Consider the following 40,883-nt stretch of genomic DNA (forward strand, 5'->3'; position numbering starts at 1 on the left):
ACCGGGCCTCCAGGCGGTTCCGTTCGCCGCCGCTACGGCGTCAGCAGCAGCTTGCCGATGACCTCGCCGCCCGCGATCCGACGGTGGGCCTCGCCCGCCTGGGCGAGCGGCAGCACCGCGTCGACCACGGGCCGGACGCTGCCGTCCTCGACGAAGGGCCAGACGTGCTCGCGGACCGCGGCGACGATCGCGGCCTTCTCGGCGAGCGGCCGGGCACGCAGCGTGGTGCCGCTGATCGTGGCGCGTTGCTGCATCATGAGGCCGAACGGCAGGGTCGCCTCGGAGCCGCTGCCCGCCGCGATCACGGCGAGGTGTCCGTTCGGCGCCAGGACCTCCAGGTTCCGCTGCAGGTAGGCGGGCCCGACCACGTCGAGCACCACGTCCACGCCGACGCCGTCCGTGAAGTCGCGCGCCCGGGCGACGAAGTCCTCGGACCGGTGGTCGATCACCAGGTCCGCGCCGAGCTCGCGCGAGGCCGCGACCTTGCGGTCACCACCGGACGTCGCGACGACCCGTGCGCCGAGGGCCTTCGCCCAGAGCACCGCGTGCGAGCCCATGCCCCCGGTCCCGCCGTGCACCAGCAGTGTCTGCCCAGGACGGAGCCCAGCGATCATGCCGATGTTCGAGTACACGGTGCACGCGGCCTCGGGGAGCGCGGCTGCCTGCACGAGGTCGAGCCCGTCGGGCACCGGGAGCAGCTGCGACGCCGGGACGACCGCGAGCGACGCGTACCCGCCACCGGCCAACAGCGCGCAGACGCGGTCGCCGACGGACCAGCCCTCGACGTCCGGGCCGAGCGCGCGGACCGTGCCGGAGACCTCGAGGCCCAGGACCTCGGACGCTCCGGGCGGCGGCGGGTAGTTGCCCTGGCGCTGCTGCAGGTCGGCGTTGTTCACGCCGGCGGCGGCGACCTCGACCAGCACCTCGCCCCGGCCGGGTGTGGGGTCGGCCAGGTCGGACAGGGTCAGGACGGACTCGTCGCCGGGGGCGTCGAAGGTGATGGCGTGCATGCCCTCGACGCTACGCGGCGCCGGACGCGGACCCTGTGCGCCGTCCGTGTCGAGCGAGCTCCAGTCGCAGATGTCGACGATCCAGAGCGACCCGACCACCGCGGTCGCGAAGCTCAAGGAGTTCGACGCCAAGCTCAAGACGGCCACCGACGAGGTCACGAACCCGGACGTCCACGACGCGGCGAACGGTTTCGAGGGCTCGTTCTCGAAGCTCGTCACGCAGCTCGAGGCCTTCGCGAAGGACCCGCAGTCGGCGGACTCGGCCGCGCTGCAGTCGTCGATCTCCGACGTGCAGCAGTCGACCCAGGACATGAGCAAGGTCTGCGGCTGACCGCAGCAGATCGCACGACGCGCCCCGGGCCTCCAGGACAGGAGGCTCGGGGCGCGTCGCGTCCGCGGGCTGCGGTCAGGCCGTGGCGGCCTGGGACCGGTCGAGCCGGTCCACCTCCTCGGGGCGGAGCTTGACGGTGGCCGCCGTCACGGAGTCCAGGATCGACTGTGGCCGCGAGGCCCCCGGGATCGGGATGACGACGTCGCTCTTGGCGAGCTCCCACGCCAACGCGACGACCTGGGGCGTGACGCCGTGGTCCCGTGCCACCGTCGCGAAGTCCTGGAACGTCGAGCCGAGGTCCGACGCGCCGGCGATGCCGCCGAGCGGGCTCCACGGCAGGAACGCGATGCTCATCTCGTCGCAGAGGTCGAGCTCGGCCTGACTCGACCGGAACGCCGGTGAGTACTGGTTCTGCACCGACACCAGGCGGCCGTCGAGCACCTCGTTCGCCTGCCGGATCTGGTCCACGTCGGCGTTGGAGATCCCGGCCATCCGGATGACGCCCTCGTCGAGCAGCTCGGCGAGCGCCCCGATCGAGTCCGCGTAGGGGACCGCCGGGTCCGGGCGGTGGAACTGGTACAGGCCGATCGCCTCGACGCCGAGTCGCTTCGCCGACGCCTTCGCCGCCTGCTTCAGGTAGGCGGGGTCGCCGTTCTGCGCCCAGGCGCCGGCTTCGGGCCGCAGGTGCCCGCCCTTCGTGGCGATGAGGACCGCGTCGGTGTCGCCGTGGTACTCGCGGACCGCACGGCCGATGAGCTCCTCGTTGTGGCCGACCTCGTCGTGGGCGGCCAGGTGGTAGGCGTCTGCGGTGTCGATGAGGGTGACGCCCGCTTCGAGGGCGGCGTGGATCGTGGCGATCGACCGCCGTTCGTCGGGTCGTCCCTCGATGGACATGGGCATCCCGCCGAGGCCGATCGCGCTGACGTCGGTGTCGCCGATGGTTCGCTGCTTCATCTGCCCAGCATGCGCCGACGGTCCCGGGGTCGTTCAGGATCGGAACGCGGCCCCTGCCGCGAGGTCATGGCCGACGTGCCCAGGCGGGGGCGTGCTCGGGGAGCGGGCCGAAGGCGATGCCCCGCGCGTAGAGCCCACGCACCGGCGGCACGTGTTCGGCCAGCAGCGCGGGCAGCATCGGCGGGCCGTCCTGCAGCCGTCCGGCGAACGCGCGCTCGAACACGACCCGGTGCAGGAACCGCTGGGCGCCCTGGACGATCACCGCCGGGGGCATCCGGCGGCGCTGCACCGCGGCCAGCGCGTGGCTCAGCGCACGTCCGCGGACCCCGCCCGTGATCGCCGGGGCCAGGATCGCCGCCGTGGCGACGGCGTCCTGCACCGCCAGGTTGATGCCGACACCGCCGGCAGGCGACATCGCGTGCGCCGCGTCACCGATGCAGAGCAGCCCCGGACGCCACCAACGACGGAGCCGGTCCGTCCGGACGTCGAGCACGTGCACGTCGTCCATCGACGCGAGCGAGTCCATGCGGTCCGCGAACGACGGTCGGACCCGCGCAATCCTGGCGCGGAACGCCGCGATGCCCTCGGCGCGGAGTGCCGCATCGGAGCCCTTCGGCGCGAAGTACGCGACCTGGTGGTAGTCCGGCCGCGGGAAGCTCAGCACGACGTCGGTGCCCTGGAACGCCGGGACCAGCGCCGTCTCGGCGTCGCCGGCGCGCTTCGGCAGGCGGAACCACCACGTGTCGAAGGGCACCGGGAAGCTCGGCGGCCGGAGCCCCGCCGCCGCCCGCAGCACCGATCCCCGGCCGTCGCAGGCGATGACGACCTCGGCGCGGAGCTCCTCGGGTTCGTCCGGCCCGTGGCGAGGGTGCAGGTGGACGCCGGTGACGAGGCCGTCCTCCACGATCAGGTCGGTGGCGGACCGCCCCATCACGATGTCGAAGGTGGGCTCCTCGCGCGCGGCGTCGACGAGCATCGCGAGCAGGTCCCACTGCGGCACCATCGCGACGTGGTCGTACGGGGGCCGCAGCCGCGAGAAGTCGCCGAGCCGCACGGTCGTCCCGTCAGCGCGTGGCAGCGAGAAGTCGTCGAGGCGGCTCTGCGGGATGCGACGGAACCGGTCGCCGAGCCCGAGCTCGTCGAGCAACCGGATCGTGGAGGCGTGCACGGTGTCGCCGCGGAAGTCCCGGTTGAAGTCGTCGTGCCGCTCGACGACCCGCACGGCGATCCCGGCGCGGGCCAGCAGCAGGCCGAGGACCACCCCGGCCGGTCCGCCTCCCACGACCGCCACGGTCGTCCGGCTCACCTGCACCATGCGCCCGACGGTACGCCGCGAGCCGTCGACGGTCCCACCCACCGGACAGGAGGCTCGTGGCGGGCCCGCCCCGCGCCTCCTGTCCGGCGCATGCCGGCGAGCGTGTGCCGGGCGTCAGGCGATGCTGCTGCTCGACCCGCTGCCACCGGCCGCGCCGCCGTCGGCGACACCCGCGAAGACGACCCCGCCCCACGTGATGCACGCGATCGCCAGGACGAAGCCGATCGCCGCGATCCACCACGACGTGCGCCGACGGATCCACGCGCCGATCGCCAGCACGACCGTGGCGACCCCGACCACGAAGGCCCCGCCCACGGCGATGGCCGCACCGCCGACGTACCCGCCGGGCGTGCAGCCGGCCGCGGCGTCGCACGAGGCGGTGGCGGAGATCGTCACGATCAGGGCGACGACCGCGGTGATGATCGTCAGGAGTGCGCCGAAGACCAGCAGCAGCACCGTGGAGATGCGGTCCGCGAGCTTGCCCGGCGGGAAGAGCGTCGTCGCGCCGCGCTGCCACTCGGACGGTGTGGGCTGCGCGCCGGGTTCGGGTGCTGACCAGGTCATGGCGGGTCCCTACCGTGCCTCGACGCCGAAGGCCTCGGCGAGTCGCTGGATCTTCTGGGCCCGGCCGAGGCGGGGCAGGTCGGAGCCGTCGCGGATGACGCGGCCGCGGGCCTCGAAGTCGTCGAGGAAGTCCTGCGCCCACGCGACGTCGGTCGGGGTGGGGGAGATGACCTCGTTGATGACGGGGAGCTGCTCGGTGTCCAGGCAGAGCTTGCCGGTCAGGCCGAGCGAGACCGCCACCTGGGACTGCTCGCGCAGGATCGGGTGCGACGAGCCGACCGTCGGGCCGTCGATCGGGCCGGGCAGGTCGCCGACCCGGGACGCCACGACGAGCTTCGACCGCGGGTACGCCATCGCGAGCGTGTCGGCCGAGGTGCCGGTGTCGCGGCGGTAGTCACCGCTGCCGAAGGCCAGGCGGAACGCGCCCTGCGCCTTCGCGATGCTCGTCGCCTCCTCGATGCCGACGGCCGACTCGACGAGCGCGATCACCGGCGTCTGGCCACCGAGTCGGTGCCAGGTGTCCGTGACCTGGGCAGGGCTCTCGGTCTTGGCGAGCATCACGCCCTGCAGACCGGGCAGGCCGCGCAGCTCCTCGACGTCGTCGGCCCAGAAGTCGGTGGTGACGTCGTTGATGCGGACCCAGGCGTCGCCGCCACCGGTCAGCCACTCCGCCACGGTCGAGCGGGCCGCTGGTTTCATCGCCGGGTCGACGGCGTCCTCGATGTCCAGGATCACCTGGTCGGCGCGGGACCGGGTGGAGGGCTCGAAGCGCTCGGAGGCGGTGCCGGACACGAGCAGCCACGAGCGCGAGATCTCGGCCGGGACCGATCGACGCCGGGACGGAGCGGTGGTGGGTGGGGCGGGTCGGTCGTCGATGGCCATGCCACGTTGGTACCACAGTCGGCGTGCGCGCACCGGCCGCGGGTGCGCCGGATCGGCCGAAACCTCGGTTCATTGCCAGAGAGACGGGACGCTTCCGCCTACAGTGGGCCTTGTGTGGCGTGCGGACAGGGTGACGGACGGCGAGGGCGACGCGAACGACGACGTCCCGGCCGACCAGAACCGCGCGCCCGGGGGCGATGCGCACCACGCCGGTGCGCCCGAGGACCACCGCGACGAGCAGGACGAGACGACGAGCAACACGGACGCCACGACCGACGACACCTCCGACGCGCTCCGCCCCGAGCTGCAGGTGACCAGCCCGCACGCGATCAGCCTGGGCGACCCGCGACTCACCGCGACGAACGCCGCCGAGCCGGTGTGGGACGCCTGGCGCGCCCAGCTGGCCGGCGTCGGTGGCTCCAGCCCGCTGGTGCACTTCGCGGACCACCCCCGCGCCCGGATCGAGCTCTCCACGACCCACCCCGGCGGGCTCGCCCAGTTCATCACCGGCAAGACGACGCTGCTGTCGAGTCTTATCCGTGACGAGGTCGCCCTGCGCGCCGCGCGGATCGCCGCCGGACACGTCGAGGCCAAGGGCACCGAGCTGTCCACCGTGCGCGGCATCGACGCCGTGCACCTCGGCATCGGCATGGCCGACTGGAAGTCCGGCGACGAGCAGTTCCGCGGCCCGGTGCTGCTCCGTCCGCTCGCCATCCGCCGGCACGGGCGCGACTTCGAGGTCCGGCTGCTCGGCGAACCGGCGCTCAACCCGGCGCTGGCCGACGCCCTGCGCGAGCAGTTCGGCGTCACCCTCGACGCGCAGTCCTTCGTCGCCCTGGCGCAGCAGGACGGCTCGTTCACGCCGAACCCCGTCATCGACCGGCTCCGTGGCCTGACCGGGCACATCCCGGGCTTCTCCGTGCACGCCCGTCTGGTCGTGTCCACCTTCGCCGAGGTCGCCTCCGGCCTGGTCGAGGACACCGAGGACCTCTCCCACCCGGTGCTCGACGCCCTCGCCGGCAACCCGAGCGCCAAGTGGCAGGTCGAGCAGTCGTACCGGCCGGTCGAGCAGACCCCGTCGGACGAGCGCAGCCCGGACACCGACACCCTGCTGCTCGACGCGGACGACGAGCAGGAGAACGTGATCGCGCAGATCACGGCCGGCAACTCGATCGTCGTGAAGACCCTGCCCGGCACCGGTGGCACGCAGACCATCGTCAACGCGCTCGGCGGCCTGGTCGCCGCGAACAAGCGCGTCCTCGTGGTCAGCCCGCGCCGTGCCACGCTCCGGGGCATCGCGGCACGCTTCGGCGAGGTGCAGCTCCCCGGTGTCGCCGTCACCCCCGCGACCCTGCGCCGCGACGTGGTGCGCGCGATCGCCCGGAACGAGAAGTCGACGCGTCCGAACCTGCGCGAGGTCGACGACGCCCTGGTGCGCCTGCGCAAGGTCCTCACCGACTACCGCGGCGGCCTGACCCGCACCGACCCCGACTTCGGCGTCAGTGTGCTCGACTGCCTGGTCGAGCTCTCGCGGCTGTCGCTGCTGCCGGTCCCGCCGTCGACGACTGCCCGGCTCTCCAAGCAGTCCGTCAGCGCGATGGTGCACGGGCGCTCCCGCGTCGCCGAGACCATGGTCAGCGCGGCCAACCTCGGCGAGTTCCGCTACGGCCCGGACGACTCGCCCTGGTACGGCGCGAAGTTCGGCTCGAGCGACGGCGCCCACCGTGCGCACAAGATCGCGAAGGACCTGCACGGCGGCGCGCTGCCGACCCTGCTCCAGCGCGCGCACGAGCTCATCGCGACGACCCGCATGCGGCAGTTCACGACGATCAACGAGCTCGGCATCTACCTGCGCCTGCTCACCGAGATCCGCGACACGCTCGACCGCTTCCTGCCCGTCGTGTTCGACCGCTCGGTGTCCGAGCTCGTCGCCGCGACGGCACCCCGCGGCGAGGGCGCCCCGATGTCGAGCACCAACCGTCGTCGACTCAAGAAGCTCGCGCGCGAGTACGTCCGTCCGGGCGTGCACGTGTCGGACCTGCACGAGTCCCTGACCCGCGTGCAGCAGCAGCGGGTGCTCTGGCAGCGCTACGTCGCCGCCGGCGTCGCACCCGAGGTCCCGACCGGCATAGCCGACGTGCAGGTGCTGTTCTCGAACGTGGTCGAGGACCTCGCGCGGCTCGACGAACCGCTCGGTCGCACCAGCCGGGACGACCAGCTCGCGAACATGCCCGTGGACGAGCTCCTGCCGTACATCGGCTCGCTCGCGGCCGAGTCCGACGTCCTGCACAACCTGCAAGAGCGCACCGAGCTCATGCAGACCCTCCGCGACCTGCAGCTCGAACCCCTCATCACCGACCTGGCGAACCGGCACGTGCCCGACACCCAGGTCCCCGCCGAGCTCGAACTCGCCTGGTGGCAGTCCGCGCTCGAGACGATGCTCGAGTCCGACCGGGCACTGCTCGGCGCGAACACGGACATGCTCGACCGGGTGGAAGCCGACTTCCGGCTCGTCGACGACGCGCACGCGGCCGGTGTCTCGCAGGGCCTGGCGTGGCAGCTCGCCGAGAACTGGAAGGTCGGTCTCGTCGACTGGCCGGAAGAGGCGGCAGCGCTCAGGTCCCAGCTCAAGGACGGCGCGATCACCTCGCGCCTGCTGCAGGACTCGGCGCCGCACCTGTCCCGGGCAATCGCACCCGTGTGGCTCGCCAGCCCGTACGAGGTCCCGCAGATCGCCGACACGATGCCGTTCGACACGGTGATCCTGGTCGACGCCGGCGCGGTCACGATCGCCGAGACCGTCGACGCCGTCCGCCGTGCGCGCCAGACCGTCGTCTTCGGTGACCCGGTCACGCAGACCCCGTCGCCGTTCCGCATCGCGGTCGACCCCGCGCACCGTGCCCTACAGGTCGACGAGGAGACCCTCGACGCCCTGCACGCCGACTCCGCGCTCGCGAAGCTGTCGACCCTGCTGCCGACGCTGTCCCTCACCACCTCGTACCGCGCCGGCGGCGAGGACCTGGCCGAGCTCGTCAACCGCCGCTTCTACGGCGGCCGCATCGAGTCGCTGCCGTGGGCCGGCTCGTTCCTGGGACACGGGTCGATCGCGCTCGACTACGTCAGCGACGGCAAGGCCGTGCCGGACCCCGAGTCCGGAGCGGTCGAGAGCGTCGACGCCGAGGTGGACCGCGTCGTCCGCCTGGTCATCGACCACGCCCGCACCCGTCCGACCGAGTCGCTCATGGTCATCACCGCGTCCGCCAAGCACGCGGTGCGTGTCGAACAGGCCGTGCTCACCGCGGCCCAGGGGCACAAGGACCTGACCGAGTTCGTCATCGGCGACCGCGCCGAGCCGTTCATCGTCGCCACGCTCGAGCAGTCCGTGGCGCAGAGCCGCGACCGCGTCGTGTTCTCCATCGGCTACGGCCGCACTCCGCACGGCCGGGTCCTGCGCGACTTCGGTCCGCTCGGCAAGCCCGGTGGCGAGCGGCTGCTGGCCGTCGCGATGACCCGGGCGCGCCGCTCGATGGTCATCGTCACCTGCTTCCAGCCGTCCGACATCGAGGCCGAGCGGATGGGCCACGGCACCGTCGCGCTGGCCGAGATCCTGGCCGAGGTCCGGGCACGCACCACCGCCGAGTACGTGCCGGACGACTCCGACCCGCTGCTCGTGGACCTGGCACGCCGACTCGAGATGCGCGGCATCCCGGTCGCGCTCGGGCACCGCGGCAAGCTCGGTCTCGTGGCCGCGCACGGCGGGGTGTGCGTGACGATCGAGACGGATGCGTCCCTGGTGCAGGGTTCGCTGCGCGAGTCGCTGCGACTCCGCCCCGAGGTGCTCCGCCGACTCGGCTGGCACTACGTGCGCGTGCACGCCTTCCAGCTGTTCTCCGACCCGGACCGGGTGGCGAACACGGTCGCGGCGGTCCTCGGTGTCGACCGCGGCGCCACGCAGGAGATCAGCATCCCGCCGATTCCCGCCCGCCGATGAGCACGCAGGGTCTCGATCCCGGCGTGCCGACGTCGGGTCCCGCACGCCGATGAGCAGGCGGGCCTCCCGGCCCGCCGGTCCGGTGACGCCCGGCACGGACCAGCTGGTGGGCACGTGGTCGCGCGCCGACGACGCGGCCGCACCCGAGCCTCTCCCCACCGGCACGGCCGGACCGCCGCTGGCGCGTCGGCCCGGAACCGGCGGCGTGGGCCCAGTTCGTGTCCCCAGCGAACGGACAGGAGGCCCTGCCCGCGTCCGCAAGCGGGTCACCACCCAGCCGGTGCCGGGTTCGGACCCCACTCCGGCCCCGGAGCCGCCGCGGCACGGCCGCGGGGAGAACGACGTTCGTCTGCTGGGCGACCGGCCTCCCCACTGGGGGTAGGTACCCTGGAGGTCCGACCTCGACGAAAGCACGTGATGACCGACTCCGCACAGCGGCAGCGCCCCGACTGGCAGACCTGGCCGAACCTCATCACGATGGTGCGGTTCCTGCTGATCCCGGTGTACGTCGTGTTGGTCGTGCAGGGGCACCCCGGGTGGGCGCTGGTCTCGCTCGTCGTGCTCGGCGTCTCGGACTGGGCCGACGGCTTCATCGCGCGGAAGTTCGACCAGGGCTCGAAGCTCGGCAAGGCGCTCGACCCGATCGCCGACCGCCTGGCGATCATCGCGATCGTGCTGTCGCTCGTGCTCGTCGGCCTGCTGCCGTGGATCGTCGTCGTGGTGGTCGTCGCCGTCGACGCCCTGCTCGCGGTGCTGTCGAGCATCTGGTTCGGCGGCAACCCGGACCTCGACGTGTCGTGGACGGGCAAGATCCGGTCGGCGCTGCTGTTCGTGGGGCTGCCCGCGCTGCTGTTCTCATCGACCGGTTGGGCGTCGGAGCACCCCTGGATCCGGGTGACTGCGCTCGTCCTCGTGTGGCTCGGCACCGCCGGGCACGTGCTCGCCGGTGCGCAGTACGTCGCCGCGATGGTGCGCATGCGCCGCGGCGGCCGCGCCGCGGTCGCGTAGCGCGGCGCGGCCGCGGCGCATCGCACCCCCGAACGAACATCGCACCCCGTTGCTGCGGGGTGCGATGTCGTTGGCGGGGTGCGATCCGCGACCGAGCGGCCTCGACGGGCCGGCTAGAGCTTCGTCGAGCCCGCGATCCCGGGACCCTCGGGAGCGTCGGACGGTGCCACGTGCGCGCCCCCGCCGGTGCTCACGGCGACGCCGTTCTGCGTGCGGAGCAGGTCGCGGATCTCGAGCAGCACCTCGACGTCGGTCGGCGGGACGTCCTGGGGCGTCTGCTCCTGGTCGTTCTTGACGCGCTCGAACGCGACCTTCTTCAGGTGGTTGACCGGCACGACGAGGGCGAAGTACACGACGCCGGCGACGATGACGAAGTTGACGACGGCGCCGATGATCGCGCCGAACTTCAGCGAGGCATCACCCCCGGAGACGGTGGGGATGTGCACGATCAGCGCCTTGTCGAGGCTCGACGCGTTGAACACGGCACCGATCAGCGGGTTGATCAGGGCGCTGACGATCACGGTGACGATCGCGGTGAACGCAGCACCGATGACCACGGCCACGGCCAGGTCGATCACGTTGCCGCGGAGCAGGAACTCCTTGAAACCCTTCACGTGTGGGCCTCCTTCCGGTCGGGGACGGCCGCCGGTCGGCGGCACCTCAACCTACCGAGAAGTGTGCGTCCCGGTCAGGAGGCGGCGGGCGTGCTGGGCTTCGCCGGCTTCGACGCCGACGTCCCCGACGACGACGACCCCGACGACGACCCCGACGACCCCGACGACCCCGACGACGATCCGCCGTCGGACGACGTCTTCGGCGCGGGCCGCGAGTCCGTCCGGTAGAACCCGCCACCGTTGAACGTCACGCCGACCGGCGAGAACACCTTGCGCAGAACGCCGCCGCACGTGGGGCACTCGGTGAGCGTGGCGTCGGAGAACGACTGCTTGATGTCGAACGCGGTGTCGCACTCGGTGCAGCGGTACGAGTAGGTGGGCACGTCAGCTCCGGAACGTGATGATGCGCGACGGCGTGATGATGCCGTCAACGGGTTCGTCGTGGGGTTCGCGCGGGACCTCGTCGAGGTACTCCGCGTCGAAGATCACAGCATAGACGGGCGGGCGCTTCGCCATGGACCCGAGGGTCTTGTCGTAGTAGCCCCGGCCCCACCCCATCCGGCAGCCGTCGTGGCCCACGGCGGCAGCGGGCGTCAGGATGGCGTCGACGTCGTTGATCGCGAGCGGGGAGAGCACCTCGCCGACGACCTCGGGCATGCCGAACAGCCCCTCCTTCTCGCTCGACCCGTCGCCCACGGCCCAGTCGAGCAGGCCGTCCTCGCGCGTGACGGGGAGCAGGACCCGGATCCCGCGCTCGTACGCCCAGTCCAGGAAGGGCCGCACGTTCGGTTCGTCCGACGCCGACAGGTACAGCGCGATCGACTCGACCTGCCGTTCCTCGGCGAAGCGCTGCAGCGTCGCCGTGAGGGCCTCGGTGTCGGTGGCGCGTTCGGACGATGTCCGGATGCGTCGGCGCTGCCGGAGCTCGGCCCGCAGCGCGCGCTTCTCGTTGCCGAGATCGGGGGTCATGCGCAGGAGTCTAACGAGCGCGCTCCGCACCCCCGCGGGAACGACCGGGTCCCACACCCGTGCGGCCCCTGCGGGAAGCCGCCAGACACGCGCGGGATGCCGGTGTCCTCCGGAGCGACGACATGACTGCGGGCGCCGGCATCGGATACCGTCACGGGCATGGGCTTCCAGATTTCCAAGGCGGTGATCCCAGCTGCAGGGCTGGGCACTCGCTTCCTCCCCGCGACCAAGGCGATGCCGAAGGAGATGCTCCCCGTCGTCGACAAGCCAGCCATCCAGTACGTGGTGGAAGAGGCCGTCGGCGCCGGTCTCACCGACGTGCTGATGATCACCGGGCGCAACAAGAACGCGCTCGAGAACCACTTCGACCACGTGTCGGAGCTCGAGGAGACCCTCCGCAAGAAGGGGGACCACGAGAAGCTGCAGAAGGTCAACCAGTCGACCGACCTGGCCGACATGCACTACGTGCGCCAGGGCGACCCCCTCGGCCTCGGTCACGCCGTCCTCCGCGCCAAGATGCACGTCGGCCGCGAGCCGTTCGCCGTCCTGCTCGGTGACGACATCATCGATGCCCGTGACCCGCTGCTCAAGCGCATGATCGAGGTCCAGGGCGAGAAGAACGCCACGGTCGTCGCCCTGCTCGAGGTCCCGGAGTCGCAGACCCACCTGTACGGCATCGCCACGGTGGAGCCGTCCGACAGCGACGACGTCGTGAAGATCACCGGCCTCGTCGAGAAGCCGGCGCAGGGCGAAGCGCCCTCGAACCTCGCCATCATCGGCCGGTACGTCATCCGTCCCGAGGTCTTCGACGTCCTCGAGAAGCAGGAGCCGGGCAAGGGCGGCGAGATCCAGCTGACCGACGCGCTCATGAAGATGGCGAACGCCGAAGAGTGGACCGGCGGCGTGTACGGCGTCGTGTTCCGTGGACGTCGGTACGACACCGGTGACAAACTCGACTACATCAAGGCGATCGTCCAGCTCGCCTCGGACCGCGAGGACCTCGGTCCCGACCTCAAGTCGTGGCTGAAGGAGTTCAACGCGGGCGAATGAGTCGACCCAATCCCGTGCGGGACCGGACACCCGGGCCCGCACGGGACACCCGTCCCGGTGACCGCCGGGACACCGGAGGAACCGCCCGATGACGACCATCCCGACCCTGTCCCACGGACGGGTCACCATCCGCCCCCTCCGGCTCCGCGACGGTCGTGACCTCGACGCGGCCCTCGCGACGAACCGCTCCTGGCTGCGCACGTGGGAGGCGACGAACCCCTCCGGCCAGGTCGCGACCGACGTCCGCGGCAGCATCCGCGCGCTCCAGGCCAACGCCCGCGCGGGACTCGGGCTGCCGTTCGCGATGGAGCTCGACGGCCGCTTCGTCGGCCAGCTCAACGTCTCCGGGGTCACCTACGGCTCGCTGGCCAGTGCCTCGATCGGGTACTGGGTGGTCGAGAGCGCCGCCGGCCACAACGTCACGCCGATCGCCGTCGCACTCGCCACGGACCACTGCTTCCGCTCGGTCGGCATCCACCGCATCGAGATCTGCATCCGTCCCGAGAACGCCCCGAGCCTCCGCGTCGTCGAGAAGCTCGGCTTCCGGTACGAGGGACTGCGTCGCCGCTACATCCACATCAACGGGGACTGGCGCGACCACTTCTGCTTCGGGCTCGTCGCCGAAGAGGTCCGCGAGGGTGTCCTCGAACGCTGGGTGCGCGGGCAGGTCCCGCCCGGCGTCGGGAGCGTGCCGCTCGCGGCCCGCGACGAAGCGGCGATGCCGCTCACCATCGGCCACCGTCCCTGACGTCCGGGCCCCGCACCGGCCAGGATGCCCGTCCCGGCCCACGTCGATCGGCGCACGACTCGCGCAACACGCGTCCCGCAATCACGGGTCACGACGAGCGCCGCCCCTAGCCTCTCCCCATGGCAGGTATCGGGTCGTGGGGCGGCGGCGTCGTCCTGCTCGTCGCCGCGGTGCTCTGGGTCGTCTACCTGATGCCCGCATGGGCGGCCAGGCGGCAGTACCTGGCCACCGAGCGGAACGCGATCCGCCTGCAGCAGACCCTCCGGATCCTCGCGCAGACCGCCGAGCTGCCCGACGAGGTCCGCATCGAGATGAACGCGAAGTCCCTCGCCGAGGCACAGCGCGTGGCGAAGTCGGAAGAGGCCAAGCGCGCCGCCATCGTCCGCGCCCACGAAGCCGCCCGGCAGCGGGAGATCACCCGCCGGCTCGCCGAGCAGGCGCCCGCGCTCGAGCGTGCGTCCTCGGTCCCGGCGCTCACCGCGATGCGCATGCGGCGTTCCCGGCTCGGCGCGACGATGCTCGGCGCCGCCGGGCTGGTCGTCGCGCTCGTCGTGCTCGTCGCCGCACCGTCCGCGTGGCTGATCGCCGTCGCGGGGCTCGTCGCCGCGGGTGCGTCCGCAGCGGTCCTCGCCCAGCTGCACCAGGTCGCCCAGGCGCGGAAGGCGCGTGCCGCAGCCAGCGCACCCCAGGTGAGCCGTGCCTCCCGTCCGGCCACCGTGTGGTCCGACCCGGCACCCCCGCTGTCCACGGAGCAGAACGCGTCGACGGACGCAGCCGACCGCGCCTGGACCCCCGGGCGTGTGCCGAAGCCCCTGTACGTCGAGCGTCCCGTTGCCCCCGCGGCGTCGCCGGAGTCCTCCGCGCAGTTGGCGGCGCGGCTCAAGGAGCGGGTCGCCGCGGCGAAGGCCGAGGCAGAGGCCGAGGCCCGCGCCATCCGTGCGGGGGAGTCCGACCCGTCGATGGCCACGGTGTCGCGCATGCGTCCCGACGTCGAGCAGGCCGTCGCGTCGCTCTCCGCGCACGACCAGGGGCGTCTCGCCGAGCGGCTCGGGCTGCGGGCGGCTCCCGCGTCGGACGCCGCTGCGACGGCGGCTTCGGCTCCGGCTTCGGCTCCGGCTTCGGCTGCTGCTGTGGCTGCGCCGGCGCCGGTGGCTCCGGCCGCGCCGAGCAAGTGGGCCGGCATGGGGGTCATCGGGGACGACGACTACCAGCAGGCCGACCTCGACGCGATCATGCGTCGCCGCCGCGCGGTCTGACCGGTCGATTTCGGTTCGGCCGCGGGCTGGTGCTAGTGTGGTCGAGCACTTGGGGCTATGGCGCAGTTGGTAGCGCGTCTCGTTCGCAATGAGAAGGTCAGGGGTTCGAATCCCCTTAGCTCCACCAGGTTGCACCGCACCACCAGATTGCACAACGGCTCGGATCCAGACGGATCCGAGCCGTTCGTCGTTGCTGCCGACGTGCGCGTTGCGCTGTTTCCCGTCCTGGTGTCACCATGACCTCGAGCGCCGGGACCGCCCGGTCCGGGCCGGACGAAGGAGACCGCCATGACCTCGCGCCTCACCCCCTACCTCGGCTTCCGTGACGACGCCCGGCAGGCGATGGAGTTCTACCGGTCGGTCTTCGGCGGCGAGCTGCACCTCGGCACGTTCGGCGAGATGGGCGCCTCGGACGACCCGGCCGAGGCGGACAAGATCATGCACGGGCAGCTCGAGACCCCGAGCGGCTACCTCATCATGGGCGCCGACACCCCGAACGGCATGGAGTACTCGAAGACGAGCAACATCTCCGTGTCGATCTCCGGGGACGACGCCGATGACCAAGGCGCCGTGGGGCGACGAGTTCGGCATGGTGACCGACCGGTTCGGCGTGACCTGGCTCGTGAACATCACCGGCGCCTGAGCGAGGCGCCGGCGCCGTCTCCGCCGGCGACGCGTCCCGCTGTCTCCTTCCCTGTCTCCGTCGGCGGGGTCACGTACCCTGGGACGGTCATGACTGCTTCCTACACGCGCCGTTCCCTGCTGTCCCTCGCCGGAGTCGCGGGAGTGGGCTTCGTCGCTGCCGCGTGCTCGAAGGACCCGGGCGCACCCTCGGCCTCGGGCACGGCAGGTCCGGGGGCCGGCTCGTCGTCCTCGTCGGCTGCGGCTGCGGCCTCGGCGGGGTCACTCGAACCCGCCCAGGTCCCGCTCGCCGGTGGCGTGACCGTCACCGTGACGGGCACGGCCCTCGCCGCGGTCCGTGGGGTGACCGTGGGCGGCGTCGTCGCGCGGGACGTGCGGGCCTCGGCGACGAAGGTCACGTTCACCGCGCCGCACCAGGCCATGTACACGGCCGGGTCTGCCGACGTGGCGCTGTTCACCACGGAACTGACACCGACCGCCTCGGCGAACCAGAGCTCCGACGGCAACGGGAGCACCGCGAACGACGGGCAGAGCGGTGCCACGCAGGACTCGGCAGGCGCGACCCCGACGCCCACGACGGCTCCGGTGCCAGCGGCGTCGAGCGCGGTGGCGACGACCTCGCTCGCCTACGCCGCGCTCACCGACGTCGACCGGCAGCTCGAGTACGCGATGCGGTACTGGAAGGACTACAACCTCGCCGAGTACGGCACCATGAACCCGATCGGCGGCGACTGCGCGAACTACGTCAGCCAGACGCTCATCGCCCGCGGGTGGCAGCAGCGCGACGACTGGTACAGCCGGTCCGCGGGTGCGGCGCACTCTGCCACGTGGACGTACTGCCCGGCGATGGACCCGTGGCTCTCCACGAACGCCAGCACGTTCGGGCTCACCAAGCGCACGATCGACGAGCGCGACAAGGTCAAGGTCGGGGACATCGTGTTCTTCGACTGGAACCACAACGACTCGCCGGACCACACGACCATCGTGTCCGAGGTCTTCACCGAGCCCGACGGCACGATCCGCATCAAGTCGGCGAGCCACAACCAGGACGGTCCGTACCGCGACCTCGACGAGATGATCACGGTGCAGCACCCCGGCGGCAAGGCCTGGTTCCACACCTTCGACGCGTAGCGGCGCGGTGCGAGCGCACCGCTCGCCGGCGTACCGGAGCCGACCCGGGCCTCCTAGGGGTAGCCGAGGAACCAGAGCAGCACGATCGCGACCGGCTGCAGCGCGACGCCCACACACAGCCACGTGACCGCACGGCGACGCGTCCGCACGAACGCGTCCGACCCGAGCAGCGGCGCCATCGGCATGAGCAGTCGCGGCAGGCTCTGCTGCGGGAGGAACACCGCCACCAGGTACAGCCCGTACGAGGCTGCGAAGCCCAGGACCTCGGGGCCGAGCGCACGGACGTCACGACGCAGGAGGAACCACCCCGCGGCGGCGAGCACCACCACGACCAGCCCGATGCCGAGCGGGCCGAGCCAGGTGCCGGCCATCACGAACCACGGGGTCAACGGCGCGAAGTGCTGCCGGCCGACGTACCCGACCCACCACGACAACTCCGTGTCGAGGTACGCCCCCGGCCGCCCCGTGACGGCCGAAGCGATCACCGGCCAGGCCAGGCCGGCTGCCGCCACGACCAGTCCGACGGCGGCGATGGTGAACCGTGTCCGCCACGCGAACGGCTCCTGCCCGCGGGCGTGCCGCACCCACCGGACGACGAGGTGCACCGCGAGGGCCACCGCGAGCGCGAGCACCCCGGGCTTCGTGAACGCGGCCACCACGCCGAGCAGCCCCACGAGCCAGTACCGCCGACGCACCAGCGCGAGCAGGCCGCCGAAGACGAGGAGCAGCAGCGCGGACTCCGCGTACGCGACCTGCAGCAGGAACCCCGTCGGCGCGAACGCGAACAGCGCCGTGGCCCAGCGCGCCCGGTGCGAGCACCCCACCGCCAGCACCAGCCGGTACAGCACGACGCACGCCCCGGCCCCGGCGAGTGTCGCGACGACGAGGGCGACGACCCAGAACGACCCGCCCGTGAGTGCCATGCCCGCCCGGACCACCGCCGGGAAGACCGGCAGGAACGCCCACGGGTTCGGTGTCACATGCCCGTGGGCGTCCGTCGGCAGGGTGGTCGGGTACCCGTGCTCCGCGATGGTCCGGTAGAACGAGGCGTCCCACGACCCCGAGAAGGTGAAGAACGTCGGGTCGGCCCGGTGCGAGGCGAAGTGCCACCCGTTGGCCGACGCCACCAGGAACACCGTGGCCAGCAGCGCCGTGCTCACGACCCGTGAGGCCGCCCAGATCGCCAGCGGCGCGGTCCAACCGCTCCGGGGTCCGTGCAGCAGCGCGCGGAGGAGCCCCGGCCGGGAGGCTCGGGTGGTCTCCGCCACGCTCGTCACCCGAGCGATCCTCCCAGACCGGGGCCGCGCTCGCTGCTCGCTGCTTGCTCGCGCGGACCCGGCGCGGTCAGTGCCCGGTGACCGCGCGCCGGATCTGCTCCATCGGCACCTTGGGGGAGCGGTCCGCGTTCAGCAGCCCGTTCGTCTCCTGCATCGTGTCGGTGAGCTGGGTGTAGCAGGACCCGACCAGGAACGAGCTCGCGCGGATCGCGTCGTAGAGCGCGGTGATGCGCGCGACGTAGTCGTCACCGTCCGACGCCGAGGTGTACCCCCACCCGTCCTCACGCTGGCCGCCGGGTTGGAAGTCCACCCCGCCGAACTCCGTGAGCATGACGGGCTGCCCCTGGTCGACGGCGCCGCCCACGAGCACGCGGCGGTCGGCTGGCCCGATGCCGTTCACGAGCGCCGTGCGGGCGGCATCGTCGGCATAGGTGCGTGCCAGTCGCTCGCCGGAGCCCTCGTAGTCGTGGATCGTGATGATGTCCGAGTTGGTGTGCTCCCAACCGTCGTTCGAGACCACGGGGCGGGTCGGGTCGAGGGCCCGGGTGACGTCCGCCAGCGACCGCTCGTACGCCTGTTGCGCCGGGTCGGTCCGGACCTCCTGCACGCCCCAGCTCTCGTTCACCGGCACCCAGGTGACGATCGACGGGTGCGAGGCATCGCGCTCGACGGCGTCCATCCACTCGCACATCAGCCGGTGCACGGCTCGCGGGGAGAACTCGTACGCGCCTGCCGTCTCGCCCCACACCATGAGCCCGAGGCGGTCCGCCCACCAGAGGAACCGCGGGTCCTCGATCTTCTGGTGGTTCCGCGCGGCGTTGAAGCCGAGCTCCTTGATGAGTTCGACCTCGCGCCGGAGTGCCGCGCGCGAGGGTGCCGCCAGGTGCGAGTCCGGCCAGTACCCCTGGTTCAGCACGCTGCGGACGTCGATCGCGTGGTTGTTGAGCAGGAAGCGCGGGCCGTCGACGCCGACGGTGCGGACGCCGAAGTAGGACGAGACCGCGTCGAGGGTGTCGCCGTCACCGCCGAGCAGGGTGACGACGGCGTCGACCAGGCGGGGGGTGTCAGGCGTCCAGAAGAGCTCGTCCTGTGCCTGCCCGTTGGCCTGCCGCGCGATCGGCACCACGACGTCGAACTCGGTCGCGGTGGCGCCGATCACGGCGTCGAAGGTGGCCAGGTGCTCGTCGCGCTCGTGCCAGTGGGCGACGACCCGGACGCGCTCGCCGCCGGTGCGGGTCCCACGCAGGCGGACCGTCAGGCGCAGGGTGGCCTGGTCGAGGTTCGTCCAGCGCAGGTACTCGATGGCGACCGGCGGCACCGCCTCGAGCCAGACGGTCTGCCAGATGCCGGTGGTGCGGCGGTACCAGATGGCGTGGGCGTCCTCGTGCCAGTCCTGCTTGCCGCGCGGCTGCGTGAGGTCGTGGGGGTCGTCCTCGGCACGGACGACGAGGGTGTGCGCGGCGTCGGCCGCCGTGCCCGCGGTCAGCGCTTCGGTGACGTCGAACGAGAACGGGGTGTGACCGCCCTCGTGCGTGCCGACCAGGGCGCCGTCGATCCAGACCGTCGCCCGGTAGTCGACCGCGCCGAAGTGCAGCACCAGGCGCGGGCTGCCCGAGCCGAACCCGGCGGCGTCGAGGTCCGCGCGGCTCAGGGTGCGGGAGTACCAGACGACGGGGTGGAAGCCGGGCTCGTCGATGCCCGACGCGACGGACTCGGGCGGGAACGGCACGAGGATGTCGCGCGCGTCGGGGAAGCCCGAGCGCCAGGCGGGGTCGTCCCCGTCGTTCCGGAACGACCACGTGCCGTCCAGGTCGGCCCAGCGTGCGCGGAGCATCTGGGGGCGCGGGTACGAGCCGTCCTGGTCGGTGGCGCGCGGGAGGTCAGGGGTGCTGGTGTGGGCGGCGACGGTGCCGTCGAGCATGCTCATGCGTCCATGCTCGCCCAGTGCTACATCGTTGTAAAGGGGTTGCGCGGGCATTGCCACGATCGATCCGCGCTGGCGGGTCAGCCGATCGCTGCTGCCCGCGTCAGGACCATGACGTCCATCCGGCCCTGCTGGACGACGTCGTCGTGCTGGTTGCGGAGTGTCACCAGGCGCTCGACGATGCCGGTGGTCCCGGAACTCGTCAGGCGCGTGGACAGGATCTCGACCCGACACGTCAGGGTGTCCCCGATGAACACCGGCGCGGTGAACCGCCACTGGTCGATGCCGAGCAGTGCCACGGCGGAGCCCTCGAAGACCCCCGTCCGGGCGATGAGGCCCACGCACAGCGACGCCCCGAGCATCCCGTGCACGATCCGCTGGCCGTAGCGGGTGCGCGCTGCGAACTCGACGTCGGTGTGCACCTGGTTGTTGTCGTTCGTCCACGAGGCGAACGACACCACGTCCGCTTCTGTGATCGTCCGACCCGGCGTCGTGAAGGTCTGTCCTGCTGCGAGGTCCTCGAGGTAGTGCGGCACGTCCCCATCCTGGCATCGCAGGCGCCCCTGGCATCGCGCGCGGCCCCGCCGCGGTGCGCTCCCCTGGCGTCGCGCGCACCTCAGAGCGCCCGGGGGAGTCGCTCGACCGCGCGCCGGGCATCCGCCAGCCGGTCCTCGGCGATCCGCAGGTCCGTCGCCGCCAGGACGCCGTAGCCGAACGTGTCGATCCCCGAGCGCGCAGCGACTCGGGCGAGCTCCCGGAGCGCCTCAGCGCCGAGGTGCGCGTCGAGGACGTCGCCGAGGGTGTCCTGCACCCGGACGAGCCGACCGATCCGGTGCCGACCGATCCCGTGCGGACCGACGTCGTGCAGGTCGCCGGCGGCCTCGAGCGCGTACCGCAGCCGGCGGACTGCCTTGCGGAGTGCATGCAGCCCGACGAGCACCTCCGTGACACCGGCCGCTTCCGGCGCTCCGAGGTCGACGACCGCGAGCCGCGCCCGGACCCGACGGCGTTCGTGGGCGATGCGCTCCGAGGTGAAGGCCACGGCGTCCTGCTCTGCCCGGGGTCCGGCGGGAGCCTGGTCCACCACCCGGTCGAGCGCGTCGAGCGTGTCGAACCACACCGGCGTCCGCAGCAGCTCGACCAGTCCCGTCGTAGCGGTGAAGTGTCGTTCGTCGAGTTGGGTGCGGAGGTGGCCGAGCACGTCCGGGTCCAGCGCGTCCGGTCGGACCTGCTCGGAGATCCGCCTGACCTCGGCACGCAGGACCTCGGCGTCCCGGGCGACCCCGGCCACGCGGGCCGTCGCGCGGAGCACATCGCGGAGGGCTTCCGTCTCGCCGGGATCGAGCGCGCCGCGGTACGCCGCCAGCACGCTCCGGATCCGGCGGAGGACCTTACGGAACGCGTGCACGGCCTCCTCGGCATCGATCCGGACCATCGGATCGATCTGCAGCAGCTCGGCCCGCAGCGGGACGAGGACATCGCGCACGACGGCCCGTGCGCTGCCGCGTGCCGGGTGGTGGCCAGCGGTCCCGGCAGGGCGTCGTACCGGGGCGAGGGTGGGCACCGGGTCGCCGGGCCCGCGCCCGACGTCCTCAGCGGCATCCGACAGGGCACGTTCCACGACCCGGACGACGGAGCCCGGTTGCCCGTCGTCGGACAGCGCCCACCACCGGGCGCTGCGCAGGAGCATCGTGTCCGGGTCGCCTTCGTCCACCCGGACGTCGGCCACCTCAGCGCACAGCCGACCGTCGGCATCGACCAGGTGCACCAGGCTCGTCGTCGTCTCGCGGATGCGGACCACCGCGACCGGACGACCCCGGAGCACCACCTCGACCGCGTCCCGTGCGGCTGATCCCCGGTCGAGCGGCTCCGGTGCCGCGCCCTCGGGCGGATCCGGCTGGGCGAGCTCCGCGCCCGCGAACGCCAGGGCCCGATCTGCCGTGTCCCACAGTGCCTCGCGCACGGTCACCGCTGGATGCCGTCGTACCTGGTCGGCGTACGGCTCCAGCACGGGGAGCCGGCGGTCGTCCGGGATGCGCCAGGTCCGTCGTGGGTCGGCGAGCGCTTCGGTGGTGGTGTCCATGCGCCCCAGTGTCGTCCGCGCCCCACGCCGTCGATCCGCCGGGCGCGACACCTGTGGACGCCCCGGGGACCCGAGCCGGATGTGGAGGAGGAGCCTGAGGACGGGGGACGACGACTCGCGTACCGTGCTGATCCATGACCGACGTCGCGCAGTGGATGGCCCGGCAACGCTGGTACGCGGCGAAGGGGGGTGTCCCGGAGCTCCGCACGATCGCCGAACTCGACGAACGCACCGACGAGGCCCGGGTGCGCACCCGCTTCGTCATCGACGACGCAGCGACCGGCGCCGTCCTGTACCAGGTGCCCGTCACCGAACACGAGACCCTCGTCCCGGAGCTCGAGCACGCCCGGATCCAGCCCGACGGGCCCGGTGACCCCGACGTCCTCCCCTCCTACGACGGCCCCCACGACCCCGCGTACGCGCGCTGGCTCCTCGGCGCGATCGACGCCGGCAGCGAGTCCCTCGTCCCGATCGGCCCGGTCCGCGACGGCCGCGTCCTGCGGGGCGAACAGTCCAACACGTCGATCATCTGTGAGACCGAGACCAACGGCACCGTCATCGTGAAGGTCTTCCGCGTCCTGCACCACGGCGACAACCCCGACGTGACGACGCAGCAGGCGCTCTCCGCCGCCGGGTCCGCGCGCGTGCCCCGCGTGTTCGGAGCGCTGCACGGGGAGTGGCCCGACACCGGCCGCCCGGACGGCATCGCCGCGGGCCACCTGGCGTTCGCGCAGGAGTTCCTTCCCGGGCTCGACGACGCCTGGCGGGTCGCCCTCGACGACGCCCGCCGCGGTGAGTCCTTCGCCGAGGGCGCCGACCGGCTCGGGGCGGCGCTCGCCGAGGTGCACGTCACCCTGGCCGGCGCCATGCCGACCGAGCCGGCCACGCCGGAGCGTGTCGCGCAGGCACACGCCACGATGGTGCAGCGTCTGGAGACTGCCGCCGCCGAGGTCCCGCAGGTCGCCGAACACGCCGACGCCGTCCGTGCCGTGTACGCCCGCGCGGCCGACGTCGCCTGGCCCGACCTCCAGCGCATCCACGGTGACCTGCACCTCGGCCAGGTGCTCGCCGCACCGGAGCCCCGCGGGTGGGTGTTCCTCGACTTCGAGGGCGAACCCCTCCGTCCCCTGCACGAACGGTCGCTCCCGGACGTGCCCCTCCGCGACGTCGCCGGCATGCTCCGGTCCTTCGACTACGTCGCCGGTGCCCTGGCGCACGACGACGACCCGGTCGACGCGGCGGCCTGGGCGCACGAGGCCCGCGAGGCGTTCCTCGACGGCTACGCCCGCGGCATCGGCACGGACGTCCGTGCGCACCGCGCGGTCCTCGACGCGTTCGAGCTCGACAAGGCCGTCTACGAGGTCGTCTACGAAGCCCGCAACCGCCCCACCTGGGTCGGCATCCCGGTGGCTGCCGTGGAACGGTTGGCCACGCGCGCCGCGCACTGAACCGGCGCCGGAACGGACGGGAGGCCCGTGGCGGCGCCGCCACGGGCCTCCCGTCCGTCAGGCGGGCCGGACCGGACCGTCAGGCAAGCCGGACCGGACCGTCAGGCAAGCCGGACCGGACCGTCGTCACCCGGACCGGATCGCTGTCAGTTGACGGGACCGGTGTACTTCTCGCCCGGGCCGGCACCGGGTGCGTCGGGGATCGACGACGCCTCGCGGAACGCGAGCTGCACCGAACGCAGGCCGTCGCGCAGTGGACGGGCGTGGTGGTCGCCGATCTCGGTCGCCGCCGCGGTGACCAGGCCGGCCAGCGCGGTGATGAGCTTGCGCGCCTCGTCGAGGTCCGTCTGCTGCTCGGGGTCGTCGGCCAGACCGACCTTGACGGCCGCGGCGCTCAACAGGTGCACCGCCACGGTGTTGATGAGCTCGACGGCGGGGACCTCGGAGATGTCCCGGGCCGCGTCGTCGGCGTCGTCGGTGGGCATGGTGGGCGGGGTGTCGGTCACGGTGCTCCTCTGCTAGACTCAAGGCGGCAGATGGTGCCCGTGCGCCCAGATCCGTCTGGAAGCCAGGTGCCGTCACGAAGAGGAGTCACTCCCACCCGCGGCCATGAACCACCAGGCTACCGGGTCACCACCGCTCCGCTGGGCGTCGTCGTCCAGCAGTCCGCACCGCCTGACACCGTCAGACGGAACGGAGTCGGGCGGCTGCCGAACGGGTCCCGATCCGTGCGTCAGATCTCCTCTCGTGCCGTCGTCCAGGCAAACGCCCCGGACGGCCACCACTGATTGAAGGAGCTCCGCATTCCCGATCCCCGTACCAACGACCGAATCCGCGTCCCCGAGGTCCGTCTTGTCGGACCCCAGGGCGAGCAGGTCGGCGTTGTCCCCATCGCCGTCGCTCTGCGCCTCGCGCAGGAAGCAGAGCTGGATCTGGTCGAGGTCGCGCCGGACGCGAAGCCGCCCGTGGCCAAGATCATGGACTACGGCAAGTTCAAGTACGAAGCCGCGCAGAAGGCCAAGGAAGCACGCCGCAACCAGGTGAACACCGAGCTCAAAGAGGTCCGGTTCCGCCTGAAGATCGACGTGCACGACTACGAGACCAAGCGCAAGCGTGCCGAGGGCTTCCTCCTCGGTGGCGACAAGGTGAAGGCCATGATCCTGTTCCGCGGCCGCGAGCAGTCGCGACCGGAGCAGGGCGTCCGTCTCCTGCACAAGTTCGCGGAGGAGATCGCCGAGTTCGGCGTCGTCGAGTCCCGACCAACGCAGGACGGCCGCAACATGACGATGATCATCGCGCCGCTCAAGAACAAGTCCGACGTCAAGGGCGAGCAGAACGCCAAGCGTGCGGCCGACAAGGCCGAACGCCGCGCGAACGAGCACGCCGCCAAGGCGAAGCCGGACGACGCGGCCCCGGCCGCGTCGAAGGAATCGGCCACCGCCGAGACCGCGGCCGAGTAGGTCCCGGGCCGCCTCGGCCCACCAGACCGATCCCGCGCAGCTCCCACAACCGCAACGGCGCGGCCCCCCATCCATCCCACGGAAAGGCACCACCATGCCCAAGCAGAAGACCCACTCCGGGTCGAAGAAGCGCTTCAAGGTCACCGGCACCGGCAAGATCATGAAGCAGCAGGCCGGTATGCGTCACAACCTCGAGGTCAAGTCGTCCAAGCGCAAGGCCCGCCTCAACGAGGACCAGGTCCTCGCCAAGGGTGACGCGAAGAACGTCAAGAAGCTCCTCGGCCACTGAGCCCCCGGATTCGTAAAGGAACACTGCAATGGCAAGAGTGAAGAGAGCGGTCAACGCCGCCAAGAAGCGCCGCGTCATCCTCGAGCGCGCCGAGGGCTACCGCGGCCAGCGTTCGCGTCTGTACCGCAAGGCGAAGGAGCAGGTCACCCACTCCCTCGTCTACGCGTACCGTGACCGCCACGCCAAGAAGGGCGAGTTCCGCCGCCTGTGGATCCAGCGCATCAACGCTGCGTCCCGTGCGAACGGCCTCACCTACAACCGCCTGATCCAGGGCCTCGCCCTGGCTGGCATCGAGGTCGACCGCCGCATCCTCGCGGACCTCGCCGTGAACAACCCGGAGACCTTCACCGCGCTCGTCGAGTCGGCGAAGAAGGCCCTCCCGGCCGACACCTCGGCTCCCAAGGCCGCAGCGTAGTCACCACCACCGAAGCCCCCGATCCGTCCGCGGACCGGGGGCTTCGTGCATGCGGGCACCCGACGGCTGCGACACTGGTGCCGTGACTGATCTCCTCGAGAACCCCCGTGCCGGCCGCGTCAAGGCCGTCGCCGCCCTGTCCAAGAAGGACCAGCGTGCCGAGACGGGGCTGTTCCTGCTCGAGGGCCCGCAGGCCGTGCGCGAGGCGATCGCGTACGCCCCCGAACTCCTCCGCGAGCTCTACGTCACGCCGACGGCCGCCGAGCGGTACGACCTGCACGACGCTCCGGTCGACACCTGGTTCGTCACCGAGCAGGTGCTCGCGGCGATGGCTGACACGGTCACCCCGCAGGGCGTCGTCGCGGTCTGCCAGCAGTTCCCGACGTCGGTCCGGCAGGTCTTCCCCGACCCCGGTGCGACCGGGTTGGAGGCTCGGGTCGACCCCGCCACGGACCGTCCGTTGCCGGGACTGGTCGCGATCCTCGAGGAGGTCCGGGACCCGGGCAACGCCGGCACCATCATCCGCGCCGCCGACTCCGCCGGCGCCGACGCCGTCGTCCTGACCGGTCGGAGCGTCGACCCGTACAACCCCAAGGTCGTCCGGTCCACCACGGGGTCGCTGTTCCACGTGCCGGTGTCCGTCGGGGTGTCGCTGCAGGACGCGGTGGCGCGGGCGAAGGCCCTCGGCTACACGGTGCTCGCTGCGGACGTCTCCGGCGACGACCTCCCCGTGGTGCGCGCTGAGGGGCTGCTCGACGGCCCGACCGCGTGGGTGTTCGGGAACGAGGCCCGTGGCCTCACGCCCGATGACCTGGCCATGGTCGACCGTGCCGTGAAGGTCCCGATCTACGGCGCTGCCGAGTCGATGAACCTGGCCACCGCGGCGTCGGTCTGCCTGTACGAGTCGGCGTTCGCGCTCCGCACCGTCTGAGTCCTCCACATCGATGGGGCGCTGGCCGTCACTCCACCGTCTGCGCGGTACAGGAGGGCGGTATGCCACAGGCCGGTAGGCTTGGCTACCGTGTCAGAACCTCTCGAGATCAGCGAATCGGCCGTCGCCGACGCGGTCGACGCTGCCCTTGCCGCAGTCCGCGCCGCCACGACGGTCGCCGAGCTCAAGCAGGCCCGCGCCGAGCACACGGGTGAGCAGTCGACGCTCGCGCGGATGAACGCCTCGATGCGCAGTGTCCCGCCGGAGCAGAAGGCGCAGGCGGGCAAGCTCGTCGGACAGGCCCGCGGACGGGTCAACGGCGCCGTCGCCGAACAGGAGTCGGTGCTCGCCGTGGCCGAGGAACGTGCGCGCCTCGACGCCGAGCGCGTCGACGTCACCGCACTGCCGTCGACCCGGACGCCCGGCTCGCGGCACCCGCTGTCGCTCCTCAACGAGACCGTGGCCGACATCTTCGTCGGCATGGGGTGGGAAGTGGCGGAGGGCCCCGAGCTCGAGCACGAGTGGTTCAACTTCGACGCGCTGAACTTCGACCAGGACCACCCCGCGCGGGCGATGGCCGACACGATCTTCGTCGAGCCCGTCGACCGGCACCTCGTGATGCGCACGCACACGTCTCCGGTGCAGGTGCGGTCCCTGTTGTCGCGCGACCTGCCGCTGTACGTCATCGCTCCGGGCCGCGTCTACCGCGCCGACGAGCTCGACGCCACACACCTGCCGGTCTTCACCCAGGTCGAGGGCATCGCGATCGACAAGGGCCTGACCATGGCGCACCTGCGTGGCACGCTCGAGCACTTCGCGCGGGCGATGTTCGGCGCCGAGGCACAGATCCGCCTGCGCCCGAACTACTTCCCGTTCACCGAGCCCTCCGCCGAGATGGACGTGTGGCAGCCGAACGCCAAGGGCGGCGCACGGTGGGTCGAGTGGGGCGGGTGCGGCATGGTGAACCCCAACGTCCTGCGCTCCGCCGGCATCGACCCGGACGAGTACCAGGGCTTCGCGTTCGGCATGGGCATCGAGCGGACGCTGCAGTTCCGCAACGGCCTGAACGACATGCGTGACTTCCTCGAGGGCGACATCCGCTTCTCGCAGCAGTTCGGAACGGTGGTCTGATGCGCGTCCCACTCCGTTGGCTCGGTGAGTCCGTCGACCTGCCGGACGACGCCACCCTCGAGCACGTCCACGCGGCACTCGTGTCCGTCGGGTTCGAAGAAGAAGCCGTCCACACCCTCGACCTGACCGGTCCCGTGGTCGTCGGGCAGGTGCTCGAGCGCACCCCCGAGCCGCAGAAGAACGGCAAGACCATCAACTGGTGCCAGGTGGACGTCGGCGAAGCCGAACCGCGCGGCATCGTCTGCGGCGCGCACAACTTCGACGTCGGGGACAAGGTCGTCGTGACGCTGCCCGGCGCCGTGCTGCCCGGGCCGTTCCCGATCGCCGCACGCAAGACGTACGGGCACGTGTCGGACGGCATGATCGCCTCGGCGCGCGAACTCGGACTCGGTGATGAGCACGACGGCATCCTGCGCTTCGCCGACCTCGGCACGGACCCCGACGTGGGTCAGGACGCCATCGCGCTCCTCGGGCTCGACGACGCCGCGGTCGAGATCAACGTCACGCCGGACCGCGGCTACGCGATGAGCATGCGCGGTGTCGCGCGGGAGTACGCCCACGCCACCGGCGCCTCGTTCCACGACCCGGTCGACCGGGTCCCGCGGCACGACGCCGACGGCTTCTCCGTCACCATCGCGGACGACGCCCCGATCCGGGGTCGTGTCGGGTCGAGCACGTTCGTCACCCGGGTCGTCCGGGGCATCGACGCGACCCTGCCGACACCGGCCTGGATGGTGTCGCGTCTCTCCCTCGCGGGTGTCCGCTCGATCTCGCTGCCCGTCGACATCACCAACTACGTGATGTTCGAGCTCGGCCAGCCCCTGCACGGCTACGACCTCGCGAAGGTCGTCGGCGGGCTCGGCGTCCGGCGCGCTGCCGCGGGCGAGACCCTGACGACGCTCGATGACGTCACCCGCACGCTCGATCCGGAAGACCTCGTCATCACCGACGCCGACGGCCCCGTGGGGCTCGCCGGCGTGATGGGCGGTGCCCGCACCGAGATCACTGCCGACACCACGGACGTCCTCATCGAGGCTGCTGGCTTCGACCAGGTGTCGATCGCCCGGACCGCCCGGCGCCACAAGCTCCCGAGCGAAGCATCGAAGCGGTTCGAACGCGGCGTCGACCCCCTCGTCGCCCAGGCCGCGGCGAACCGTGCCGTCCAGCTGCTCGTCGAGCTCGCCGGCGGGACTGCGGACTCCCTCGGGTCGACCCTCGTCGACACCACCGCCCGAGCCACCGTCTCCATGCGCCGGTCGCGTCCGACCGAACTCATCGGCGTCGAGTACACCGAGGCCGAGGTCGTCGACACCCTGCGCGCGATCGGCGCTTCGGTCGAGGTCGACGGCGGGCAGCTCGCGGTCACGCCGCCGACCTGGCGTCCGGACCTGACCGACGACACGACGCTGGTCGAGGAAGTCGCCCGGATCGTCGGCTACGGCCGGATCCCGAGCGTGCTGCCGGTCGCCCCGCCCGGACGCGGTCTCACCACGCACCAGCTGGCACGTCGCCGTGTCGCGGCCGCACTGGCCGCGGCCGGTCTGGTCGAGGTCGTCACCGCGCCGTTCGTGTCCGTGCCCACCGCTGCCGCCTACCCCGGCATCGACCCGGCGGGTGGCCCGTCGGTCGTGCTCGCGAACGCCCTGGACAGCGAGCAGAACCTGCTCCGTCGCAGTGGTCTGCCGGCGCTGGTCGACGTCGCGCGGCGGAACGTCTCCCGCGGTCTGGTCGACGTGGCGGTGTACGAGACCTCCCGGGTGTTCCTGCCGAGCACGGGCGATGCGCTCGGCACGCCCGAGGTCCCCGCCGGTGCCGCACGTCCCACCCCGGACGTCCTGGCCGAGCTCGACGCCGCGCTGCCGACGCAGCCCTTCCACGTGTCGGCCCTGCTCGTCGGGAACCGTCTCGTCAAGCAGCCCGGCACCGCTCCCGAGCCCTACGGCATCGCCGACGCGCTGGACGTCGCCCGGACGGTCGCGTGGGCCGCCGGCACCGAACTCACCGTCGCCCAGACCTCGCACCCGTCGCTGCACCCGGGCCGCGCAGCCTCGTTGCTGGTCGACGGCGTCGTGGTGGGCGTGGCCGGCGAGCTCCTCCCCGAACTGACGGCGGCGTCCGACCTGCCCCGGGTGGTGGCGGTCGTCGAGATCGACCTCGACGCGGTCATCGCTGCGGTGCCCGAGGCCGTGTCGGTGGCGCCGATCGTGTCCTACCCCGCGGCGACGCAGGACCTTTCCCTGGTGGTCGGGATCGACGTCCCGGCCGGAGACGTCCTCGAGACCGTGCGCTCTGGTGCCGGAGAGCTCTTGGAGTATGCTCGGCTCGTGGATGACTACCGGGGCTCCGGCGTGGACGAGGGACAGAAGTCCCTGACGTTCGCGCTGCGTTTCCGTGCCACGGACCGCACCCTGACCGCTGCCGAGGCCTCCGTGGCCCGTGACGGCGCCGTCCGACGTGCCGGCGAGCGATTCGGGGCGACCCTGCGCGACTGATCCCACTGGGACCGACTCGCCCGGGGCCGCCGCCTCCGATCTCTCGACGAACAGTCCGACCAAAGGTGGAATCCCATGTCCGTATCCGTCGCCGTGGCGGGAGCCAGCGGCTACGCGGGCGGTGAGTTGCTGCGCATCCTCTCCGCCCATCCCGAGTTCGACGTCAGGACGGTGACCGCGTTCTCGAACGCGGGGCAGCCGCTCATCGCGACGCAGCCGCACCTCCGCTCGCTGTCGCACCTGACCCTGGTCGAGACGACGGCGGAGAACCTGCGCGGGCACGACGTCGCGTTCCTGGCCCTGCCGCACGGGCAGTCCGGTGCCGTCACGGCCGAGCTCGACGCGGACACCCTCGTCGTGGACTGCGGCGCCGACCACCGGCTCATCGACCCGGCCGCATGGGAGACCTTCTACGGCGGCGAGTACTTCGGCGCGTGGACCTACGGCCTGCCCGAACTGCTGCACGCGGCACCGGCTCCGGGCTCGGCGGACGAGTGGCGCGACGTCGACGACATCGTGGCGCAGAGCCGTCAGCGTGCCGAACTCGCCGCGACCAAGCGGATCGCGGTGCCCGGGTGCAACGTGACGGCGATCACGCTCGGCATCCAGCCCGGCGTGCAGGCGGGGTTGGTGCAGTCGGACGACATCGTCGCCGTGCTGAGTGTCGGCCCCTCGGGCGCCGGCAAGAAGCTCGCCCCGACCTACCTCGCCGCCGAGATCATGGGGTCGGCCAGCGCGTACGCCGTGGGCGGCACCCACCGGCACGTCCCCGAGATCCAGCAGAACCTGCGCTCGGCCGGCGCCTCGGACGTGACGATCTCGTTCACGCCCGTGCTGGTGCCGATGTCGCGCGGCATCCTCGCCACCACCACCGCCAAGCTGGCTCCGGGCGTCAGCGCCCGTGACGTCCGTCTGGCGTGGGAGCAGGCCTACGCGGACGAGCCGTTCGTGCACCTGCTGCCCGAGGGCGAGTTCCCGCGGGTCGCCGACACGATCGGCGCCAACACGGCCCTGGTCGGCATCGCCGTCGACGAGGCCGCCGGCCGGGTCGTCGCGATCACGGCCCTCGACAACCTCGCCAAGGGGACCGGCGGCGCCGCGGTGCAGTCGGCCAACATCGCACTCGGGTTCCCCGAGACCCTCGGCCTCAGCGTGGACGGAGTCGCACCGTGACCGACGTCAGCAACACAGACCAGACCGACCCGGGCCTCCTGGCGATCGGCGACGCACAGGGCGTGACCGCGGCGGCGGGCTTCCGTGCGGCGGGAGCGACCGCCGGACTCAAGGCGAGCGGTACCCCCGACGTCGCGCTCGTCGTCAACGACGGGCCGCAGGCCGCGGTCGCCGCGGTCTTCACGAGCAACCGCGCCCAGGCCCACCCGGTGATCTGGTCGCGCCAGGTCGTCGGCGACGGCGTCGCGCGGGCGGTGTTCCTGAACTCCGGTGGCGCCAACTGCTTCACCGGTCCCTTCGGGTTCCAGACCACCCACATGACTGCCGAGGCAGTCGGCGACGCCCTCGGCATCGGTGCCGGTGACGTCGTCGTCTGCTCGACCGGGCTGATCGGTGTCGGTGACCAGACCTTCCGCGACCACGTGCTGCACGGCGTCGGTCTGACGAAGGACGCGCTGAGCGAGACCGGTGGTCCCGACGCTGCGACCGCGATCATGACGACCGACACGCGCGCCAAGCAGTCGGAGGTCACCGAGGACGGCTGGACCGTCGGTGGCATGGCGAAGGGGGCGGGCATGCTCGCGCCGGGGCTCGCCACGATGCTCGTCGTGATCACGACGGACGCGCTCCTGGAGTCCGATCAGCTCGACCAGGCGCTCCGGGCGGCCACCCGGGTCACGTTCGACCGCGTCGACTCCGACGGCTGCATGTCGACGAACGACACCGTCGTGCTGATGTCCTCCGGCGCCTCGGGTGTGACGCCCGAGGTCGGCGACTTCCAAGAAGCCCTGACGGCCGTGTGTGCCGACCTCGCACGCCAGCTCCAGCAGGACGCCGAGGGCGCCAGCCACGACATCGCGATCCACGTCGTCGGCGCGGCGAGCGAGGACGACGCTGTCACGGTCGGCCGGAGCGTCGCCCGGAACAACCTGTTCAAGGCGGCCGTGTTCGGCAACGACCCGAACTGGGGCCGGGTCCTGGCGGCGATCGGCACCACCGACGCCGAGTTCGACCCGTACGCGGTCGACGTCTCGATGAACGGCGTGCGGGTGTGCCACGCGGGTGCCCCGGACCGCCCGAGCGACGAGGTCGACCTGACCCCGCGGGACACCGACGTGCGCATCGACCTCGGGGTGGGACCGTTCGCGGCCACCATCCTGACGAACGACCTGACGCACGACTACGTCCACGAGAACAGCGCGTACTCCAGCTGATGGCCGACGACAGCACCTTCTCGAAGGAAGCAGCGCACGAGCTCGCGACCGTCAAGGCCGCGACCCTGATCGAGTCCCTGCCGTGGCTCAAGCGGTTCTCCGGCAAGATCGTCGTCGTCAAGTTCGGTGGCAACGCCATGGTGAACGACGATCTCAAGCGCGCCTTCGCCGAGGACATGGTCTACCTCCGCTACGCCGGCCTGCACCCCGTCGTGGTGCACGGCGGCGGACCGCAGATCTCCGCCGCACTCAAGGAGCAGGGCATCCAGTCCGAGTTCCGCGGCGGCTACCGCGTGACCACGACCGAGGCGATCACCGTCGTCCGCGACGTCCTGGCCGGCGAGGTCAACCGCGAGATCGTCGACCTGATGAACGAGCACGGCGCCGGGATCGGCGTCGGGGTGTTCGGCGACGGCGGCTCGTTGTTCACCGGCGAGAAGAAGGGCGTCGTCGTCGATGGCGAGCACTTCGACCTCGGCCACGTAGGCGACATCACGCACGTCGACCCGTCCGGGGTCCTCGACGCGATCCGAGCGAACCAGATCCCCGTCGTGTCGAGCATCGCGATCGACGACGCGCACCCGGACCAGGCGCTCAACGTGAACGCCGACGCTGCCGCAGCGGCGCTGGCGATCGCCCTCGGTGCGTCGAAGCTCATGATGCTGACCGACGTTCCCGGGCTCTACCGCAACTGGCCGGACCGTGACTCGATCATCGACCTCATCGCGGTCGAGGAGCTCCGCGAGCTGCTGCCGTCGCTCGAGTCGGGGATGATCCCGAAGATGACCGCGTGCCTCGACGCCGTGGTCGGCGGGGTCGGCGGCGCCACGATCATCGACGGCCGCATCCCGCACTCGATCCTGCTCGAGGTCTTCACGCTGCGTGGCGCGGGCACCGAGGTGATCCCGGACCCGAGCCGACGTACCGAGAACCAGAACACCCACGCCGAGATCGGCCGACGCGGCCCCGCGAGCCCGATCCAGCACCCGGAACACGCAGACGACACGAAGGGGAACGCACGGTGACCACCGAGACGCAGACCGCAACCTGGAACGACCGGTTCGGGGCGTCGCTCATGCGATCCCTGACGCCGCCGAAGATCATGCTCGAGCGCGGCCAGGGCTGCCGTGTGTGGGACGTGGAGGGCAACGAGTACCTCGACTTCCTGGCGGGCATCGCCGTCAACTCCCTCGGCCACGCCCACCCGGCGCTGGTGGACGCGATCGCCGACCAGGCAGCCAAGCTCGTGCACGTCTCGAACTACTTCGCGACCCCGCCGCAGCTCGAACTCGCCGAGCGGCTCAAGCGGATCTCGGGCGCCGGGGACGCCGGCCGCGTGTACTTCGGCAACTCCGGAGCCGAGGCGAACGAAGCCGCCTTCAAGCTCGCGCGCCTGAACCGCGGCGCCGACGGGCGGAAGACCCGCATCCTGGCGTTGCAGCAGGCCTTCCACGGCCGGACCATGGGCGCACTCGCACTCACCGGCAAGCCAGCGCTGCAGGAGGACTTCCTGCCGATGATCCCGGGTGTCGAGCACATCGAGACCTCGATCGAAGCGCTTGAGCACGCGATCGACGACACCGTCGCAGCGATCATCATCGAGCCGATCAAGGGCGAGGCCGGCGTCGTCGACCTGCCCGAGGGCTTCCTCGCCGCCGCGCGTCGTCTGACCGAGGAGCACCACGCGCTGCTGATCCTCGACGAGATCCAGACCGGCGTCGGTCGCACGGGTTCGTGGTTCGCGTTCCAGCAGCAGGGCATCGTCCCCGACGCCATCACGGTCGCCAAGGGCATCGCCGGCGGCTTCCCGATCGGCGCGCTCGTGACCTTCGGGTGGGCGTCCGACCTGTTCTCCGCCGGTCAGCACGGCTCGACCTTCGGCGGCAACCCGCTCGGCACCCGCGTCGCGAACGCGGTCCTCGCCGAGATCGAGGACGCCGGCCTGGTCGAGTCCGCCGTCGCCAAGGGCGAGCGCATCCGCACCGGCATCACCGCGTTCGCGTCGCCGCTCGTGGCCGAGGTCCGGGGGAGCGGCCTGCTCATCGGCGTCGGTCTGCACCGCCCGGTGGCCGCAGCGATCGCCGCCGCGGCGCTCGAGCGCGGCCTGATCGTGAACGCCCCGAACGAGTCGAGCCTGCGCATCGCGCCGCCGCTCATCGTGTCCGATGCCGAGGTCGACGAGTTCCTGTCGATCCTCGCCCAGAGCATGGCGGCCGTGCAGGACGCCCACCAGACCGTGCCGCACGCCCCCCAGGCCGTGCAGGACGCCCACCAGGAGACCTCCGCATGACCCGTCACTTCCTCCGGGACGACGACCTCACCCAGGCCGAGCAGACGGCGGTCCTCGACCTCGCAGTCCGCATGAAGCAGGACCGCTGGGGCGCGAAGCCGCTGGCCGGCCCGCAGAGCGTCGCGGTCATCTTCGACAAGTCGTCGACCCGCACCCGCGTGTCCTTCCACGTCGGCATCAGCGACCTGGGCGGCAGCCCGCTCATCATCTCGACGGCCAACAGCCAGCTCGGCGGCAAGGAGACCCCCTCCGACACCGCCCGCGTGCTCGAGCGGATGGTGTCGGCGATCGTCTGGCGCACCTACGGCCAGGCCGGGCTCGAGGAGATGGCCGCCGGCACGACCGTCCCCGTGGTGAACGCCCTGTCCGACGACTTCCACCCCTGCCAGCTGCTGGCCGACCTGCTCACCATCCGTGAGCACCGGGGTGAGCTCGCGGGCCAGACCATCGCGTTCGTCGGCGACGGCGCCTGCAACATGGCGCAGTCCTACCTGCTCGCGGCGGCGACCGCGGGCATGCACGTCCGGATCGGCTCACCGGCGGAGTTCAGCCCCGCCGCCCAGGTCGTCACGGACGCCGAACGCCGCGCCGCCGAGACCGGTGGGTCCGTCCTCGTCGTGACCGACCCGGTGGCGGCGGTCGCCGGCGCCGACGTCGTCGTGACGGACACCTGGGTCTCGATGGGGAAGGAAGACGAGAAGCAGCAGCGACTCGACACCTTCAAGGACTACCGCGTGGACGACGACCTCATGGCCCATGCGGCCGACGACGCCGTCTTCATGCACTGCCTGCCGGCCGACCGCGGCTTCGAGGTCACCGCCGAGGTGATCGACGGCCCGCGCAGCATCATCTGGGACGAGGCGGAGAACCGTCTCCACGCCCAGAAGGCCCTGCTCACCTGGCTGCTCGCGGCGAACACCGCGACCACGGCGACCGCGACCACGGCGACCGCGACCACGGCTACCGCGACCGCGACCGCGGCCACCGCAACCGCCGCCACCAACTGACCGCCGCCACCACCCACTGACCCCCACACCCCCTAGGAGAAGACCCATGGCAGACCGCGTCGTACTGGCGTACTCCGGAGGCCTCGACACCTCCGTCGGCATCGGCTGGCTCAAGGACGCCACCGGCAAGGACGTCGTCGCACTGGCGGTCGACGTCGGCCAGGGTGGCGAGGACATGGACGCCATCCGTCAGCGTGCGCTCGACTGCGGTGCGGTGGAGTCGGTCGTCATCGACGCGAAGGACGAGTTCGCGGACGACTACCTGGTCCCGGCGCTCAAGGCCAACGCGCTCTACCAGAAGCGCTACCCGCTCGTCTCCGCGCTGAGCCGCCCGCTCATCGCGAAGCACCTCGCCCTGACGGCCAAGCAGCTCGGTGCGGACAGCGTCGCGCACGGCTGCACGGGCAAGGGCAACGACCAGGTCCGGTTCGAGGCCGCCGTCGCCGCGATCGCGCCCGACCTGACCAGCGTCGCTCCGGTCCGCGACCTCGCGCTCACCCGCGACAAGGCCATCGTCTACGCGCAGGAGCACGACCTGCCGATCCTGCAGAGCAAGAAGTCGCCGTACTCGATCGACCAGAACGTCTGGGGTCGCGCGGTGGAGACCGGGTTCCTCGAGGACCCGTGGAACGCCCCGATCGAGGACCTCTACGCCTACACGCAGGACCCCGCGATCCCGCGCGACGCCGACGAGGTGACGATCACGTTCGAGCAGGGCGTCCCCGTCGCCATCGACGGCCAGCGCTTCAGCGTCCTGAAGATCGTCCAGGAACTGAACGCCCTCGCCGGCAAGCACGGCGTCGGCCGCATCGACGTGGTCGAGGACCGCCTGGTCGGCATCAAGTCGCGCGAGGTCTACGAGGCCCCGGCCGCGATGGCACTCATCGCCGCGCACGAGGAGCTCGAGAGCCTGACCCTCGAGCGTGACGTCAACCGCTACAAGCGCGGCGTCGAGTCCGAGTGGGCCGACCTGGTCTACGACGGACTGTGGTTCGGCGGGCTCAAGCGCTCGCTCGATGCCTTCATCGACGACACCCAGCAGTACGTGTCGGGCGACATCCGCCTGCAGCTGCACGGTGGCCGCGCGACCGTCACCGGTCGTCGCAGCGAGCAGTCGCTGTACGACTTCGACCTGGCCACGTACGACACGGGCGACACGTTCGACCAGTCGCTGTCCAAGGGCTTCATCGAGATCTGGTCGCTCCCGTCCAAGATCTCGGCCCGCCGCGACCTGGCGAACTAGCCGCAACCTGGCTGACCAGTCGCCACCTGGCGAACTGCACCGGTCCGGACGGCGCGACCAGTCGGCCGCGCCGTCCGGACCGCCCAGGAGGCCCGACCCGCCTCCGCCAGACCGACCCACCACACGACGCAGGAACTCATGACGGACGCAAGCGGAGCCTCCCGGCCGGAGCAGCACACCAAGACCGACGGCACCAACCAGGGCGCCCTGTGGGGTGCCCGGTTCGCCGACGGCCCGAGCGCCGAGCTCGCGGCCCTGTCGAAGTCGACGCACTTCGACTGGCAGCTCGCACCGTACGACCTCGCCGGGTCGCGGGCGCACGCCCGGGCCCTGCAGACCGCCGGGTACCTGACCGCCGACGAACTCACGCAGATGCTCGCGGGCCTGGACCTCCTGCTCGACCAGCACACGACCGGCGAACTGCAGCCGGACGACAGCGACGAGGACGTGCACGGCGCCCTGGAACGCCTGCTCATCGCGGACCTCGGCCCCGAGCTCGGCGGCAAGCTCCGCGCCGGACGCAGCCGCAACGACCAGATCGCCACCCTCGGCCGGATGCACATGCTGGACCACGGTCGGCGCATCGGCCACCTGGTGATCGACCTGGTCGACGCGATCTCCCAGCAGGCGAGCGAGCACCCGGGCGCGATCATGCCCGGCCGGACCCACCTGCAGCACGCGCAGCCGGTCCTCCTCGCTCACCACCTGCTCGCGCACGCGTGGCCCCTGGTGCGCGACCTGGAGCGCCTGCGGGACTGGGCCGGCCGCGCCAGTGTGAGCCCGTACGGCGCCGGTGCCCTCGCCGGCAGTTCCCTCGGGCTCGACCCGGCGGCGATCGCCCACGAGCTCGGCTTCGACCGACCCGCCGAGAACTCCATCGACGCCACCGCCGGCCGGGACACCGTCGCCGAGTTCGCGTTCGTCCTCGCGCAGATCGGCATCGACGTCTCGCGTCTGGCCGAAGAGGTCATCCTCTGGAACACGAAGGAGTTCGGCTTCGTCCGGCTGCACGACGCGTTCTCCACCGGGTCGAGCATCATGCCGCAGAAGAAGAACCCGGACATCGCCGAACTCGCTCGCGGGAAGTCCGGGCGGCTCATCGGCAACCTGACGGGCCTCCTCGCGACGCTCAAGGGCCTGCCGCTGGCGTACAACCGCGACCTGCAAGAGGACAAGGAACCCGTCTTCGACTCGGTCGCCACGCTCGAGGTCCTGCTGCCCGCGTTCACGGGCATGATCGCCACGCTGTCCTTCGACACCGCGCGGATGGCCGAGCTCGCGCCGCAGGGGTTCTCGCTCGCGACCGACGTCGCCGAGTGGCTGGTCCGGCAGGGTGTGCCGTTCCGTGACGCGCACGAGGTCTCCGGCGCCCTCGTGCGGTACTGCGAGGAGCGCGGCATCGACCTCGACGACCCGACCGACGCCGAGTACGCGTCCGTCTCCGCGCACCTCACGCCCGAGGTGCGCACCGTGCTCACGATCGAGGGCAGTGTGGCGTCACGCCGCGGCGTCGGCGGGACCGCTCCGGACCGAGTCGCCGAGCAGCTCGCCGGGCTGACGGACCGCGTCCGCGACCTGGCCACCGGGGCCCCGTTCGCACGGTGACCGTCGGCCTCCGTGCGCTGCTGACGCACCTCGCGCCCGAGAGCGCTCCGGCGCTGCTCGGCGCGACGCTCACCGGCCGGGGTGTGACGCTCCGCATCACCGAGGTCGAGGCCTATTCCGGAAGCACGGACCCCGGGTCGCACGGCCACCGCGGCCCGACCCCGCGCAACCGGCATCTCTTCGGCGCGCCGGGCACGCTCTACGCCTACCGCTCGTACGGCATCCACACCTGCGTCAACGTGGTGAGCGGCCCGTCCGGCACGTCCTCGGGGACGCTCCTGCGCGGCGCCGAGGTCGTCGACGGCCTCGAGCTCGCCCGATCGCGGCGGGGCCCCGGCGTCGCGGACGTCGCGCTCGCGCGGGGACCCGGCAACCTCGGCAGCGCGATCGGCGCGGTCCTGGGCGAGGACGACGGCACCTCGGTCCTCGACGGGCGCGGCCCGTACGTGCTCGCGCTGGCACCCGGCCTGGAGGCCCGGCTCGCCTCCGACGGGGTCGCGGCGGTCCTCGACGCACTCGCGTCCGACCCCGGCATCCTCCGGACGCCGCGCACCGGCGTGGCCGGCGTCGCCGGCGGCGCCGCGTTCCCCTGGCGGTTCGCCCTGCCGGGCGAGGCGACGGTGTCGACGTACCGGCGGCACAAGGGTGCGGTGGGATGACGGACCTGCACCGCGCCTCCAGGGCGGGCACCCGCCGGTACGATGGCCGGGTGTCCAGTGATACCGCTCCCGATGTCCTGACGCGCCAGCAGAACGACCCCACCTTCGCCTCGGTGTGGGACGAACTGCGCTGGCGTGGTCTGGTGCACGTCTCGACCGACGAGACCGCACTGCAAGAGGCCCTCGACGGTGACCCGATCACGTACTACTGCGGCTTCGACCCGACCGCGCCGTCGCTGCACTGCGGCAACCTGCTGCAGCTGTTGACCATGCGGCGGTTGCAGCTCGCCGGACACAAGCCCCTGGCACTGGTCGGCGGTTCGACCGGCCTGATCGGTGATCCGCGGCCCACCGCCGAACGCACGCTCAACACCCGCGAGACCGTGTCGACGTGGGTGACCCGCCTGCAGGAACAGGTCTCGCGGTTCCTCAGCCCCGACGGCGACAACGGCGTACGCCTCGTGAACAACCTCGACTGGACGTCGCCGTTGTCCGCGATCGACTTCCTGCGCGACATCGGCAAGTACTTCCGCGTCAACACGATGCTCAGGAAGGACGCCGTCGCCGCGCGGCTCAACTCGGACTCGGGCATCAGCTACACCGAGTTCAGCTACCAGATCCTGCAGGGGATGGACTACCGCGAACTGTTCCGGCAGTACGGGTGCACGCTGCAGACCGGTGGTTCGGACCAGTGGGGGAACCTGACCTCGGGGACGGAACTCATCCGGCGGGCCGAGGGTGCGACCGTGCACGCGTTCGGCACCCCGCTGATCACGAACTCGGACGGCACCAAGTTCGGCAAGAGCGAGGGCAACGCCATCTGGCTCGACGCCGACATGACGTCGCCGTACGCGCTGTACCAGTTCTGGCTCAACACGGCGGATGCCGACGTGGTCGCCCGGCTCCGTGAGTTCACGTTCCTGACCCGGGCCGAGATCGAACGACTCGAGCAGGCCGTGGCGGACGAGCCCTTCCGCCGCGAGGCCCAGCGGACCCTGGCGTTCGAGGTGACGTCGGTGGTGCACGGGGTGCCGGCCACCCAGGCGGCGATCGACGCATCGGCGGCGTTGTTCGGCAACGGTGACCTCGGTGCGCTCGATGCCCCGACGCTCCGGTCCGCGATCGCCGAGCTCCCGGGGTCGGTGTCGATGGCTCCGGATGCCGACCTCGCGAAGGCCCTCGTCGACACCGAGCTGGTGAAGTCCCTCGGGGAAGCCCGACGCGCGATCGACCAGGGCGGTGTCTACGTGAACAACCAGCGCGCCGAAGATCCGACCACGCCGCTCGCCGACCTCGCCCTGCCCGGGGGAGTGCTCGTGCTGCGCCGCGGCAAGAAGACCCTCGCCGGTGTGACGCTCGCCGGCTGAACCGACCGCTGACGACGCCCGCTTCCCAGTGTGGAGGCGGGCGTCGCTGCGTTCGGGGCGTCGTGTTGCACCATGCGACACGCCCGGGATGTGGCGCGGGTTGGCGCTCCCCGTCGTCCGGCCGTAGTGTTTCTTCTCGTCACCCCAAAGGTGCGGCGGAGCGGCTGGAGCGAAAGCCCAGAGCACGTCGGCCCTCAAGCGGGACCATCCTCCACTGGAGATCAGCTCCGGCCTTGCGCTGGACGACTTCGACGCCTAGGATGACTACTCCACCGGTTCTCTCCCTCGGGATGAGCCACAGGCCCTGTCACTGACCGGGCCGACGAACACCGGTGGCGACCAAGTACGAATGCCTCTCTGGCGGAACCTCTTCGTGGGGTCGAGTGGGGAGTGCGTCTGGTCCTTGAGAA

Annotated in this window: 36 protein-coding genes, 1 tRNA gene and 2 pseudogenes; 26 read left to right on the plus strand and 13 right to left on the minus strand. The window is 71.7% G+C overall.

Annotated features, from left to right (window positions below; translation table 11 throughout):
• Positions 1-32 precede the first annotated feature (32 nt).
• Positions 33-1,010 carry an NAD(P)H-quinone oxidoreductase gene (locus tag BIU90_RS02555; RefSeq protein WP_071298690.1) on the minus strand — a complete coding sequence of 326 codons (978 nt, stop codon included), beginning with the start codon at positions 1,008-1,010 and terminating at the stop codon, positions 33-35.
• 46 nt (positions 1,011-1,056) lie between these two features.
• Between BIU90_RS02555 and BIU90_RS02560 the strand changes: the two genes are divergently transcribed.
• Positions 1,057-1,341 carry a hypothetical protein gene (locus BIU90_RS02560; RefSeq protein WP_071298691.1) on the plus strand — a complete coding sequence of 95 codons (285 nt, stop codon included), beginning with the start codon at positions 1,057-1,059 and terminating at the stop codon, positions 1,339-1,341.
• Between the two features lie 75 nt (positions 1,342-1,416).
• Here the strand turns inward: BIU90_RS02560 and BIU90_RS02565 are convergent, their stop codons facing one another.
• The 4 genes from BIU90_RS02565 to BIU90_RS02580 all read right to left on the minus strand — a co-directional run bounded on the left by BIU90_RS02565 (position 1,417) and on the right by BIU90_RS02580 (position 5,056).
• A complete protein-coding gene (locus tag BIU90_RS02565; RefSeq protein WP_071298692.1) occupies positions 1,417-2,295 on the minus strand; it encodes an aldo/keto reductase in 879 nt (292 codons plus the stop codon).
• Positions 2,296-2,359: 64 nt separating this feature from the next.
• A complete protein-coding gene (locus tag BIU90_RS02570) occupies positions 2,360-3,610 on the minus strand; it encodes an FAD-dependent oxidoreductase (protein WP_071298720.1) in 1,251 nt (416 codons plus the stop codon).
• A 114-nt stretch (positions 3,611-3,724) separates the two neighbouring features.
• Complete coding sequence (locus BIU90_RS02575; protein ID WP_071298693.1) at positions 3,725-4,174, minus strand: DUF6264 family protein; 450 nt, start codon at positions 4,172-4,174, stop codon at positions 3,725-3,727.
• 9 nt (positions 4,175-4,183) lie between these two features.
• Positions 4,184-5,056 carry a CoA ester lyase gene (locus tag BIU90_RS02580; RefSeq protein WP_071298694.1) on the minus strand — a complete coding sequence of 291 codons (873 nt, stop codon included), beginning with the start codon at positions 5,054-5,056 and terminating at the stop codon, positions 4,184-4,186.
• Between the two features lie 310 nt (positions 5,057-5,366).
• Here BIU90_RS02580 and BIU90_RS02585 point away from each other — a divergent pair, with 310 nt between their 5' ends.
• Together BIU90_RS02585 and BIU90_RS02590 are read left to right on the plus strand one after the other, a co-directional pair.
• Positions 5,367-9,047: an AAA family ATPase gene (locus tag BIU90_RS02585; RefSeq protein WP_254786928.1), complete on the plus strand. Its 3,681-nt coding sequence runs from the start codon at positions 5,367-5,369 to the stop codon at positions 9,045-9,047.
• A gap of 417 nt (positions 9,048-9,464) precedes the next feature.
• A complete protein-coding gene (locus tag BIU90_RS02590) occupies positions 9,465-10,055 on the plus strand; it encodes a CDP-alcohol phosphatidyltransferase family protein (RefSeq protein ID WP_071298696.1) in 591 nt (196 codons plus the stop codon).
• 113 nt (positions 10,056-10,168) lie between these two features.
• Here BIU90_RS02590 and mscL read toward each other — a convergent pair whose 3' ends face one another.
• Complete coding sequence (mscL, locus tag BIU90_RS02595; RefSeq protein WP_071298697.1) at positions 10,169-10,669, minus strand: large conductance mechanosensitive channel protein MscL; 501 nt, start codon at positions 10,667-10,669, stop codon at positions 10,169-10,171.
• A 90-nt stretch (positions 10,670-10,759) separates the two neighbouring features.
• Between mscL and BIU90_RS19215 the strand changes: the two genes are divergently transcribed.
• Positions 10,760-10,897 (plus strand): hypothetical protein, encoded by a 138-nt coding sequence (locus BIU90_RS19215; RefSeq protein WP_368086267.1) that lies wholly within the window; start codon positions 10,760-10,762, stop codon positions 10,895-10,897.
• Positions 10,898-10,911: 14 nt separating this feature from the next.
• Here the strand turns inward: BIU90_RS19215 and BIU90_RS19220 are convergent.
• Positions 10,912-11,052: pseudogene (locus BIU90_RS19220) on the minus strand (FmdB family zinc ribbon protein); the annotation flags it as partial.
• 1 nt (position 11,053) lies between these two features.
• Positions 11,054-11,638 (minus strand): 5-formyltetrahydrofolate cyclo-ligase, encoded by a 585-nt coding sequence (locus BIU90_RS02605; RefSeq protein WP_071298699.1) that lies wholly within the window; start codon positions 11,636-11,638, stop codon positions 11,054-11,056.
• 159 nt (positions 11,639-11,797) lie between these two features.
• On the opposite strand from BIU90_RS02605, the gene galU reads away from it, so the two are divergent.
• From galU to BIU90_RS02635, 6 genes and pseudogenes are all read left to right on the plus strand, one after another.
• Entirely contained in the window at positions 11,798-12,688 is an 891-nt protein-coding gene (gene galU, locus BIU90_RS02610; RefSeq protein ID WP_071298700.1) for a UTP--glucose-1-phosphate uridylyltransferase GalU, read from the plus strand.
• An 88-nt stretch (positions 12,689-12,776) separates the two neighbouring features.
• Positions 12,777-13,436 carry a GNAT family N-acetyltransferase gene (locus tag BIU90_RS02615; protein ID WP_071298701.1) on the plus strand — a complete coding sequence of 220 codons (660 nt, stop codon included), beginning with the start codon at positions 12,777-12,779 and terminating at the stop codon, positions 13,434-13,436.
• Positions 13,437-13,555: 119 nt separating this feature from the next.
• Complete coding sequence (locus BIU90_RS02620; protein WP_071298702.1) at positions 13,556-14,692, plus strand: hypothetical protein; 1,137 nt, start codon at positions 13,556-13,558, stop codon at positions 14,690-14,692.
• Positions 14,693-14,743: 51 nt separating this feature from the next.
• Positions 14,744-14,819 (plus strand) — tRNA-Ala (locus BIU90_RS02625).
• 161 nt (positions 14,820-14,980) lie between these two features.
• Positions 14,981-15,335 (plus strand): annotated as a pseudogene (locus BIU90_RS02630) (VOC family protein).
• Positions 15,336-15,424: 89 nt separating this feature from the next.
• Positions 15,425-16,465 carry an amidase domain-containing protein gene (locus tag BIU90_RS02635; protein ID WP_083403633.1) on the plus strand — a complete coding sequence of 347 codons (1,041 nt, stop codon included), beginning with the start codon at positions 15,425-15,427 and terminating at the stop codon, positions 16,463-16,465.
• 53 nt (positions 16,466-16,518) lie between these two features.
• Here BIU90_RS02635 and BIU90_RS02640 read toward each other — a convergent pair whose 3' ends face one another.
• The 4 genes from BIU90_RS02640 to BIU90_RS02655 form a co-directional block, all read right to left on the minus strand.
• Positions 16,519-17,742 carry a hypothetical protein gene (locus BIU90_RS02640; protein WP_175470117.1) on the minus strand — a complete coding sequence of 408 codons (1,224 nt, stop codon included), beginning with the start codon at positions 17,740-17,742 and terminating at the stop codon, positions 16,519-16,521.
• 67 nt (positions 17,743-17,809) lie between these two features.
• On the minus strand, positions 17,810-19,669 hold the full coding sequence (locus BIU90_RS02645) for a glycoside hydrolase family 2 (RefSeq protein WP_071298704.1): 1,860 nt from the start codon (positions 19,667-19,669) through the stop codon (positions 17,810-17,812).
• A gap of 77 nt (positions 19,670-19,746) precedes the next feature.
• Positions 19,747-20,202 carry a MaoC/PaaZ C-terminal domain-containing protein gene (locus tag BIU90_RS02650; protein ID WP_071298705.1) on the minus strand — a complete coding sequence of 152 codons (456 nt, stop codon included), beginning with the start codon at positions 20,200-20,202 and terminating at the stop codon, positions 19,747-19,749.
• 80 nt (positions 20,203-20,282) lie between these two features.
• Positions 20,283-21,749, minus strand: coding sequence for a CHAD domain-containing protein (locus tag BIU90_RS02655; RefSeq protein WP_071298706.1), 1,467 nt, complete (start codon positions 21,747-21,749; stop codon positions 20,283-20,285).
• A 134-nt stretch (positions 21,750-21,883) separates the two neighbouring features.
• Here BIU90_RS02655 and BIU90_RS02660 point away from each other — a divergent pair, with 134 nt between their 5' ends.
• Positions 21,884-23,197 carry a phosphotransferase gene (locus BIU90_RS02660; protein WP_071298707.1) on the plus strand — a complete coding sequence of 438 codons (1,314 nt, stop codon included), beginning with the start codon at positions 21,884-21,886 and terminating at the stop codon, positions 23,195-23,197.
• A 146-nt stretch (positions 23,198-23,343) separates the two neighbouring features.
• On the opposite strand, the gene BIU90_RS02665 is transcribed toward BIU90_RS02660, so the two are convergent.
• On the minus strand, positions 23,344-23,682 hold the full coding sequence (locus BIU90_RS02665; protein ID WP_071298722.1) for a DUF1844 domain-containing protein: 339 nt from the start codon (positions 23,680-23,682) through the stop codon (positions 23,344-23,346).
• 303 nt (positions 23,683-23,985) lie between these two features.
• Between BIU90_RS02665 and infC the strand changes: the two genes are divergently transcribed.
• The 15 genes from infC (at position 23,986) to tyrS (ending at position 40,473) form a co-directional block, all read left to right on the plus strand.
• Positions 23,986-24,657 (plus strand): translation initiation factor IF-3, encoded by a 672-nt coding sequence (gene infC, locus BIU90_RS02670; RefSeq protein ID WP_071298708.1) that lies wholly within the window; start codon positions 23,986-23,988, stop codon positions 24,655-24,657.
• A gap of 94 nt (positions 24,658-24,751) precedes the next feature.
• On the plus strand, positions 24,752-24,946 hold the full coding sequence (rpmI, locus tag BIU90_RS02675) for a 50S ribosomal protein L35 (protein ID WP_071298709.1): 195 nt from the start codon (positions 24,752-24,754) through the stop codon (positions 24,944-24,946).
• 28 nt (positions 24,947-24,974) lie between these two features.
• Positions 24,975-25,361: a 50S ribosomal protein L20 gene (gene rplT / locus BIU90_RS02680; protein ID WP_071298710.1), complete on the plus strand. Its 387-nt coding sequence runs from the start codon at positions 24,975-24,977 to the stop codon at positions 25,359-25,361.
• Positions 25,362-25,443: 82 nt separating this feature from the next.
• The gene (locus BIU90_RS02685) at positions 25,444-26,292 is read left to right on the plus strand and encodes an RNA methyltransferase (RefSeq protein WP_254786926.1); all 849 of its coding nucleotides are present in this window, start codon (positions 25,444-25,446) and stop codon (positions 26,290-26,292) included.
• Between the two features lie 90 nt (positions 26,293-26,382).
• Positions 26,383-27,423 (plus strand): phenylalanine--tRNA ligase subunit alpha, encoded by a 1,041-nt coding sequence (pheS, locus tag BIU90_RS02690; RefSeq protein WP_071298712.1) that lies wholly within the window; start codon positions 26,383-26,385, stop codon positions 27,421-27,423.
• On the plus strand, positions 27,423-29,915 hold the full coding sequence (gene pheT, locus BIU90_RS02695; protein ID WP_071298713.1) for a phenylalanine--tRNA ligase subunit beta: 2,493 nt from the start codon (positions 27,423-27,425) through the stop codon (positions 29,913-29,915). The genes pheS and pheT overlap by 1 nt, the downstream gene beginning before the upstream one ends.
• A 75-nt stretch (positions 29,916-29,990) precedes the next feature.
• Positions 29,991-31,088, plus strand: a complete 1,098-nt coding sequence (locus BIU90_RS02700) for an N-acetyl-gamma-glutamyl-phosphate reductase (protein WP_071298714.1) — start codon at positions 29,991-29,993, stop codon at positions 31,086-31,088.
• A 44-nt stretch (positions 31,089-31,132) separates the two neighbouring features.
• Positions 31,133-32,302: a bifunctional glutamate N-acetyltransferase/amino-acid acetyltransferase ArgJ gene (gene argJ / locus BIU90_RS02705; protein ID WP_175470118.1), complete on the plus strand. Its 1,170-nt coding sequence runs from the start codon at positions 31,133-31,135 to the stop codon at positions 32,300-32,302.
• The gene (argB, locus tag BIU90_RS02710) at positions 32,302-33,327 is read left to right on the plus strand and encodes an acetylglutamate kinase (RefSeq protein WP_254786927.1); all 1,026 of its coding nucleotides are present in this window, start codon (positions 32,302-32,304) and stop codon (positions 33,325-33,327) included. The genes argJ and argB overlap by 1 nt, the downstream gene beginning before the upstream one ends.
• On the plus strand, positions 33,324-34,592 hold the full coding sequence (locus BIU90_RS02715; protein WP_071298715.1) for an acetylornithine transaminase: 1,269 nt from the start codon (positions 33,324-33,326) through the stop codon (positions 34,590-34,592). The genes argB and BIU90_RS02715 overlap by 4 nt, the downstream gene beginning before the upstream one ends.
• Positions 34,589-35,599: an ornithine carbamoyltransferase gene (gene argF / locus BIU90_RS02720; RefSeq protein ID WP_139195073.1), complete on the plus strand. Its 1,011-nt coding sequence runs from the start codon at positions 34,589-34,591 to the stop codon at positions 35,597-35,599. Before BIU90_RS02715 ends, argF begins: the two co-directional genes overlap by 4 nt.
• 46 nt (positions 35,600-35,645) lie before the next feature.
• Complete coding sequence (locus BIU90_RS02725; RefSeq protein WP_071298716.1) at positions 35,646-36,842, plus strand: argininosuccinate synthase; 1,197 nt, start codon at positions 35,646-35,648, stop codon at positions 36,840-36,842.
• A gap of 138 nt (positions 36,843-36,980) precedes the next feature.
• Complete coding sequence (gene argH / locus BIU90_RS02730) at positions 36,981-38,447, plus strand: argininosuccinate lyase (protein ID WP_071298717.1); 1,467 nt, start codon at positions 36,981-36,983, stop codon at positions 38,445-38,447.
• The gene (locus tag BIU90_RS02735) at positions 38,444-39,106 is read left to right on the plus strand and encodes a DNA-3-methyladenine glycosylase (protein ID WP_071298718.1); all 663 of its coding nucleotides are present in this window, start codon (positions 38,444-38,446) and stop codon (positions 39,104-39,106) included. Before argH ends, BIU90_RS02735 begins: the two co-directional genes overlap by 4 nt.
• A 50-nt stretch (positions 39,107-39,156) precedes the next feature.
• Positions 39,157-40,473: a tyrosine--tRNA ligase gene (tyrS, locus tag BIU90_RS02740; protein WP_071298719.1), complete on the plus strand. Its 1,317-nt coding sequence runs from the start codon at positions 39,157-39,159 to the stop codon at positions 40,471-40,473.
• Positions 40,474-40,883 lie beyond the last annotated feature (410 nt).

This window comes from Curtobacterium sp. MCBA15_001, from assembly GCF_001864835.1.
Taxonomy (GTDB): Bacteria; Actinomycetota; Actinomycetes; order Actinomycetales; family Microbacteriaceae; genus Curtobacterium.

Bases quoted from the DNA above. Each gene is read 5' to 3' on its own strand.
- pheT (WP_071298713.1), top strand. From the start codon at position 27,423: ATGCGCGTCCCACTCCGTTGGCTCGGTGAGTCCGTCGACCTGCCGGAC.
- BIU90_RS02590 (WP_071298696.1), top strand. From the start codon at position 9,465: ATGACCGACTCCGCACAGCGGCAGCGCCCCGACTGGCAGACCTGGCCG.
- BIU90_RS02700 (WP_071298714.1), top strand. From the start codon at position 29,991: ATGTCCGTATCCGTCGCCGTGGCGGGAGCCAGCGGCTACGCGGGCGGT.
- BIU90_RS02605 (WP_071298699.1), bottom strand. From the start codon at position 11,638: ATGACCCCCGATCTCGGCAACGAGAAGCGCGCGCTGCGGGCCGAGCTC.
- BIU90_RS02570 (WP_071298720.1), bottom strand. From the start codon at position 3,610: ATGGTGCAGGTGAGCCGGACGACCGTGGCGGTCGTGGGAGGCGGACCG.
- BIU90_RS02635 (WP_083403633.1), top strand. From the start codon at position 15,425: ATGACTGCTTCCTACACGCGCCGTTCCCTGCTGTCCCTCGCCGGAGTC.
- BIU90_RS02580 (WP_071298694.1), bottom strand. From the start codon at position 5,056: ATGGCCATCGACGACCGACCCGCCCCACCCACCACCGCTCCGTCCCGG.
- BIU90_RS02555 (WP_071298690.1), bottom strand. From the start codon at position 1,010: ATGCACGCCATCACCTTCGACGCCCCCGGCGACGAGTCCGTCCTGACC.
- rplT (WP_071298710.1), top strand. From the start codon at position 24,975: ATGGCAAGAGTGAAGAGAGCGGTCAACGCCGCCAAGAAGCGCCGCGTC.
- BIU90_RS02620 (WP_071298702.1), top strand. From the start codon at position 13,556: ATGGCAGGTATCGGGTCGTGGGGCGGCGGCGTCGTCCTGCTCGTCGCC.
- galU (WP_071298700.1), top strand. From the start codon at position 11,798: ATGGGCTTCCAGATTTCCAAGGCGGTGATCCCAGCTGCAGGGCTGGGC.
- BIU90_RS02725 (WP_071298716.1), top strand. From the start codon at position 35,646: ATGGCAGACCGCGTCGTACTGGCGTACTCCGGAGGCCTCGACACCTCC.
- BIU90_RS02565 (WP_071298692.1), bottom strand. From the start codon at position 2,295: ATGAAGCAGCGAACCATCGGCGACACCGACGTCAGCGCGATCGGCCTC.
- argF (WP_139195073.1), top strand. From the start codon at position 34,589: ATGACCCGTCACTTCCTCCGGGACGACGACCTCACCCAGGCCGAGCAG.
- argH (WP_071298717.1), top strand. From the start codon at position 36,981: ATGACGGACGCAAGCGGAGCCTCCCGGCCGGAGCAGCACACCAAGACC.
- rpmI (WP_071298709.1), top strand. From the start codon at position 24,752: ATGCCCAAGCAGAAGACCCACTCCGGGTCGAAGAAGCGCTTCAAGGTC.
- BIU90_RS02615 (WP_071298701.1), top strand. From the start codon at position 12,777: ATGACGACCATCCCGACCCTGTCCCACGGACGGGTCACCATCCGCCCC.
- argB (WP_254786927.1), top strand. From the start codon at position 32,302: ATGGCCGACGACAGCACCTTCTCGAAGGAAGCAGCGCACGAGCTCGCG.
- BIU90_RS02645 (WP_071298704.1), bottom strand. From the start codon at position 19,669: ATGAGCATGCTCGACGGCACCGTCGCCGCCCACACCAGCACCCCTGAC.
- BIU90_RS02655 (WP_071298706.1), bottom strand. From the start codon at position 21,749: ATGGACACCACCACCGAAGCGCTCGCCGACCCACGACGGACCTGGCGC.
- BIU90_RS02665 (WP_071298722.1), bottom strand. From the start codon at position 23,682: ATGCCCACCGACGACGCCGACGACGCGGCCCGGGACATCTCCGAGGTC.
- BIU90_RS02660 (WP_071298707.1), top strand. From the start codon at position 21,884: ATGACCGACGTCGCGCAGTGGATGGCCCGGCAACGCTGGTACGCGGCG.
- BIU90_RS02575 (WP_071298693.1), bottom strand. From the start codon at position 4,174: ATGACCTGGTCAGCACCCGAACCCGGCGCGCAGCCCACACCGTCCGAG.